Annotated in this window: 43 protein-coding genes; 13 read left to right on the top strand and 30 right to left on the bottom strand. The window is 63.1% G+C overall.

The genetic code is table 11. The features are described 5' to 3' along the window. Both HMPREF2822_RS00210 and HMPREF2822_RS00205 read left to right on the top strand, forming a co-directional pair. Window positions 1-623, top strand: a 623-nt coding sequence (locus tag HMPREF2822_RS00210; protein WP_198530940.1) for an HNH endonuclease signature motif containing protein, incomplete at its 5' end; no start/stop codon positions are given. A gap of 269 nt (window positions 624-892) precedes the next feature. After that, window positions 893-1,117: a hypothetical protein gene (locus HMPREF2822_RS00205; protein ID WP_154736830.1), complete on the top strand. Its 225-nt coding sequence runs from the start codon at window positions 893-895 to the stop codon at window positions 1,115-1,117. Window positions 1,118-1,242: 125 nt separating this feature from the next. On the opposite strand, the gene lepA is transcribed toward HMPREF2822_RS00205, so the two are convergent. After that, complete coding sequence (gene lepA, locus HMPREF2822_RS00200) at window positions 1,243-3,090, bottom strand: translation elongation factor 4 (RefSeq protein ID WP_070519533.1); 1,848 nt, start codon at window positions 3,088-3,090, stop codon at window positions 1,243-1,245. Between the two features lie 18 nt (window positions 3,091-3,108). Here lepA and HMPREF2822_RS00195 point away from each other — a divergent pair, with 18 nt between their 5' ends. The 4 genes from HMPREF2822_RS00195 to HMPREF2822_RS00180 all read left to right on the top strand — a co-directional run bounded on the left by HMPREF2822_RS00195 (window position 3,109) and on the right by HMPREF2822_RS00180 (window position 5,993). Further along, window positions 3,109-3,630 carry a type II toxin-antitoxin system PemK/MazF family toxin gene (locus tag HMPREF2822_RS00195; RefSeq protein ID WP_070519531.1) on the top strand — a complete coding sequence of 174 codons (522 nt, stop codon included), beginning with the start codon at window positions 3,109-3,111 and terminating at the stop codon, window positions 3,628-3,630. A gap of 118 nt (window positions 3,631-3,748) precedes the next feature. Continuing rightward, window positions 3,749-4,012 carry a 30S ribosomal protein S20 gene (gene rpsT / locus HMPREF2822_RS00190; protein WP_070519529.1) on the top strand — a complete coding sequence of 88 codons (264 nt, stop codon included), beginning with the start codon at window positions 3,749-3,751 and terminating at the stop codon, window positions 4,010-4,012. Then, window positions 4,013-4,822 (top strand): DNA adenine methylase, encoded by an 810-nt coding sequence (locus HMPREF2822_RS00185; protein WP_070519526.1) that lies wholly within the window; start codon window positions 4,013-4,015, stop codon window positions 4,820-4,822. Beyond that, on the top strand, window positions 4,815-5,993 hold the full coding sequence (locus HMPREF2822_RS00180) for a type II restriction enzyme (RefSeq protein ID WP_232755520.1): 1,179 nt from the start codon (window positions 4,815-4,817) through the stop codon (window positions 5,991-5,993). The genes HMPREF2822_RS00185 and HMPREF2822_RS00180 overlap by 8 nt, the downstream gene beginning before the upstream one ends. On the opposite strand, the gene HMPREF2822_RS00175 is transcribed toward HMPREF2822_RS00180, so the two are convergent. The 20 genes from HMPREF2822_RS00175 to HMPREF2822_RS00080 form a co-directional block, all read right to left on the bottom strand. Continuing rightward, entirely contained in the window at window positions 5,990-6,631 is a 642-nt protein-coding gene (locus HMPREF2822_RS00175) for a LysE family translocator (protein ID WP_070519522.1), read from the bottom strand. The genes HMPREF2822_RS00180 and HMPREF2822_RS00175 overlap by 4 nt on opposite strands. After that, the gene (locus tag HMPREF2822_RS00170) at window positions 6,628-6,996 is read right to left on the bottom strand and encodes an ankyrin repeat domain-containing protein (RefSeq protein ID WP_070519519.1); all 369 of its coding nucleotides are present in this window, start codon (window positions 6,994-6,996) and stop codon (window positions 6,628-6,630) included. The genes HMPREF2822_RS00175 and HMPREF2822_RS00170 overlap by 4 nt, the downstream gene beginning before the upstream one ends. An 11-nt stretch (window positions 6,997-7,007) precedes the next feature. Beyond that, window positions 7,008-7,955 (bottom strand): DNA polymerase III subunit delta, encoded by a 948-nt coding sequence (gene holA, locus HMPREF2822_RS00165; RefSeq protein WP_070519517.1) that lies wholly within the window; start codon window positions 7,953-7,955, stop codon window positions 7,008-7,010. Beyond that, window positions 7,952-9,202, bottom strand: a complete 1,251-nt coding sequence (locus HMPREF2822_RS00160; protein WP_070519515.1) for a ComEC/Rec2 family competence protein — start codon at window positions 9,200-9,202, stop codon at window positions 7,952-7,954. Before HMPREF2822_RS00160 ends, holA begins: the two co-directional genes overlap by 4 nt. After that, complete coding sequence (locus HMPREF2822_RS00155) at window positions 9,199-9,801, bottom strand: ComEA family DNA-binding protein (RefSeq protein WP_070519513.1); 603 nt, start codon at window positions 9,799-9,801, stop codon at window positions 9,199-9,201. Before HMPREF2822_RS00155 ends, HMPREF2822_RS00160 begins: the two co-directional genes overlap by 4 nt. 104 nt (window positions 9,802-9,905) lie before the next feature. Beyond that, on the bottom strand, window positions 9,906-10,694 hold the full coding sequence (locus HMPREF2822_RS00150) for a DegV family protein (protein ID WP_070519511.1): 789 nt from the start codon (window positions 10,692-10,694) through the stop codon (window positions 9,906-9,908). Beyond that, entirely contained in the window at window positions 10,694-11,392 is a 699-nt protein-coding gene (locus HMPREF2822_RS00145; protein ID WP_070519510.1) for a histidine phosphatase family protein, read from the bottom strand. Before HMPREF2822_RS00145 ends, HMPREF2822_RS00150 begins: the two co-directional genes overlap by 1 nt. Continuing rightward, window positions 11,389-11,856: a ribosome silencing factor gene (gene rsfS / locus HMPREF2822_RS00140; protein WP_070519508.1), complete on the bottom strand. Its 468-nt coding sequence runs from the start codon at window positions 11,854-11,856 to the stop codon at window positions 11,389-11,391. Before rsfS ends, HMPREF2822_RS00145 begins: the two co-directional genes overlap by 4 nt. A 107-nt stretch (window positions 11,857-11,963) precedes the next feature. Then, the gene (gene nadD / locus HMPREF2822_RS00135) at window positions 11,964-12,581 is read right to left on the bottom strand and encodes a nicotinate-nucleotide adenylyltransferase (protein WP_070519506.1); all 618 of its coding nucleotides are present in this window, start codon (window positions 12,579-12,581) and stop codon (window positions 11,964-11,966) included. Further along, window positions 12,574-13,431: a cutinase family protein gene (locus HMPREF2822_RS00130; RefSeq protein WP_070519504.1), complete on the bottom strand. Its 858-nt coding sequence runs from the start codon at window positions 13,429-13,431 to the stop codon at window positions 12,574-12,576. Before HMPREF2822_RS00130 ends, nadD begins: the two co-directional genes overlap by 8 nt. 10 nt (window positions 13,432-13,441) lie before the next feature. After that, on the bottom strand, window positions 13,442-14,347 hold the full coding sequence (locus HMPREF2822_RS00125) for a cutinase family protein (protein WP_232755518.1): 906 nt from the start codon (window positions 14,345-14,347) through the stop codon (window positions 13,442-13,444). A 199-nt stretch (window positions 14,348-14,546) separates the two neighbouring features. Further along, entirely contained in the window at window positions 14,547-15,815 is a 1,269-nt protein-coding gene (locus tag HMPREF2822_RS00120; RefSeq protein ID WP_070519500.1) for a glutamate-5-semialdehyde dehydrogenase, read from the bottom strand. Between the two features lie 74 nt (window positions 15,816-15,889). Next, window positions 15,890-16,396, bottom strand: a complete 507-nt coding sequence (locus HMPREF2822_RS00115) for a DUF1707 SHOCT-like domain-containing protein (RefSeq protein WP_070519498.1) — start codon at window positions 16,394-16,396, stop codon at window positions 15,890-15,892. Further along, the gene (locus HMPREF2822_RS00110; protein WP_070519496.1) at window positions 16,396-17,301 is read right to left on the bottom strand and encodes a D-isomer specific 2-hydroxyacid dehydrogenase family protein; all 906 of its coding nucleotides are present in this window, start codon (window positions 17,299-17,301) and stop codon (window positions 16,396-16,398) included. The genes HMPREF2822_RS00115 and HMPREF2822_RS00110 overlap by 1 nt, the downstream gene beginning before the upstream one ends. A 15-nt stretch (window positions 17,302-17,316) precedes the next feature. Next, a complete protein-coding gene (locus HMPREF2822_RS00105) occupies window positions 17,317-18,246 on the bottom strand; it encodes a D-isomer specific 2-hydroxyacid dehydrogenase family protein (RefSeq protein ID WP_070519494.1) in 930 nt (309 codons plus the stop codon). Beyond that, window positions 18,246-19,478: a glutamate 5-kinase gene (gene proB / locus HMPREF2822_RS00100; RefSeq protein WP_070519492.1), complete on the bottom strand. Its 1,233-nt coding sequence runs from the start codon at window positions 19,476-19,478 to the stop codon at window positions 18,246-18,248. The genes HMPREF2822_RS00105 and proB overlap by 1 nt, the downstream gene beginning before the upstream one ends. A 19-nt stretch (window positions 19,479-19,497) precedes the next feature. Further along, window positions 19,498-21,027, bottom strand: a complete 1,530-nt coding sequence (gene obgE / locus HMPREF2822_RS00095) for a GTPase ObgE (RefSeq protein WP_070519489.1) — start codon at window positions 21,025-21,027, stop codon at window positions 19,498-19,500. A 158-nt stretch (window positions 21,028-21,185) separates the two neighbouring features. Further along, entirely contained in the window at window positions 21,186-21,464 is a 279-nt protein-coding gene (gene rpmA / locus HMPREF2822_RS00090) for a 50S ribosomal protein L27 (protein WP_070519487.1), read from the bottom strand. Window positions 21,465-21,507: 43 nt separating this feature from the next. After that, on the bottom strand, window positions 21,508-21,813 hold the full coding sequence (gene rplU, locus HMPREF2822_RS00085) for a 50S ribosomal protein L21 (protein WP_010190885.1): 306 nt from the start codon (window positions 21,811-21,813) through the stop codon (window positions 21,508-21,510). Window positions 21,814-22,014: 201 nt separating this feature from the next. Continuing rightward, the gene (locus HMPREF2822_RS00080; protein ID WP_070519485.1) at window positions 22,015-25,170 is read right to left on the bottom strand and encodes a translation initiation factor IF-2 N-terminal domain-containing protein; all 3,156 of its coding nucleotides are present in this window, start codon (window positions 25,168-25,170) and stop codon (window positions 22,015-22,017) included. A gap of 156 nt (window positions 25,171-25,326) precedes the next feature. On the opposite strand from HMPREF2822_RS00080, the gene HMPREF2822_RS00075 reads away from it, so the two are divergent. Then, entirely contained in the window at window positions 25,327-26,130 is an 804-nt protein-coding gene (locus HMPREF2822_RS00075; RefSeq protein WP_209167744.1) for a hypothetical protein, read from the top strand. Here HMPREF2822_RS00075 and arsB read toward each other — a convergent pair. Continuing rightward, window positions 26,127-27,191, bottom strand: coding sequence for an ACR3 family arsenite efflux transporter (arsB, locus tag HMPREF2822_RS00070; protein ID WP_070520131.1), 1,065 nt, complete (start codon window positions 27,189-27,191; stop codon window positions 26,127-26,129). The genes HMPREF2822_RS00075 and arsB overlap by 4 nt on opposite strands. 114 nt (window positions 27,192-27,305) lie before the next feature. Here arsB and HMPREF2822_RS12830 point away from each other — a divergent pair, with 114 nt between their 5' ends. Continuing rightward, window positions 27,306-27,656 (top strand): ArsR/SmtB family transcription factor, encoded by a 351-nt coding sequence (locus tag HMPREF2822_RS12830; protein ID WP_083299213.1) that lies wholly within the window; start codon window positions 27,306-27,308, stop codon window positions 27,654-27,656. A gap of 110 nt (window positions 27,657-27,766) precedes the next feature. On the opposite strand, the gene ndk is transcribed toward HMPREF2822_RS12830, so the two are convergent. The 6 genes from ndk to HMPREF2822_RS00040 are packed head-to-tail and all read right to left on the bottom strand — an operon-like array spanning window position 27,767 to window position 34,158. Beyond that, the gene (gene ndk / locus HMPREF2822_RS00065; RefSeq protein ID WP_070519481.1) at window positions 27,767-28,177 is read right to left on the bottom strand and encodes a nucleoside-diphosphate kinase; all 411 of its coding nucleotides are present in this window, start codon (window positions 28,175-28,177) and stop codon (window positions 27,767-27,769) included. A 59-nt stretch (window positions 28,178-28,236) separates the two neighbouring features. Then, window positions 28,237-28,548 carry a hypothetical protein gene (locus HMPREF2822_RS00060; RefSeq protein ID WP_070519479.1) on the bottom strand — a complete coding sequence of 104 codons (312 nt, stop codon included), beginning with the start codon at window positions 28,546-28,548 and terminating at the stop codon, window positions 28,237-28,239. Window positions 28,549-28,553: 5 nt separating this feature from the next. Then, the gene (locus HMPREF2822_RS00055; RefSeq protein ID WP_070520129.1) at window positions 28,554-29,399 is read right to left on the bottom strand and encodes an alpha/beta hydrolase; all 846 of its coding nucleotides are present in this window, start codon (window positions 29,397-29,399) and stop codon (window positions 28,554-28,556) included. Window positions 29,400-29,447: 48 nt separating this feature from the next. Continuing rightward, the gene (locus HMPREF2822_RS00050) at window positions 29,448-29,894 is read right to left on the bottom strand and encodes a DUF4233 domain-containing protein (protein WP_070519477.1); all 447 of its coding nucleotides are present in this window, start codon (window positions 29,892-29,894) and stop codon (window positions 29,448-29,450) included. Beyond that, complete coding sequence (locus HMPREF2822_RS00045; protein ID WP_070519475.1) at window positions 29,891-31,420, bottom strand: bifunctional tetrahydrofolate synthase/dihydrofolate synthase; 1,530 nt, start codon at window positions 31,418-31,420, stop codon at window positions 29,891-29,893. The genes HMPREF2822_RS00050 and HMPREF2822_RS00045 overlap by 4 nt, the downstream gene beginning before the upstream one ends. Continuing rightward, window positions 31,420-34,158: a valine--tRNA ligase gene (locus HMPREF2822_RS00040; protein ID WP_070519473.1), complete on the bottom strand. Its 2,739-nt coding sequence runs from the start codon at window positions 34,156-34,158 to the stop codon at window positions 31,420-31,422. Before HMPREF2822_RS00040 ends, HMPREF2822_RS00045 begins: the two co-directional genes overlap by 1 nt. Before the next feature lie 57 nt (window positions 34,159-34,215). Here HMPREF2822_RS00040 and panB point away from each other — a divergent pair, with 57 nt between their 5' ends. Beyond that, on the top strand, window positions 34,216-35,037 hold the full coding sequence (gene panB / locus HMPREF2822_RS00035) for a 3-methyl-2-oxobutanoate hydroxymethyltransferase (protein ID WP_070519471.1): 822 nt from the start codon (window positions 34,216-34,218) through the stop codon (window positions 35,035-35,037). Between the two features lie 11 nt (window positions 35,038-35,048). Beyond that, complete coding sequence (gene panC / locus HMPREF2822_RS00030; protein WP_070519469.1) at window positions 35,049-35,870, top strand: pantoate--beta-alanine ligase; 822 nt, start codon at window positions 35,049-35,051, stop codon at window positions 35,868-35,870. On the opposite strand, the gene HMPREF2822_RS00025 is transcribed toward panC, so the two are convergent. Beyond that, complete coding sequence (locus HMPREF2822_RS00025; RefSeq protein WP_070519467.1) at window positions 35,867-36,829, bottom strand: malate dehydrogenase; 963 nt, start codon at window positions 36,827-36,829, stop codon at window positions 35,867-35,869. The two genes, panC and HMPREF2822_RS00025, sit on opposite strands and share 4 nt — an antisense overlap. Window positions 36,830-37,004: 175 nt before the next feature. Between HMPREF2822_RS00025 and HMPREF2822_RS00020 the strand changes: the two genes are divergently transcribed. After that, on the top strand, window positions 37,005-37,748 hold the full coding sequence (locus HMPREF2822_RS00020) for a TetR/AcrR family transcriptional regulator (protein WP_070519465.1): 744 nt from the start codon (window positions 37,005-37,007) through the stop codon (window positions 37,746-37,748). Window positions 37,749-37,989: 241 nt separating this feature from the next. On the opposite strand, the gene clpX is transcribed toward HMPREF2822_RS00020, so the two are convergent. Beyond that, window positions 37,990-39,285 (bottom strand): ATP-dependent Clp protease ATP-binding subunit ClpX, encoded by a 1,296-nt coding sequence (clpX, locus tag HMPREF2822_RS00015; protein WP_070519462.1) that lies wholly within the window; start codon window positions 39,283-39,285, stop codon window positions 37,990-37,992. Window positions 39,286-39,483: 198 nt separating this feature from the next. On the opposite strand from clpX, the gene HMPREF2822_RS00010 reads away from it, so the two are divergent. Both HMPREF2822_RS00010 and fabG read left to right on the top strand, forming a co-directional pair. Beyond that, entirely contained in the window at window positions 39,484-40,788 is a 1,305-nt protein-coding gene (locus HMPREF2822_RS00010; protein ID WP_070519460.1) for an MFS transporter, read from the top strand. 41 nt (window positions 40,789-40,829) lie between these two features. After that, window positions 40,830-41,600: a 3-oxoacyl-ACP reductase FabG gene (fabG, locus tag HMPREF2822_RS00005; protein ID WP_070519458.1), complete on the top strand. Its 771-nt coding sequence runs from the start codon at window positions 40,830-40,832 to the stop codon at window positions 41,598-41,600. Window positions 41,601-41,687: the final 87 nt, after the last annotated feature.

The following is a 41,687-nucleotide window of genomic DNA, read 5'->3' as shown; positions in this document are numbered from 1 at the left end:
ACACCACCGACCTGCTTCAAGCCGCCAACGACGTCTTCTTCAAAGAAAGCACCGGTTCCAAACCGGCAGTGCGCACCCAAGTCATCGTCACCCTCAACGAGCTAGACCAGATCATTAACGGCGAGGGCGATGAAATAGAGCTCAACCTCACCAACGGCGGGCGAATGACCGGGGCGGAATTCTTAACCCACAAGTTTGCTGAAATAGGGTATGCCACCATCGTGCACCCTATTGAAGGACCCATCGACACCTGGCGGCTAGAGCGTGGAGCAAACTTCAAACAACGCCTTACCCTGCATGCTGAATTCCACACCTGTTCAAGACCAGGCTGTAACAAGCCGGCTGATTACTGCCAAGTCCATCACCTCATCCCCTGGCAGGCAGGCGGCTACACCAACATCAAGAACCTGACCTTCCTGTGCGCCTACCACAACGGGATTAACGATGATGACCCACAAAGACCTACCGGGCGCGGCTACATGTACCGGCTCAACACCGGGGTGGCCTTCATCCCACCCTGGGGTACACCAATCACCGCAATGCCCGAATACCAAGAAGCAGTAGCCAGACTCAACGCCGAACAAGCAGGACAGCCACCAGACCCACCACCCGACAGCAGCTAACACCCACAGCCACCAAACACAGCAACGGCAGAAAGGAAACAGCTAACCACCAGTGACAACACTGCCACCCGCGGACCACATCAAGGCACGCGGGCATATCGGCGATCCTTAAGTCAGCGCACTCGTCAGCCTAGGACAGGTTGAGACGAAAACCGGTGATCCCTGCCTGAACTTCCCCGGAATAATGGGTGCACTGGTTCTAATTCAATACCGTGCACATAAAAGACTTGTTATCGTACTAGTAGCTACAGTGACCGAAGTTTTCACGCATGAAAGGACCACTCGTGACCAACCAAGTAAGCGTGTGGAAGATTGCCACTTCAATCGCAGTCGCGGGCAGCATCCTCCTGCTTATTCTTTACGTGGGCCTAAGCCGCTATTACAACTCACAAGAGCTCGCCATGCTTGTGGACGGCGCCACCGCCAACGGCCAAGACTACTCGGTGACAATCCACAATCAGCTCACCGGCAGCTACTCCTTTAACGCCCAGTAGGCAGGCTGAAGGCACCATATCAAACCGGGCGCTTTCAGCCTCCAACAGCGCAAGTTCGCCCTGATCAGCACCAATACCTCCAGACAGTGATGGTGGCCCGACCGGTACCGGAGGTGCTCGATGCGTTAGTCGGCGTCCGTGGACAGCGCCGCCACGAAGGCCTCCTGCGGCACGGAAACGGAACCGATGGACTTCATGCGCTTCTTACCGGCCTTCTGCTTCTCCAGCAGCTTGCGCTTACGGGAGATATCGCCGCCGTAGCACTTGGCCAGCACGTCCTTGCGCATCGCGCGAATGTTTTCACGCGCGATGATCTTTGAGCCGATGGCCGCCTGGACCGGCACCTCGAACTGCTGGCGCGGGATGATCTCCTTGAGCTTCTTCGTCATCTTGTTGCCGTACCACTGCGCGGAATCACGGTGCACGATGGCGGAGAAGGCATCCACCGGATCACCATTGAGCAGGATATCCACCTTCACCAGGTCCGCCAGCTGCTCGCCAGCCTCCTCGTAGTTGAGGGAAGCGTAGCCCTTGGTGCGGGACTTCAGCATGTCGAAGAAATCGAAGATGATTTCACCCAGCGGCATGGTGTAGCGCAGCTCCACGCGGTCCTCAGACAGGTAGTCCATGCCACCCATCTGGCCGCGCTTGGACTGGCACAGCTCCATCGTCGGGCCCACAAACTCCTCCGGCACGATGATGGTCATCTTCACAATCGGCTCGTGAACCTCACGCAGCTTGCCCGCCGGCCAGTCGGAGGGATTGTGCACATACGATTCCTCGCCGTCTTCTGCCACCACGCGGTAGGTCACCGACGGGGCGGTGGAAATCAGGTCCAATCCAAACTCGCGCTCCAAACGGTCACGCGTGATTTCCATGTGCAGCAGGCCCAAGAATCCACAGCGGAAGCCGAAGCCCAGGGCCACGGAGGTCTCGGGCTCGAAGGTGAGGGAGGCGTCGTTAAGCTGCAGCTTCTCCAGTGCATCGCGCAAGTCCGGGAAGTCTGCCTGGGAGATCGGGAACAAACCCGAGTACACCATGGGGTTCGGGTCGGCGTAGCCCTTGAGCGGCTCGCTCGCGCCATTCGACGCCCACGTAATCGTGTCACCCACCTTGGTCTCACGCACGTTCTTTACGCCGGTGATGAGGTAGCCTACCTCGCCCGGGCCTAGGCCCTCGCACTTCTGCATGGTCGGTGAAACAATGCCCACCTCCAGAAGCTCGTGGTTGGCACCCGTGGACATCATGGTGACCTTCTGGCGCGGGGTGAGCTTGCCGTCCATCATGCGGATATAGGTCACCACGCCGCGGTAGGTGTCATAAACCGAGTCAAAGACCATGGCACGGGCCGGGGCATCGGGCCCGAACTCGGAGGTGGGCGCCGGGACAAGCTCCGCAACCTTGTCCAGCAACTCCGCCACGCCCTCGCCGGTCTTGCCGGAGACGCGCAGCACCTCTTCCGGCTCGCAGCCAATGATGTGGGCGATCTCCAGGGAGTACTTCTCTGGGTCGGCCGCGGGCAGGTCAATCTTGTTAAGGACCGGGATGATCTCCAGGTCATTCTCCATGGCCAGGTAAAGGTTGGCCAGGGTTTGGGCCTCGATGCCTTGGGCGGCGTCGACAAGCAGGATGGCGCCCTCACACGCCTCCAGCGCGCGGGAGACCTCGTAAGTGAAGTCCACGTGGCCGGGAGTATCGATCATCTGCATGACGATCTCCTCCCCCTTCAGGGGACCGGACTGGGGAATCCAGGGCAGGCGCACGTTCTGGGCCTTAATGGTGATGCCGCGCTCGCGCTCGATATCCATGTTGTCGAGGTATTGGTCGCGCATGTCGCGCTCCTCCACCACCTGCGACAACTGCAGGATGCGATCAGCCAGCGTCGACTTGCCGTGGTCGATGTGGGCGATAATGCAAAAGTTTCGGATCTTGGACGGATCCGTAAACGTAGTAGCCGCGAAGTTTGTAGACATGCGTTTAGAATAGACGACATGTCTAGGTTGGCCCGCATTCTCGGCATCGGAGGCCCCGAGCCTGTCGACGCCGGCCTCGAGCGCATCACCGAACGCTTGGGGTTGAACCAAAACGATTCCGTGACGGAACCCCGCAAGGCCGCCGATATCCGCGTCGAGGCCGCCTCCGCCCACCCGCGCAGCGTCTTCTTCACCCCCGACATGGACGGGCAGGCTGACTCCGGGGAGGTCGTGTGGGTGTGGGCGCCCTCCGATGGCAAGCAATCCCCGCCGCGCGAGCGCGCAGTGCTGATTGTCTCCCGCACGCGCACCACGGTGCTCGGCCTTCTCATCTCCTCCAACCCGGGTCACGCGAACAAAGAAGAGTGGCTCGATATCGGCACCGGCGAGTGGGATGAAACCGGCCGGCAATGCTGGGTGCGGATGGATCGAGTGCTGGAGATTTCGGAGGAACAGTGCCGCCGGCAGGGAACGCTCTTTCCGGAACGCCGCTTCGAGCGCATTGCCAACCGCCTGCGCTCCCGCTATCACTGGGCGTGATTTGGGGATTTAGCCTGCGCCCTGATAAATTTCTTGGGATGCCGGGGCACGCTGGCGGTCAGGACCTTGGGTCCGCCTTCCTCGGTAAAGAATTCCTACGACTCTAAGAGGTATATCGATGGCAAACATCAAGTCCAAGCAGAAGCGCATCCTGACCAACGAGAAGTCTCGTCAGCGCAACAAGTCCGTACGCTCCGCCGTGCGTACCGAGATCCGCAAGTTCCGCGAGGCCGTCGCCGCTGGTGACAAGGCTGCAGCCGAGAAGCAGCTGCGCGTTGCTTCCCGCGCACTGGACAAGTCCGTGTCCAAGGGCGTCTTCCACCGCAACACCGCGGCTAACAAGAAGTCCGGTATGGCCAACGCCTTCAACAAGATGGCCTAAATGAAACCGCTCCTGAAGTGGGTGGGGGGAAAGCGCCAACTGCTACCCATTATCCACTCCATGCTGCCCGAGAGCTTCGACACTTATGTCGAGCCTTTCTTGGGCGGCGGGGCGGTTCTTTTTTCTTTGGCGCCCGAACGCGCCCGGGTCAATGACCTGAACACCGAGCTCATCACCGTCTACGAGGTGGTCCGCGATGACGTGGACGAGCTCATTGCCCTTTTAAAGGGCTATCCGAATGATTCGGATTTCTTCTACGAGATGCGCGCCCGCGACCGCGAGCCGGAGTTTGCGCACTTGAGTCCCGTGGAGCGGGCTGCACGCACGATTTATTTGAATAAGACCTGCTACAACGGTCTTTATCGGGTGAATAACTCGGGTCAGTTCAACGCCCCGTTTGGCCGCTATGCCAACCCGAAGATCTGTGATGAGCCGAATCTGCGCGCGGTTTCGGAGTACCTGTCCTCCCACGACGTGACGTTCTATAACGGCGATTATGCCGCGGTGGAGGCCAACGAGGGGGATTTTGTTTACTTCGATCCGCCATACGATCCGGTCAACCCCACGAGCAATTTCACCGGCTATCAGTCGGGGGGCTTCGGCCGCGAGGACCAGATTCGGCTGAAGGAAACCTGCGATGCCCTTACTGCGCGCGGGGTGAAGTTCCTGCTGTCGAATTCGGCGACGGACTTCATCAAGGAGCTGTACGCGGACTATCGCATCGAGATCGTGGGGGCTACGCGCGCGGTGAATTCCGTGGCGTCGAAGCGCGGCAAGGTCGATGAGGTGCTCGTGCGCAATTATGCTTAACGACGCCGCCTGGGACCGTGTCTATCCCCACCTCGCCGCCGACATCGCGGACCAGGGCTATGTGGTGTTGCCCGCCGCGAAGCTCAAGGAGCTTTCCGGGCGCGAGCCGCGGTTGATGGCCAAGCATGATTTTTCCGCCGCGCGCCCCGAGGTGTTTCGGCAGCACGGGTTGTCCATGCTGCCGATTCGCCGCGATGCCTACCTGATTGGCCGCTTTGACCTGTACCAGCCTTTCCCGGAGGAGGCCGGGCCGCTGAAGTCGATGCCGGTTCCGGGGCACATCCAGTCCATTGACTTCGAGAACCTGACCTCGGAGGCCGCAGCGTTGACCGCAGCACACTTAAGCGGCATGCTCGATGATTTCTTGGGCGGTGAGTTGGTACCGACCGTCAGCGGGCGCATGTCGACGCTCACGCTGCCCATGCGGGTCGGCGGACGCGATATCGAGGTGGACCGCGCCCAGATGGAGATCGACGCCGGCTTCGAATCCGCCGAGCACCTCGTGCTCGTGGAGGCGAAGAACCACGTCTCCCCCGACTTCAACATCCGCCAGCTCTACTTCCCTTTCCGCCGCTTCTCGCTGGCTCTAGATAAAGAAGTGGTGCCGGTGTACCTGGTCTATTCCAACGGCATATTTCACTTCTACCGCTACGCGTTTAGGCAGCCGGAGGACTTCCGCAGCATCGAGCTGGTGAGCGCGGCGCGCTACGTTTTGGGCGAGTCCGGTGTGACTGATGCGGCGGTGCGCGAGGTTCTGGAGCACACGCAGGTCCACGGCACACGCGTTCCCTTCCCCCAGGCGGATTCCTTTGCCCGCGTCATCAGCTTGCTGGAGAACCCCGTGCCGAAGGCGGAGATGCCCGAGGCCTTCGGCTTTACCCCGCGCCAGGCTGATTACTACACCAACGCCGCCCGCTACTTAGGTTTGACCAAGCTCAGCGGCACGCGCGACGAGCGCAACCTCGCCCTCGTTGAGGCGCTGGCCTCGCGGCCGGTGTTCCGGGAGATGGTGCGGTATGTCGTCGATAAGCACTGCGCGCTGAGCAAGAATGAGGCGGCCGGGTTCATGCGCGCGGCGAACCTGGGCCTGAGTGAGACGACTCTGCGCCGCCGCTCCGCCACGGTCGCGGCGTGGTCCCAGTGGCTCAAAGAGCTACTCGATCAGTCTTAGGCGGCCTGGATACCGGCCCACACCAACGCACAGCCGGCCACCACGAAGAAGGCCCCAGAACCGATGTCGATCCACGGGCCGGCGGCCAGCAGGCGGCGACGGATCGCGCGGGTCGAGATGACCGCCGAGAGGACAACGAAGAGCAGGTAGCTCGACAGCGACAAGCTCAACACCAACGCCACCGAAAGCCACACCGGCGGGTGCGGCGGCAGCAACGGGGCGATCATAGCGGCGAGGAAGAGCACGATCTTGGGGTTGGATAGGTTGGTGGCCAACCCCGTGCGGAAGACCTTGCCCACCGAGCCCAAGCGGGCGGCGGCCTCCTCCTCATCCACCGGCGGCTGCTTGCGCAGCTCTAGCCCGGAGCGAATGGACAGCACGCCCATGAAGACGAGGAAGCAACCGCCAATCACCTGAATCAGGGAGAGAACTCCCGGGAAGGCGGTCAGCAAAGCGGCCGCGCCAAACACAGTCAGCGTGCACCAGAACAGCACGCCGACCTGAATGCCCGTCGACGCCGCGATGGCGTGGCGGCGCGAGCGCGTGGCATAGCGTGTCACCAGCACAATGTCGGGGCCGGGTGCCGCCGCGCCGACGAGGTTCATGAGGAGGATGGCCGCAAACGCGGACCAGCTCATGACAGGCGCTCGAGAAGATCCTCACGGCCGAACATGCGAGCCGAGTCGAGGGCATTTGGCTGGCCGGCAGTGGGGTCGGCGCCGGCGGCGAGAAGGGCGTCGATCACCGCGTCTTCCTTCTTGAAAATAGCCCCGGCCAACGGCGACTGGCCGCGATCGTTGAGGAGGTTGACGTCGGCACCCGCCGCAGCGAGCTGGCGCACCAGCTCCGCATGGCCGTGGTAGGCGGCGAGCATGATGAAGGACTGCCCGTCCTGGTTCACCATGTCCACGTTGACGCCCTGCTTGATGTACTCGAGCAGCGTGGCATCGCCGTTGCGGGCAAAATCAAAAAGCTTGGTGGCAAAGTTCTGGATGTCATCCATGGAGGGTTAGTCTAGCGCGCCAGCTCCGCCACCCGCTTAACGGCCGCCTCGATGGCGAAGTCCTCGTCCCCGCCCTGACCCTTGACCGCGGCATCCAGCTCCGACATGAGGATCACGGCCTTGGTGATATTCTCTCCCGACCAGCGCCGCGCCACCGGCTGGGTGAGCTTGATGGCATAGGGCGCCATGCCGGTCTGGGAGGCCAGGGAATACTGATCCCCGCGCGCGGTGTAGAGGCGCGCGATGTTGCCCACCTTGTTCGCCAGGGCAGATGCAATGGCCACGGGGCTCGCCCCCAACTGCAGCGCGCGGCGGCACGTGGACACCGCCGCCTCCACGCGGCCTGCCACAGCGGCATCCGCGATATCCCAGTTAGCCACCTCGGCCACACCTACGTAGTACGCGTGCACCGCCTCGCGGGTCACCTTGCCGCCTGTGTCGAAGACGAGCTGCGAGATGGCGGAGGCGAGCTCGCGGAGGTCGGAGCCGACGCCGTCGAGAAGCGCCTGCACCACATCCGGTGTAGGCCGCACCCCGTGCGAGGCGAACTCACGCGTAGCCCACTGCGCGAGCTCATTCGGGTAGAGGGAAAAGACCTCGTGTACCTCGGCCGTCTTGCGCAGCGCCGCGATGAGCTCCGGCGGCTTCTTCTTTTTCTTCAGCGTCTTCGCCGTCACCGAGTACATCAGGATGAGCGTGATGCCGGGCATGGGGTTAGCGCAGGCGTCGAGGAGGATCTTCGTGACCTCCTTGCCGGCCCTCTCCACGTCGCTGATGACGATGACGCGGTCCTCCCCAAACAAGGAGGGGCTGGTGGCTTCCAGGATTTCGCCCTCGCTGACCTCGGAGGCCTTGAGCTTGGTTACCTCACCTTGTTGGATGGACAGGCGGGCGCGCTCGGCCAGGAATTCATCATCACCGAGGATGAGGTGCACGGGGGCAGAAGACATGCCTGTCATCTTAGCAACGCCGCAATGACCCACCCGCCAAGTAGGAGCATCGCGACGGGCCCCGCCGCCACGGTGGTCACCGGCATGGAGGAGGCGACGAAGTGGATCCAATCCGCCAGCGGCTCAATAAGGATCACCAGGGGCCTGCCCCACCCCACCTGCGCCAGGACGGCGGCGATGAGCCCCACGACGGTGATAATAGGCACGACCGGGGCCACCAGCACGTTGGCAATGACTGACACCACCGAGACCCGCCCGCTCATCAGCGCAATGAGCGGCATGGTCACGATGTCCGCGGCGATGGCGACCGCAAAGGCCCGGGCCACGATGCCCGTGCCCAGCACCCGCAATAGCAGCGGGCTGAGTACTACGATGCCGGCGGTGGCCGCGACGGAGAGCGCGAAGCCGAAGCTGACCGCTAGGTCGCTGTCCGCCGCGAGCAGAAAGAGCACGCCAAGAGCCAGGGCATGGAGCGGTTCCATCTTCGAGGAGCTGAGCACCGCCGCCAGTCCCGCCAGCCCGGCGACGGTGGCGCGCTGGACGGAGGGTTCCCACCCCACAAGTGCCACGAACAACGCCAACGCGCTTGCCGACGCCCCCACCCTCACCCTCTGCCCCGGCACCACCAACGCGGCCGCGGTGCACACGATGGCAACGTTGGAGCCGGACACAGCACTCAAATGCGATAGACCCGTGTCGATGTAGAGCTGCTTATCCTCGGGACTTTGCAGGCTGGTATCGCCCAAGACCATGCCGGGAATCAGACCGTTGTCACACACGGCGCGGAAGTTTTCTGCGACCGTCGCCGTCCAGCTATGGGCGTGCGCGGTGAGCTCGCCGCTGAAGACGGTTGTGCCCACCCCTACCTGATCCGAGGGGCCGGGGTGACCGTGCACCGTCACCAGCGAGCCACCGAAGGCCTCCGGTTCCTCCTTGAGGAAGACGGGCAGCTGCGCCGGGTAGCCCGGCACGCGCAGGCGCACCATCCACCCGGATGCCGTCTGAACCGGGTCGGCGGCGAGCTTTCCCGTCACCTCCGAGCCGAAGTGGAACGCCGCGGCGCGCACCGAGCGCACATAAGCCAGGGTGGCGAAGATGACCCCGCTCGCCGCGCACAAGATGCCCTGCCCGCGCCACTGACCACGCGCTAGCGCGAAACACACCAGCCCGCCCAACAACCACGGATGCCCGAAAAGCACGGCGAGCGTGGCCAGCCACGCCACCACCGCAGCGGGCACGAGCCGCAGCTCTCTCACGGCCGGACCTTGTCCTTCAGCTTGGCGAACTTCGCCGGCCCAATGCCGGAGACGTCCATGAGCTGCTCCACGGTGGTGAAGCTGCCGATCTCCTCGCGGTGCGCGATGATCGCCGCCGCCGTGGCCGGGCCAATACCCGGAAGCTCCGTCAGCTCCTCCTCGCTGGCGGAGTTGAGGGAGATAGTGTCTTCGGCCGCAGCGCCTGGGGCAGCGGGTGGAGCGCCGACGGTGATCTGCTCACCGTCGTTAAGCTTCTGCGCCAGGTTGAGGTTATCGGTGGGCACGCGCGGGCGCGCCACCTCGAGGGCGTCGTTAATGCGCGCACCAGGCGCCAAGGTCACCAACCCCGGCTGCTCTACCTCACCCACGACCGCAACCACGATATCCGCCGCCGCCTCGCTGCTCGGCGCAGCAACCTCATAGGGGTTCTCCGCACTGCGGCTCGCCCCCAGCCAGGCCAGAAGTGCAACGCCGGCCACGCCTACAACAGCCAGCGCCAACCAGGGCGGGACGCGCACGCGCGGAAAGTCGACGTTGAGCAGTTCTTCTTCCCCGGTCGGGCGGGTGAGGTCGCGGAGGCGATCAGCAATGGCGTTCATGCCCGCGACGCTACGCAGCGTCCACACCCCCGTCGAGGGCTTAAGCCGCAGCCTGTGGATAACTTGTTGAAGACGTCAACAACGTCTTTAGCTCGGCTCCGCCGTCAGCTAAAGACCGCGGAGACGCCGATGGCTCCGGGGCCGACGTGGACTGCGAGGACGTCGGTAAGCGGCACCAGCATGAAAGAGGAATCCGGCAGGGCCAAACGCAGCAAGTCCTCCAGCCGGCGGGCCGAGACCTTGTCCTCGTTGTACTGCACCGCGATGAAGGCCGGCTTGCCCTCGGCGCGGGAGGCCACCAGGTCCACGAGCTTGGTAAAGGCCTTGGTTTGGGTTCGAGTCTTGCCCACCATCTCCAGCTTGCCGCTCTGAATGGCCATGATCGGCTTGGTGGCCAGCAGCGCAGTGGACAGCATCGCCGTGGCCGCGGACATGCGCCCGGAGCGGCGAAGCTCCTCCGTCGAACTGAGGTAGACCAAGGTGTGCCCGCGCTCAAGGGTGTTGATGGCCGCGGCATAGCACTCGTCGAGGGAAGCGCCCTCCTGCGCAAGCCTGGCCGCCGCCATGGCAGCCGCGCCCATCGCCATCCCGGCGGTGCCGGAATCGATAACGCGCACGTTGTTCGGGAAAACTCCGGAGGCCGTCACCGCCGCCGACCACGTCGAGGACAGCTCCTTCGACAGATGAATGGCCAGCACACCATCATCACCGGAGCGCTCCATCTGCCGCCCGTATAAAGCAGCCAGCTCAAGGGCAGTCAGCCCGGACGTGGACAGCTCCGCGCCATCCTTGCCGTGGCTTTCCATGACGTGCAGGTCCACGACGCAGATGCCGAGCTCCTCGACGATATCCTCCGGCAAGCCCGCGGCGGAATCGGTAACAACGCGGATCACTAGACGTCCGCCCCCGCGCCCCCGATGACGGCGCCACCCATATTCCAGCCATCGAAGTACCACTGGGCGCGGCCGACGTTCTCCGGGGTGAATTCCAGCGGGGACAGCGGGCGTGCAGCATCAAATTCGGGCCGCGCGGTCAGCTGCGACCAGTGCGTATTCTTCAGCCCAGACAGGATCCCGTACTGGTGGTGCTCCAGGCCCAGAAGGTGGCAGGTCAGCGCGGAAATGGCACCGCCGTGCGCGACGACGAGGACCGCCCCCTCATCCCACTGCGGGTGATTCTGCATGAGCTCATCAATCACGGGGCGGGCACGGTTGGCCACATCGACGCGGCTTTCGCCCTGCGGCGGCGCCCAGGTGGGGTCGTGGCGCCACAGCGCACGCGCCCCAGGAAACTGCTCATCTACTTCAGCGGAGGTCATCCCCTGCCACTCACCGAGGTGGGTTTCGCGCAGGCGCTTATCGACGGACACCTCAAGCCCCAAGCGCCGAGCAATAATCTCGGCGGTATCGCGGGCACGGATGAGGTCCGAGGAGACAATCGCGGCAATCCCTTTGTCCTCGAGCAGATCCGCGGCGGCGCGAGCCTGGGAGTGGCCAGCTTCCGAAAGCTCGGTGTCCAAGTGCCCCTGCATCCGGCCGGTGGCGTTATAGGTGGTCTGGCCGTGGCGGATGAGGAGGAGGCGGCGGGTCATAATTCGTCGTCTTCCGGCTCTGGCTGAGCCAGGGGAAGCTCATCGAAGGAGTCGATGTCGCGCGGGTTGACGTCATTGGACCACTCGCCGGGGCGCTCCGGGGTGTCTACACCGGGGATGTCGAGAAGCGGGCAATCGTGGTAGAGGCGGTCCAAGCCGTAGAACTCGCGCTGATCGTTGCGCTGGACGTGGACCACGATGGGGCCATAATCGAGCAGAACCCACCGGTTCTCGCGATTGCCTTCGCGGCGCTTGGGCTCGAAGCCCTGCTTGGTCAGCTCGTCTTCGACTTCCTCCACGATGGACGCCACCTGGCGCTCGGTATCGGCGGAGGCCAAGACGAAGACCTCGGTAATCGCCAGCACGTCGGAAACATCAATAGCAGCGATGTTGGTGGCCAGCTTCTCATCCGCAGCCAGGGCGGCGGTCTCCGCCATGCGGCGTGCTTCATCAGTAATCGACATGACAATCCCTACACAAGTACTTTTCTGCTTAAGAACTCTAGTCTTACACGACAAGGCTCATTTTCCTAGTCGAATTCCCCCGCCCGACTACCGGAAAGGCACAGACGTTACAGGGGCTTTTCCGGGTGCGGACTATAGAGGTGATTCTTGGCGATGTATTGCACCACCCCATCCGGCACGAGGTACCACACCGGCTGGCCCTGCTGCGCACGGGCGCGGCAATCAGTAGAGGAAATGGCCATGGCGGGGATTTCAATCAGCTCGATGTCATCCTGGGAATCCTGCGGCAACATGTCCTTGCGCAGGTCATAGCCTGGACGGGTCACGCCGACGAAGTGAGCCATCTCCAGCATCTCCTCCCAGTTGCGCCAGCTCATGATGGAGGCCACCGAATCCGCGCCGGTGATGAAGTAGAGCTCGGCGTCCGGGAAGATTCCGCGCAGATCCCGCAGCGTATCGATGGTGTAGGTGGGCCCCTCACGGTCGATGTCCACGCGGGAAACGGTAAAGCGCGGGTTCGACGCCGTGGCCACCATGGTCATCAGGTAGCGGTGCTCGGCGGCGGTGACCTGCTTATCGGCTTTTTGCCAGGGCTGGCCGGTGGGGACGAAGACCACCGTGTCGAGGCGGAAACGGTGGGCTACCTCGCTGGCGGCGACGAGGTGACCGTTATGGATGGGGTCAAAGGTGCCGCCCATGATGCCGATGCGTTGCGGACTAGTCATGGCTGGTGAGTATACCGGCCACGGAGTCGATGACCTGCATGTCCTGCCCGGAAGGCTCCGCCAAGAAATAGGAGGCATGGCGCTCGGCCTTGGTGGCCAGGGCGCGGTTAGCGGCGTCGAGGGAGAAATCGCAGACGAAATCCCCTTCCAGGCAATAATCGACGTAGCGCTGCGCCGGCAGCCCGGTGCGGTTCTTAGCCCACGGCACTTGGTGCAAGGGGTTGCCAAAGGTGAGCACACCATGCAGGCGCCCGGATTCTGCGAGGTACTCCTCCGTGCTCGTCGCGACGAGCGCTCCTTGCGAATAGCCAGCGGCTACCCAACGCGGGTGGCAGCCGGTGGTGGCCTCATAGTTGTCCACCACCTTCGGCGCATTCCGGGCCCCGGTACGCAGGCTGTCGGCAGCTCCAAACGTCACCGAATACGCCATCTCCCCGAGGGAATGCTCCTGGAGAATCCCGAGCGCTCGCTGCACAAGCTGAAGCGGGCCCAGGTCTTCACCCTCCTGCGCCAAGGGCGGCAGGTTCATCGAGGCCGGGTACGCCTCCGGCCCCAAAGCCAGAACATAAACGCCATCCATTGTGCCGGGGTGGCGCTGCTCTACCTGACGGAACAGAGCGGCAAAGTTGCGTCCCTCAAAACCGGTGGATTCCGGCGCACGTTCGGAGTAACGCTGTGGGCCTACGTATTCGCCCTGCTCCTCGTTCTGGTCTGAACCGCGCGCGACAAGCACCACGGTGTCGGGGCACGTGCCGACCCCGCTCGCCGAGGCCACCGGCGCGCTGAGAAGGGACGCCGCCGTGCCAAGGGCGGCAGCTACACAGGAAACACGAAAAGAAAGAGACTTCATTCTTTCCTGTTTAGCGGAAACGGACGCCATCTACCATGCGGCCGATGGAATCGTAGACCTGGTTATCCCACTGGTGGTTGGTGAAGAAGTACTGGCCATGGGAGCCGCCGGTGGGCTTGGCGGCGTAGAGGGTCTGGGCGGAGAGGTCGCACACGGCGTCGAGCGGCAGGCAGTAGTCCACGCGGCTGACGTTGGCGCGCATCTGCGGGAAGTAGCCCATCGGGCCGCCCGCGCCCTGGGTTGCGCCGACGACGGCCGGGTCCCCTGCGCGGGTCAGCGGGTTACCAAAGGTCACGACGCCTGCGAGCTGACCGCGGTGGGCCAGTTCCACCTCGTGGTTGGCCAGGATCATGGCGCCCTGGGAGTAGCCGGACAGGATGTATTGCGGGTGGCAACCGGTGGCGGCTTCATAGCTGTTGATCGCGCTGGTCACTCCACGATTGCCGGTCTGCACGGAGTACATGAACTGGTTGATGGCGGAGACTGCGGTGTTGATGACCGGGTTGGCGTACTGCGTGGCCAGGCGCACGAGGTCAGCCGCGGTGTTCGGAACCGACTCGTTCGGAACAGAGTATTCCGGGTAGGTCGCCGGATAGTACTGCGGCTCCAGGCCCAGCACGTAGACGTCCTTCATCAGCGAATTTCCGCCGTGAGTGGCCTGGTAGCGTGCCTCGGCGCCCTGCAGCATGGCGCGGATGGATTCGCCCTCCCATCCATTGGATGCGCGGCCGCCCTGGTTCGAATACTGCGTGGGGTAGACCTGACCGTTTTGGCCAGAGCCGCGCGCGGCGACGACGACCACTGCGGGGCACTGTTCGTCAGCGTGCGCGGCGGGTGCAGAGATGGTTTGAGGGACAATGAAGGCGGACACGGCCATGACGGCGGCGGCCACGGAGGAAGCAATGCGGGACAGCATGGGAGAAGGCACCATTCAGTTCTTTGTTATTACCGCGCTTTAGAATACCCAGTGCTCCCCCGGCGCGCAGCACGAACCCCGCGCAAGGCAAACAATCTACTCGAAAAGTTTTCGAGTAGATTGTTTTGCGCAGGTCAGCCTCGAAAAATTCTTTTCGAGTAGCTTTCGAGTACCTTTCGAGTAGCTTTTCTAGCTGTCCCTAGGGGCGGGTCTGGCCGGTGCCCTGCAGCACCCATTTGGTGGATGTTAGCTCCGGCAGCGCCATCGGGCCGCGCGCATGCAGCTTCTGGGTGGAGATGCCGATTTCGGCGCCCATGCCGTATACCTCACCATCGGTAAACGCGGTGGAGGCGTTGAGCATGACCGCTGCGGCATCTACCTCGTTGGCGAAGGTCAGCAGCACGTCAGCATCCTGGGCCGCAATGGCCTCAGTGTGGCCGGTGGTGTACTCGGCAATGTGCGCGATGGCGCCGTTGACGCCGTCGACCACCTTGGCGCAGATATCCATGGAGAGGAATTCTTCGCACCACTCCTCGTCGGTTGCCTCCACGGCGTCCTTAACACCGAAGGCCTCAAGCTCCTTCACATCGCCGTGGATGGTAACCCCTGCCTCCTGAAGGGAGGTGATGATGCGAAGCTTCGAGGCGTCGTCAAGGGCAGCGTCGATCAGCACGCACTCCGTCGAGTTACACACAGAGGGACGGCGGGTCTTGCCGTTGATCACCATGTCGATGGCCTTGTCCAGGTCGGCGGAGGCATCGACGTAGAAGTGGCAATTGCCGGTACCGGTCTCGATGGCGGGGACGGTGGCGTTTTCCACCACAGCGTTGATGAGGCGCGCGCCGCCACGCGGGATGACCAGGTCCACCAGGCCACGGGCGGTGATGAGGTCCTGCACGGAATCGTGGGTCTCACAGGGCAGAAGCTGCACGCCTTCGCGCGGCAGATCAAACTCCACGAGGGTGTCCTGTAGGAGCTCAACGAGCTTGGCGTTGGAGTTCTTCGCGGACTTCGAGCCGCGCAGCAGCGGCACGTTGCCGGACTTCAGGGCCAAGCCGAAGGCATCGACGGTGACATTCGGGCGGGCCTCGTAGACCATGCCCATCACGCCGAGCGGCACGCGGACCTGCTTCATCTGGATGCCGTTATCCATGGTGCGCCCCTGCAGGATCTCCCCTACCGGGTCCTGGAGGGAGGCTACTTGGCGAAGCCCGTCGGCGATGCCCTCGATGCGGGCGACATCAAGCGACAAGCGGTCGATGAGGGATTCGGACATGCCGTTGGCGCGGCCGGCCTCGATATCGAGCTGGTTCGCCGCGAGGATGTCCTCGGTGTGCGCAATCAGATTCTCAGCGGCGCGGTTGAGGATTTCATTCTTGCGCGGGGTGGGCAGCTGCGCGAACTGTGGCGCCACCGCCTTGGCAGCGCGGGCTTTGGACAGAACTTCTTCACGTTCGGTGTTGCTCATGCCATACCAGCGTACGGAAGGTCTGCCCGCTTGTCAGGGTTTTGTGCAGCTATGGGGCGCTGATCGGTCTTTGGCTAAGCCCCGAGTTCGCGGCGGCGCTCGGCCGCGGCACGCAGGCGCTCGGCGCGCTTTTTCTCTTCCCCTTCGGAAAGCTCATCAAAAAGCTCTTCATCCGAATCGCTGAAGTTCAGTATCGCGCGCACCCCCACCGAAGCAATACCACCGGCGACGAAAGCCAGCCAGAAGTAACTCCAGTCGAAGACGAAAAGGCCCAAGAAGAACACGATGGTCGCCACCGACCAGATGACGGAATCCACTATCTGTACCTTGCGGCCGCGGGCGAGCATGTCCTCCAGCTCCGCCTCGTGGCGGCGTGCGGGTGTTGTGGCGCTGGGGGTGGAAAGCTCTGGCAGGTCCGCAAAGAGCTTTTCGACGTCTCCGCGCGTGCGCGCCGCGGCAGCCTCGCCGGTGCGCTGCTCAAATTCATCGGGGCCCAACGCGCCGTTGACGAAGTGCTGGCTCAACTGCTCCAGGGCCTCGGAACGCTCGGCATCACCAACGCGGATATCGGGGTTCTCCATTAATAACCTGCCTTCGGGTCAACCAGAGTAGGCAGCTTGTCCCCCGCCGCGAAAGCTTTGGCCACTTTGACGGTGTGCGCGCCAATCTTTTCTCGCACGGAGCGCTGCGTATTGGCAATGTGTGGGGTGATAACCACGCGCTTATCCTGCCACAGCGGGTGGTCCTCCGGCAGCGGTTCAGGGTCGGTGACGTCGAGTGCCGCACCCGCGATCTCCCCTGCCTCCAGTGCCGCGACGAGGTCCTCGGTGTTGATGAGCGGGCCGCGGCCCACGTTGACCACGACCGCGTGATCCGGCATCTTCTTAAAAGCCTTCGCGTCCACCATGTGGCGGGTCTCCGGGGTCAGCGGGGCGATGAGCACGAAGTAGTCTGCTTGCGGCCAGACCTTGTCCACTTCAGAAATCGGGTAGGTCTCCTCCGCGCCCTCGACCGGCTTGCCGGAGCGGTTCACCGCGATGATGCGCGGCCCAAAGCCGGAGAGCATGCTGATCAGACGCTTGCCAATGCCACCGGCACCAATAATGGCCACCGTCTTGTCGTCATAAAGATAGGAAGTGTGCGCCTCCATCTCTGCATAGGAATCAAACGTGCCGTTCACGCGGCGGTGCGCATGCAGCTGCGCCAAAAGCAGCGCGATGGTGGATTCCGCCACCGTGTTGTCATAGACACCGGCGGCGTTCGACCACGGCACGCTGCTCCCCTTCATCACTTCAAGCACGTGGTCCACGCCCGCCGAAGGAATCTGCACGAAGCCAATGTTCTCCGGCAGCGGCTCCGGGAAGTCGGTGCCATCGCCGGTGTAGATGAGGAAGGAGGCCTCATCTAGCGGGGCGCGCTCAAAGCCCGCGGCGTCGAGCACCTCGATGGTTTCCTCCCAGGGGTGTGGTTCGATGGCGTACTTCATGCACATCCTCCTTAGCTAGTAGCCGGCGTCCGGGTCGACGCGGGTGGGCATATCCTCGCCGCGCTCCCACGCGGCGGCGTTGGCATTGAAGATAGCACCCAGGTGGTACTGGGCCACGTGATCCGAGGCCGCCATGTGCGGCGTCAGCGTGGCGTTGGGTAGATCGTAGAGCGGGTGGCCATCCGGAAGCGGCTCCGGGTCCATGACCTCCAGGCCCGCGCCGGCAATCTCGCCCGTGCGCAGAGCCTCTACGAGATCGTCCGTGACCACGGTGCTGCCGCGGCCGACGTTGACGAACACCGCCGAAGGCTTCATGGCGCGGAACACCGCTGCGTCGAAAAAGGCTTCCGTGGCGGCCGTCGCCGGCAAAATGCTCACGACGAAATCCGCTTTATCCCAGGCCTCGTCGGCGCGCTCGATGGGCAACGTCACGTCCGCTCCCTCTACCGGGCGGCCCGAGCGGTTCACCGCGGTGATGTGCACGCCGAAGGGCGCGAGGTAGACCATGAGCTGCTTGCCGATGCCTCCCGCGCCCACGATGACCACACGCGTTGGCCCCTGCTGCTCATAGAGCCAGGCTTGGGATTCATCGAGCTCACGCGCCACCGACCAGGACTTCGCGAGGGCGAAAGCCTTGTGGTGGTGCGCCTGGGAGAGCATGAGTCCCAGTGCAGATTCCGCCACGGGCTTGGCAAAAGCACCCGCGGAGTTACACCACGGCAGGCCATCGCGCCGGATGAGCCCGGCATCGATGTGGCGGTTAACCCCAGTGAAGCAGTACTGCACCCACTTGATGTTCTCGGGAATCTCCGGGGTCTGCGCCGGGTCCGAGGCGGTATTCACAAAGACCTCGGCTTCCGCCAAACTTTCGACGCGCTCGTGTCCGGCTGCGTCGATATCTGCCACAGTTGCCGCCCACTCGTCGGGGCCCATGAAATAGCGCATTAAATACGGGAGGCGAAGTTGGACAGGTAGTCGGCATGGACAACCGGGCGGCGCATATCCTCCGGCAGCTCCTCGGTGTGCTTGCCCAGCAGGTTGTGCAGCGTGGTGGAGTCATAGCCCACCTCGCCGCGGCCGATGACCTGACCCTTGGGACCCATGATGTCCACGATCTCGCCGGCGTTGAACTCGCCCTTAATGTCGGTAATGCCCACGGCCAGCAGGGAGTTTCCGCCGCGGACCACGGCCTCCATGGCGCCCTCGTCCAAGCGCAGGGAACCGCCGGTATCCGCGCAGTAGAGAGCCCAGAACTTCCAGGCGGACAGGCGGCGTTCCTCACGGGTGTGGAAGACGGTGCCTACGGAGGCGTCGTCAAGCGCCTGCCCAATATTATCCGCCGAGGTCAACAGCACCGGGATGCCGCCGCGCGTGGCCAGGCGGGCAGCCGAGACCTTCGTGGCCATGCCGCCGGTGCCGACCTTGCCGCCATCGCCGGCCACGACCGCCTTGAGATCCTTGCCGGTGCGCACCTCCTCCACGAACTTGGCGTCCGGCTCGGCCGGGTTCTTGTCGTAGAGGCCGTCCACGTCGGAGAAGAGGAAGAGGGCATCCGCGCCGACCAGGTTGGCCACGAGCGCTGACAGGCGGTCGTTATCACCGAAGTGCATCTCGGAGGTGGCCACGGTGTCGTTCTCGTTGACGATGGGCACCGTGCGCATCTGGCGCAGGCGGTCAATGGTGCGCTGGGCGTTGCGGGCGCGATCGCGCTTGCCGACGTCCGACGCGGTCAGCAGCACCTGCCCAATGGTGCGGTTATAGCGGGCAAAGGACACGCCCCACTCGTAGGCGAGGTGAACCTGGCCCACCGCGGCGGCGGCCTGCTTGGTGGCCAGATCGGTAGGTCGCGTGGTCAGGCCCAGCGGGCCCATTCCGGCGGCCACGGCACCGGAGGAGACGATGATGATGTCGGAGACGTTCATGCGTGCGCAGACGGCGTCGACGATCTTGTCGATCTTCTCGGTGGAGGTCACGAAGTCATCGCGCGTTAGCGACGAGGATCCGATTTTGATGACGATGCGCTTGGCTTTGGAGATCTCCTCGCGCAGCGGCGAGGAGAAACCGCTGGATTTCTCCGATAGCGTGGTGGTCTCCGGGTAGTCCACGTCCGGGGTCGGCCCCTCGAAGGGTTCAAGGGGGAGAGGATAGTCGAGCTGGTTGTCGTGTTCGGATGACATACCGGCTCAGTATACCGGGCTAACCCTGCCAGCGATCGCGGTTCGCGGACTCGCGAGTGACTTCCCCGTCCGTGCCAAAGTCGAACTCGTCCACGAGGCCGCGGCGCGCCTGGGAGGCGCGCTTGCGCTCAGCGGCGGAGACGCGGTCGGTGCCCATGAGGCGGCCGTCCTGTCCGCGGCCCGCATCAGTTGCGCGGCCACCGGCCATCGGCTCGTACTCGAAGGTGATGTCCCCGATGGTGACCGGGCAGCCTTCCTCCGCGCCCTGGCGGTGCAGCTCTTCCTCGACACCGGCCTTGGCCAGGCGGTCTGCGAGGTAGCCCACGGCCTCGTCGTTTTCGAAGTCGGTCTGGCGAATCCAACGGTCGATCTTGTCGCCCTCGACGATGAATCCGCCCTCCACCTCGGGATCGGGGCGGACGGTGAAGTCCGCGAAGGAGCCCTTCTTTTTCTTGCCCACGGACTTGGGCTGAATGATGGTGTGGTTCTTGTCCACCGCCGCCTTGGGCTGTGACTTGCGGTGTTCTTTCACCATCTCCATCAGCTTGTACTTGAGGGGCTCTAGCCCCTTGCGCGCCACCGCGGAAATGATGAAGACCGGCCAGCCGTACTTCTCCTCGAGGTCACCCTTGACGAATTCCGCGAGCTCCTCTGCCTCGGGAACATCCGCCTTGTTAAGGATGATGACGCGCGGGCGCTCGCGCAGGTCACCGAGGCCGGTGTCCTGTTCCAGGAGCTCCTGGTACTTGGCCAGCTCGGTCTCGAGCGCCTCGATGTCGGAGAGCGGATCGCGGCCCGGCTCGATGGAAGCGGTATCCACCACGTGGGCGAGAACCGCTGTGCGCTCAATGTGGCGTAGGAAGTCGAGGCCTAGGCCCTTGCCCTCGGCGGCTCCCGGGATGAGCCCCGGGACATCCGCCATGGTGAAGGACTCGTAGCCCATGTCCACCACGCCCAGGTTGGGCTGGAGGGTGGTGAAGGGATAGTCACCGATCTTCGGCTTGGCTGCCGAAAGCACAGAAATGAGGGAGGACTTGCCCGCGGAGGGGAAACCGACGAGGCCGACGTCCGCCATGGACTTCAGCTCCAAGATTAGATCGCGCGCCTCGCCCGGCTCTCCCTGCAGCGCAAAGCCCGGGGCCTTGCGGGCGGCCGAGGCTAGCGCTGCGTTTCCAAGTCCACCGAAACCACCCTCCGCGGCCACGAAACGGGTTCCCGGGACCGTGAGATCCGCGAGCATCTCCCCGTCCTCGGTATAGACCACGGTGCCTTCAGGGACCTCGAGAATGAGGTCCTCGCCGCGCGCGCCGTTGCGCCAGTCACCGGCGCCGTTGCCGCCGCGGCCGGACTTCAGGTGCGGGCGGTAGTGGAAATCCATGAGGGTGTGGATCTGGGTTGAGACCTCCAGCAGGATGTCTCCGCCGTGGCCGCCGTTGCCGCCATCGGGCCCGCCGAGCGGCTTAAATTTTTCGCGGTGGACGGAGGCGCAGCCGTGTCCGCCGTCGCCTGCCTGCAAGTGCAAAACCACTCGGTCAATGAATCGTGCCATGCCCGCTAGTCTAACGGTTCCTGGCATACCGTCCTAGTTGAGCACTGCGGGGATCTGAAGCAACGCCCCTTTAGTTTTCTCCACGCTCCCCCGCCACGCCGGCCGCGTAAAAACGACAAAATCCCGAGCGAAAAGCTCGGGATTACGCCATGAAGCTCTTAGGCAGTTGCTTCTGCAACAACCTCTTCGGCCGGAACAATGTTGACCAGACGACGTCCACGCTTGACGCCGAACTCAACAGAGCCTGCCGCGAGAGCGAACAGGGTATCGTCGCCGCCGCGACCAACGTTCTCACCCGGGTGGAACTTGGTGCCGCGCTGACGCACGATGATCTCGCCGGCCTTAACCTGCTGACCACCGAAGCGCTTAACGCCGAGGCGCTTGGACTCGGAATCGCGACCGTTGCTGGAGCTGGAAGCACCCTTCTTGTGTGCCATGTGGTTTCCCCTCCTTCAGGGATGAATTAGAGCCGGTTAAGGCTTACTTGATACCGGTAATCTTCAGCGTGGTCACCGGCTGACGGTGACCAAGGCGACGCTTGTAACCAGTCTTGTTCTTGTACTTGAGGATGTCGATCTTCGGGCCCTTGCCCTGCTCGACAATTTCAGCGGAGACGGAGACCTTCTCCAGGTCTGCAGCCTTCGACTTGACGGTTGCGCCATCGACGAGCAGAACCGGGGTGAGAGCAACGGAGGAACCCGGCTCACCCTCGATCTTCTCGACCTTGACGAGGTCACCTTCAGCAACCTTGTACTGCTTTCCGCCGGTCTTGACGATCGCGTACATAGAGGGCTACCCCTTATCTAAACTCGGCTCGCTAGCAGCTGGGTGGTGCCGCTAACGAATGGACATTGGACATTGGCGTTTAGAACCACATCCGCGAGAGACGTGCGGGAACCGCAGCGCGTCCCATCGAGCGCATTCATGGTCTAAACAGCGACTGTCAAAGACTACCCCGTGAGGGGGCGAAAAGGCAAAACGCCTTTTCTAGCGCGACCTGCGCCGTGCTACTCGACGCCTCCCGCGCCCGCCCTTTCGTGCCTTCGACGCTGTGGTCTGTGCGGAAGACTCTCGCCGCTGCGCTTCGCTCCCCTGTCCGCGTTCATTCGACGCCGGGGTGGACTGGCTCTGTGCCATCTTGCGCACCACTCGGCGGCGGCCGCGGCTGCGGGTCGCGCGCACGCTCGCGTTCTCGCCCGGCTCCGCACCCTTGCGCTCAGCCTTGGCCTCCTTTTTAGAGGTGGCTAGTTGAGCGTCCTTTGCTGGGGTCTCGTCCTGCGCGAAGTCTTCACGCTTCGGGCGAATATCCGAGCGGGAATTTCCGCGCGTGCGGCGCTTGCGGCGCGGTGACTTCTCAAAGGCTTCAACAGCCTCGTCATAGGTCTGCTCCGAGCGCTGGTTGGATGCCTTTTCCGCACCGGCGTGCTCATCGCGCTTGCCGTGCTTCGCGCTCGAGCCCTCACTCGTCTCCTCGCGCTGTGGCTCCCGGAAGGTACGCGTTGCCCGGCGCGGCTTGCGCGAGCGCTTCGCCTTCGACTTCGGCTTCGAGCGCTTCGCGTCCAGGCTTTCCGCTACGGCATAGCCAATGGAAGCGCTATCCGGGGTATCCGGCTCGTCCTCGTCGACGACGACCACGTTGGCCACGAGCTCCTCCAAGGAGGACTCGTCATCGCGCGAAGCTTCCTTTTCTGTGGCAGTTTCGTGCTCGGCGGCTTCCTCGTCGTCGCGGTGCATGCGCACGGCAGCCGGGTGCTGCTTAGGATCGCGCTGCGGTGCGCGGCGCTCCTTGCGGCCTCGGCGCTGTGGCTTCGAGTTCTCCTCCTCGGCATCCTCATCAACCGGGTACTCGTGAATGATGATGCCCCGGCCATGGCAGGCCTCGCACTCGGTGGAGAAAGTCTCGATGAGGCCTGTGCCCACGCGCTTTCGCGTCATCTGCACCAAGCCCAGTGAGGTGACCTCAGAAACCTGGTGGCGCGTCCGGTCACGTCCCAGCGCCTCCTTGAGTCGGCGCAGCACAAGGTCCTGGTTTTCCGGCAGCACCATATCGATGAAGTCCACGACGATCATGCCGCCGATATCGCGCAGGCGCATTTGACGCACGATCTCCTCGGCCGCCTCGAGGTTATTGCGGGTCACCGTCTCCTCGAGGTTGCCGCCGGAACCGGTGAACTTGCCCGTGTTGACGTCAATGACCGTCATGGCCTCAGTGCGGTCGATGACGAGGGTGCCGCCAGACGGCAGCCACACCTTGCGGCCCAGGGCCTTCTGCAGCTGCTCATCGATGCGGTAGGCGCTGAAGGCATCCTCGCCATCGTGGTCGCGGGCGTCGTAGCGCACAACGCGGTCCGCCAAGTCGTGCGCCATGGAGTCCACGTAGGCGCTGACCGTGTTGTAGGAACGCTTGCCGTCCACAACCAAGGTGCTGAAGTCCTCGTTGAAAAGGTCGCGCACGACCTTGATGAGCAGGTCCGGCTCTTCGTACAGGGTGACCGGCTTGGCGCCCTTCGTTGCCTTCTCGTGCGCGGCGCGGGCGCTAATGTCCTCCCACAGGGAGTGCAGGCGGTTGACGTCGGACGCGATGTCCTCCTCCGACACGTTCTCCGCTGCGGTACGAATGATGGCGCCGCCATCCCCCGGGATGACGCGCTCCAGAATCCCCTTGAGGCGCTTGCGCTCCGGCACCGGCAGCTTGCGGGAGATTCCCGCGCTGCGCCCGCCGGGCACATACACCAGGAAGCGGCCGGCCAAAGAAATCTGAGTGGTCAAGCGCGCGCCCTTGTGGCCGATAGGATCCTTGGCCACCTGAACTAGGACCTGATCACCGGACTTCAAGGCATTTTCCACCTTGCGGCCGCGTCCGCCAATGCCCAATGCGCGCCAGTCGATGTCTCCCGCATACAGCACACCGTTTCGGCCCTGTCCAATATCGACGAAGGCTGCCTCCATCGAGGGCAGCACGTTTTGCACACGGCCCAAGTAGATATTGCCAATTTGGGAGGGGTGCGTCTCCGTCGTGACGAAGTGCTCGACCAGGAGATCATCCTCCAGCACACCGACCTGGGTGATGATGCCCGCGCCGTCGGTGCGCTGCTTATCGCGCACCACCATGGTGCGCTCTACAGATTCGCGACGCGCGAGAAACTCCGCTTGGGAGACGATGTGCTGGCGCTCGCGACCCTTCTCCCGCAGCTCCGCACGGCGGCGGCGCTGCGCCTCGATGCGGGTTGAGCCCTTGATGGCCTTCGGCTCTTCAATGTGCTCGACTTCCTCGCGGGCTGGCCCGCGGCTTTCCGCCCCGCGGCCACGGGAAGTTCCGCGGCTGCCGCGACGGCGACCACGCGGCTGGCTTACCGGCTCCGAATCTTCCTCGGTTTCTTCCTCGCGCTTTTCTGGCTTCTGGCACTTGGCCAGCGGAGTGATCTTCGGCGCCATGAAGACCGGCGCGAAGTCGTACACGTCCGGGTCTTCCTCAGCCATCGGGGTGATCAACGGGGTGAGGTCCTCGTCCTCGGCGCTATCACCGGCCTCGACGAGCGCCTCGTGCAGCATTTCGGCATCGACCTTGTCGACGATCTGCGAAATCTCGTTATCAACGTTCTTGCGCACGCGCTCACGCAGCTTTTCTTCTTCCTCGCTCAACTGCTCCGGCTGCTCCGGCTGCGCAGCAGGCTCTTCCGGTGTGGGTTCCCCTGCCTGCCCCTTCGGCTCAGCCTTCTTGCCTGCCTTGCTCACGCGCTTCGCCGCGCGCTTGGCGCGCTTCTTCTTCACGGTCTTCTCCGGCTTTTCCTCAGCCGGGGCTTCAGTAGTTTCTTCGACAGGTTCTTCGGGGGTCTGCGCAGCATCAGCCGTGGCTGCAGCCTGGTCGGTGCCCTCGGTGGCGGCCTGCTCGGGAGCTTCGGTGGCGGGCACGAGGACGTCGATAAGCTGGCCCACCTCTTCCGGCGTAAGTGTGGACTGTGCGGACTTCTTGATTCCCATCTCCGCGAACTGGGCCACCAATTCCTTGGAAGCCACGCCCACCTGCTTGGCCAAGGCATAAAGGCGAGTCTTGGGAGCGAGTGCCTCGCGGTCAATCCCCGCTACAGCCGCAGCCAACGTCGATTCAATACGTTCTTCTTTTGTTTTCTTCTTGGATGCCATCAGTGGCTTATCTCCTGACGTTGTGCTCACCCCGGGCGCAGGTTGCCGCCACACGGTAGTGAGTCTTTGAAAAATTCTCATCATCTTTATTAAGTTGTCAGCGCCTTCTATTCTGGCACAGAGCTCGATTAAGGCTCACATGTTAGTATCGCCGCTATGTCCAACGGCGCGCCCACAAACACACCTGCAGAGCGGAAAATACCTGTCCACGCGCCACGCACTGTGGCGCAGGCGCGCGCCCGCAACGAGATCGCGCTGCGGAATATCGTGACCGTAGCCGTACCCGCGGGCATCGCTTCAGGCCTTCGCGTCGTTGACTTCCCCTATCCCTACGCGGTCCCGGTCTACGCGGTGCTCATCATGGTGATGCTCTACGGAGCCTTCCGCATCATTCGCAGCAAACCAAAGTTTGTACAAGCCGCGCAGGAAGAGTTTCGGGCGGGCGACTACCCCACCCTTGCCTACTTGTTGCCGGTGCTCGCCATCTTTTCGCCGCTTATCACCGAAGGGATTAAGTCCACCGGGATTCTCGGCGATATATCGCTCAACCCCATCCTCGTCGCAGCGGGCCACACGGCCTTTGCTATACCGGCGTTCATCATCGGTGGCCGCGCCTTCGGCACCACCTCTTTCCGCGTGGGCAAGCGCCGCATCAAAGCCATCACAGAAAAGGACAGTTTGGATGGCGTCACAGAGAAAAGCATTGCCGCCGTTGAGGAACACCCAGAGGCCCTCAGCGGATTGGTGGCGGCGGGCGCCGTTACCGGTAACACGATTTCCATCCCAGCATTGAGCAAGCTACTCGGCTACGAGGAGGGGCTCGAGGAGGAAATGCGCGAGCTCGAGAAGGCAGGCGTGGTGAAGATGTCTGGCTTGATATACGGCAAAGGAAAACGCACCTACAACATCACGCTTACCGAGGCAGGTGTGCGCAGCATGGACGCCGCGCACACACGCTAGCGTGGAAGGGTGTCATCGCCCGGAAAGAGCTTCGGCCCGATCCACAGCATAAGGTAGACCAAGCTCACGAGAACGGGGATTTCAACGAGAGGACCAATCGTTCCGGCTAGGGCCTGGGCAGAAGTCGCGCCGAACGTTCCAATGGATACCGCGATCGCAAGCTCAAAATTGTTTCCTGCAGCAGTAAAAGCCACGCTGGCAGATTGCGCATAGTTCATCCCTACGGACTTAGCTACGCCCAATGACAACACAAACATGCCAACGAAATAGATAACTAATGGCACAGCAACGCGTGCTACCGCTGCTGGCTGCTCCACGATGTTTTCGCCTTGCAGAGAAAACAGCAGAACGATGGTGTAAAGCAATCCGATCAGAGCCAGAGGCGATACAGCAGGGAGGAAGCGGTCCTCAAACCACTCTCTTCCCTTCGCCTTTTCGCCCCAGAAGCGGGACAACGCACCCAAAAGGAACGGAATGCCCAGGAACACGAGAACAGCCTTGACGATGGCCCAAAAAGAGAACTCTGCACTCGTGGTATCAAGTCCCAACCAGCTTGGGAGGATGCGAAGGTAGAACCATCCCAACACGCCAAACATGGCCACTTGGAAAACAGAGTTAAGCGCGACAAGGATCGCCGTTGCCTCGCGGTCAGCACACGACAGATCCGACCACACGAGCACCATGGCGATACAGCGAGCAAGACCCACAATGATCACGCCGGTGCGAAGCTCCGGCTGGTCAGCCAAAAAGAGCCATGCCAGGGCAAACATGAGCGCAGGCCCCACCAGCCAATTGAGGACGAGCGACACCACCATAAGACGGCCATCAGTAGCAATTTCCCGGGTTTTCTCATAGCGGACCTTCGCCAAAGGCGGATACATCATGAGGAGGAGGCCAATTGCGATCGGAATGGAAATCCCACCAATTTTGACGGCCCCTAAGGCGTGACCAATTCCGGGGAGAAAGTGGCCGAAAAGCAGTCCAATGGCCATCGCCAAGATGATCCACACGGGTAGAAAGCGGTCAAGAAAAGACAACGTGGGACGCTGCGGCAGGGCCATGTCTTCCTCTTCCTTCATTGTTGAACAGAGCAGGATACGAAAGTGCAATATACAGCTCGTATTGATGCACGTCAATATGATTACGAAGGCAAGCATAGCCCATATACTGAACACATGGCTTCCTCCCCCGCTCCCAAGACCAGCGCTGACGCGGCTGAGTGTTGTTCCCTCAGCACGGGCCCTCTGAGCGCCGCCGAGGCGGCGCACTTTTCCCAGCAATTTAAAGTCCTGGCTGACCCAGCCCGCCTCCGGCTCCTGTCCATTCTGTGTGATGAAGGGTGCGGACCGATGAGCGTCACGAAACTCACAGAGCTCACCGCACTGAGCCAACCCACAGTCTCCCACCACTTGGCACGTCTGCGGGAAGCTGGCCTCCTCACCCGAGAGCAAAGAGGCCGTACCGTCACTCATCGCGTTGAAAAAGACGCTTTTACGGCGTTGCGCACACTTCTCTCTTTCGATTGACCCGCGAACCAGCGTGCACCCGTTAGCCAGCGTGCAATAGCGGGGCGGGAAATAGAAAAAGCCCGAGCATCTGCTCGGGCTTCGTTACGCGCTCAGCGCAGTAATCATAGTTAGAGGTTCGGGAACCAGATGGAGATCTCGCGCTCAGCGGACTCCGGGGAGTCGGAGCCGTGGACGACGTTCTCGCCAACGGTCAGAGCGAAGTCACCGCGGATGGTACCCGGGGTGGCCTTCTCCACCGGGTGGGTGCCACCGGCGAGCTGACGCCATGCGGCGATGGCGGATTCACCTTCGACAACGCCCGCAACCAGCGGTGCGGAGGTGATGAAGTCAACGAGATCGCCGAAGAAAGGCTTATCCTCGTGCTCTGCGTAGTGCTTCTTTGCGGTCTCCTCGTCGGCGACGCGCAGATCCATGGCGACGAGCTTCAGGCCCTTGCGCTCGATGCGGGAGATGATCTCGCCCACGTGGCCGTTCTTCACGCCGTCCGGCTTGATGAGAATGAGTGTACGTTCAGTCATAGGGCACATAGTACAGAACAGGTGCTCCCGCGTCCCGACAGTGGGCCAATTATTAAGCGCTACGTGAGGCGGCGCACGATTTCCTCCGCGCGCTCATGGCTCGTGCCACGAAACCACATCTGTACTTGACGCACGGCCGTGCCGTATTGGCCGCTCTCCAGCAGGCCTTTCAGCTCCTCGCGGTGCCATTCTTCCAAATCCGCAAACTCCACCGGGCGCTCGTCGCGCTGCTGTTTGAGCACGCCGACGACGAGGAAGACGAAGGCCGGAATCAACAGCGCCAGTGGCAGCGCAAAACCGCCAAAATACAGCTTGGCCACGAGAGCAGCGATGCACAGCAGGGCGGACAGGCCGTAGAGAAGAAAGAGCATGCCGGCTAGTCTAGCGCGTTCAGCATCGACTGCAGCCAGACGCGAGAGTTCATGAGCAGGCGCTTCGCCTCCGCGGTATGGGGAGCCCACAACTCGAAGGCGTGGACGCCGCCATCCACAACCTCGCACTGCGTGGGCACGCCTGCGGACTTCAGGCGCTCGGCGTAATCCACAATCTCGCCGTAGAAGAGCTCGCTGCTGCCCGCATACAGCCACGCCGGCGGTAGGCCAGACAGTTCCGCGCGGCGGCCGGGCACGGCATAGGGCGCGTCCGGCTTGCCGTTGGTGTAGTAGCGCCAGGCCTGCGCGTTGGAATCCGCATCCCAGATGGGGTTGCGGTCGGTGGACGCTGCGCGGTCATCCAGCATCGGACAAAATAGCCACTGCCCCGCCGGCTGGATTCCGCCTTCATCATAGAGGCGCTGGCACAAGGCGGCGGCGAGCCCTCCCCCGGCGCTTTGGCCGCCGATGACAATCCGATCCGGACTAATTCCCAGCTCCTCCGCGTGCGTGAGGAGCCAGTGGTGGGCCGAGTGGACGTCGTCAAGCGCGGCCGGATAGGGGTTTTCCGGGGCATAGCGATAGCGCGGCGCGATGACGGTGACGCCGACTTCCGCGGCGGTCTCTTTGAGGTGTTTGACGTCCTGGCGCGGATGGCCCATGAGCAGCCCTCCGCCGTGGATCCACAACACGGCGCCGCGTGGGTTCTCCGGGCTATAGATGGTCGCGCGGATTTCGGCGTTTCTCACCCGCCGCGTGCGCACGCCCTGGATATAGGGGGCGGGCCACAGCGCTGGAACTACACGCCCGGCGCGGCGGATCAGCGGGTTGGTCGGATCCCACAAAGACATGAATGCTGCGCCCGCGCGCAGCTCCGGCCGGATATACACCGCGGCGGTCTACTTCTCAGTCAGGTGCTGCGTAGTGAGGTAGCCGCGGTCCATGCGGGCAACGAGCACCGAGCGCATATACGCCGCCAGAGCCCAGAGAAGGGCGAAGATGATGAAGATCGTGGCCACGGACCAGTGGACCATGAAACCAAGAACAATGCCGATGACGTGGAACACGATCAATACCCCGACGACCCAGGACTTGTTCATGAACGGGAAGGACGCTAACAACAGCACCATAAATCCGATGACCACGCCATAGTTGAACGGGGTCCACAGGGTGCCGTCATACAGCTTGTACAGCATCGGCAGCGCCAAAACCAAGGTGATGAGTTCCAGCGTGAGGGAACTGGCCACCACCATGCCACCGAATTGCTTGAGGGGATCCTTGGCCGGCGCTTGGCCTAGTCCGAGCGGGCCGATCTCCTCCTCGGGGACGGGTTTGCGGGGGCTCATGCGGGCTCCTTTCCAAAGAGTGCGCGGGCGTCACCTGCCGTGACCACCGAGCCAGTAATCACGATGCCGGAACCGGACTGCACATCGGCCTCCTCCGCCAATTCCACGGCTTGGGTATAGGCGCTGGGCAGCTCGGGTTCGACATACACGCGCTCCTCACCGAAGATGTCGCGGGCGAGCTCCGCTAGCTCGTAGGCATCGCGGGCGCGCGGCGAGGTGTTCTGCGTGATGACGACTTCCGTGAGAACGGATTCCAGGGCCGTGAGGATGCCGGCGGCGTCCTTGTCGGCGAAGATGGACACCACGCCGATGAGGCGGGCGAAGTCGAAGTCGCGGTCGAGCGCTGCGGCTAGGGCCTTAGCGCCGTGCGGGTTGTGGCAGGCGTCCAAGAAGGTCGTGGGGCTGGTGCGCACGCGCTCCAAGCGTCCGGGGGAAACGGCCTTGGCAAAGCCGGTGCGCACGGAGGCGATATCGAGCTGATTGCCTGACGACGCCCCGAAGAAAGCCTCCACCGCCGCCAAGGCGACGGCCGCGTTCTTGGCTTGGTGCTCGCCGTGCAGCGGCAGGAAGATGTCCTCATAGAGGCCGCCGAGACCTTGGATGGTGAGCTGCTGGCCGCCGACGGCAATGCGGGATTCCAGCGCGGCGAACTCGGAGCCCGCGCGCGCTACGCCGGCGCCGACGTCGACGGTGCGCTGCAGCAGCACACGCATGGCCTCCGGCTCCTGCTCGGCGATGATAGCGATGTTCTCCCCCGGCGTGAGCACGTCGTCGGCATCGTGCTCGCGGGCTTTGATGATGCCGGCCTTTTCACCGGCAATCTCGGTGATGGTGTCACCGAGGTAATCCGTGTGGTCGAGACCCACCGGCATGACCACGGCTACCTCCGCGTTGACCACGTTCGTGGCATCCCACGTGCCGCCAAGGCCAACCTCGACCACGGCGACGTCGATGGGCGCATCGGCGAAGGCCGCGTAGGAAATACCCACGAGCACCTCGAAGGTGGACATGGGGATGTCGGAGCGGGAATCCACCATTTCCACATAGGGCTTGATTTCGCGCCAAATGCGCACGAAGTCGCGCGGGTGGATGGGGTGGCTGTCGATGCCGATGCGCTCGGTCACCAACTGCAGGTGCGGGCTGGTGACGAGGCCTACGCGGCGGTGGAAGGAGCGCAGCAGCGAATCGATCATGCGCGCGGTCGAGGACTTGCCGTTGGTGCCTGCAACCTGGATGACGTGGAAGGAACGCTCCGGGTTGCCCAAGAGATCCATGAGCATCTCGATGCGCTCGAGGCTGGGCTCAATGATAGTCTCCGGGGCACGCGCGTTGAGCTCCGCGGTCACCTGAGCCAGCTCCGCGAGCTCCTCCGGCGTGGCCTGCTCGGGCGCTGCCTCCTCGTAGTCATCCTCGCCGCCGAGGTTGAGCGTTAGGCCGGAGTCGGTGATTTCGACCGGCCCGCCATCGGTGCCCTCCGCGAGGGCATCGACGACCTCAAATTCCTCGCGGTCTTTCTCCCCCGCCACTACTTGAGCCCCTCCAGACGTGCGGTGATGCGCTCGACTTCTTCCTGAGCCACCTGCTGGCGCACGCGGATCTTCTCCACGACGGCCTCCGGCGCCTTGGACAGGAAGGCCTCGTTACCCAGCTTCTTGCCGGTCTGGTCCAGCTCCTTCTGGGCCTTGGCCAGATCCTTCTCCAGGCGCTTGCGCTCTGCGGCGACGTCGACGGCGCCGGAGGTGTCCAGGGTGACCTCGACGGTGGCCTGGGACAGGCGCACCTCGATGGAGGCGGACGCGGTGAAGTCCTCACCCGGCTCGGTGGTGTTGGCCAGGTTGCGGATGAGCCCTTCCTGCTCCTGCAGGTCGGCCGCGGCGAAGTCGAGGCGGCCCGGGACCTTCTGGGAAGGCTTGACACCCTGATCGGAACGGAAGCGGCGCAGCTCAGTGATGAGCTTGTCTGCGTCCTGAATGCGGCGGGCGGCTACCTCGTCCTTCTCGGCGCCGCCGTTGGTGTGCTCCTGGGTAGGCCACTGCGCGGTGACGATGGTCTCCCCACCGGTCAGGGCCTTCCACAGGACCTCGGTGACAAACGGCATCGTCGGGTGCAGCAAACGCAGAACCAGATCAAGAACGCGGCCCAGAACGATCTGGGTCGTACGTCCGGTAGCCTGCTCCTCGGCGCTCGCCCCATCGAAGTCACGCGGGATCTGGGTCTTGGCAATCTCCAGGTACCAGTCACACAGCTCATCCCACACGAAGTGGTAGAGCAGCTCGTTGGCCTTGGCAAACTGGTAATCATCCAGGTAGGAATCCACCTTGGCGCGGACCTCTTCGGAACGGTCGAGGATCCAGCGGTCGGCGTCGGTCAGCGCGTCGCGTGCCGGCAGCTCAGCCACGCCCGCGCCGTTCATGAGCGCGAACTTGGTGGCGTTGAAGAGCTTGGTGGCGAAGTTTCGGCCGGCAGCGGCGGCATCGACAGCCAGCGGCAGGTCCACGCCCGGGTTCGCGCCGCGGGCCAGGGTGAAGCGCAGTGCGTCCGCGCCATAGTCGCGCACCCAATCCATCGGGTCGATGCCGTTGCCCAAGGACTTCGACATCTTGCGGCCCTGCTCATCGCGCACCAGGCCGTGCAGGTAGATATCCGTGAACGGAACCTGCGGGCGGCCGTCCTTGCCCTCACCGAGCAGCTCCGGGGTGTGGGCGCCGGCGAAGGTGCCGAACATCATCATGCGGGCGACCCAGAAGAAGAGGATGTCATAGGCGGTGACCAACACGTTCGTGGGGAAGAACTTCTCCAGATCGGCGGTCTTTTCCGGCCAGCCCATCGTGGAGAAAGGCCACAGCGCAGAGGAGAACCAGGTATCCAGAACGTCCGGGTCCTGGACGTAGCCTTCTGGGGCTTCCTCGTCGGGGCCGACGCAGATAATGTCGCGCTGGCCGTCCTCGCCCTCCGGGCCGTACCAGATCGGGATGCGGTGGCCCCACCACAGCTGGCGGGAGATGCACCAATCGTGCATGTCATCGACCCACTCGAAGTAGCGCGGCTCCAGGGACTTCGGGTGGATGGTGGTATCGCCCTCGCGGACGGCATCACCGGACATCTTCGCCATCTTCTCCACGGCCACGAACCACTGCAGGCTCAGGCGCGGCTCGATGGGCTCGCCGGAGCGCTCCGAGTGGCCCACGGAGTGGACGTAGGGGCGGATTTCCTTGACAATGCGGCCCTGCTCGCGCAGCGCCTCACGGATCTCCACGCGAGCTTCCTCGCGGGTCAGGCCGTCGAACTTCGTTCCGGTGTTCGCGATGTGGCCGGTGGTGTCCATGATCGTGGGCATGTCCAGGTCGTGGCGCAGGCCCATGGCGTAGTCATTCGGATCGTGCGCCGGGGTGATCTTCACGGCACCGGTACCGAATTCCATGTCCACGTAATCATCGGCGATGATCTTCAGGCTCAAATCATCGCGGAAGGGGTGCGGCAACTCCTTACCCACCAAGTGGGCGTAGCGCTCGTCATCGGGGTGGACGGCGATGGCGACGTCACCCAGCATCGTCTCCACACGGGTGGTGGCAACGATGAGGTGCGGTTCGTCGTCGTTCAGCGAGCCGTAGCGAATGGACACGAGCTCGCCCTCGACGTCCTTGTAGACAACCTCGATATCGGAGACGGCGGTCTCCAGCACCGGGGACCAGTTAACCAGGCGGTTGGCCTGGTAGATCATGCCCTCGTCGTAGAGGGTCTTGAAGATGGTCTGCACGGCGCGGGAGAGGCCATCATCCAGGGTGAAGCGCTCGCGGGACCAGTCCACCGAGTCACCGATGGCGCGCATCTGGTTCTGGATGGTGCCGCCGAATTCTTCCTTCCACTCCCAGACCTTGTTGATGAATTCCTCGCGCTCATAGTCCCAGCGCTTCTTGCCTTCCTGCTCACGCAGGCGGGCCTCCACCTTGGTCTGGGTGGCAATACCTGCGTGGTCAGCGCCCGGCAGCCACAGGGTGGCATAACCCTGCATGCGCTTGCGGCGAATGATGGAGTCGATCAGAGTGTGGTCCAGGGCGTGGCCCATGTGCAGCTGGCCGGTGACGTTCGGCGGCGGCAGCACGATGGAATAAGGCTCCGCCTCCGAGGAAGCATCCGGGGTGAAGTAACCGGCGCTTACCCAGCCTTCGTAGAGGTCTTTCTCTACTGCCTGCGGCTCCCAGGACTTGGGAAGCTGGTCCGCGCGGTTGGTGCCAACGAGTTGCTCTTTATTCTGATCAGTCACCTGGCCAACTCTACCCTGTGCGTCAACTGGCACCACCGGCCTGTCTAGAGTAAGGGCATGTCTCACAACCCTGGCCACCGCGCCCGCCTCCGCACCCGCCATTTCGCCCGCTCTAAAGAAAACTCTCAGGCCTTCGCGTGCCTGACGAGCTATGACTGCATGACCGCCGAAATCTTCGATGAAGCCGGGGTAGATCTCCTGCTCGTCGGCGATTCCCTGGCCAATGTGGTCCTGGGCCGCGAAACCACGCTCTCGCTCACCTTGGATGAGATGATCCCCCTTGCCCGCGCGGTGGTTGCATCGACCTCCCGTGCCTTCGTGGTGGTGGACCTTCCCTTTGGCTCCTATGAGGACGGCCCCTCCCAGGCGCTCGAGACCGCGGTGCGCGTCATGAAGGAAACCGGCGCGCAGGCCGTGAAGCTGGAAGGTGGTGCGGAGCGCGCTCCCATTGTTGCCGCGCTTGTCGCCGCCGGCATCCCCGTCTGCGCCCACATTGGCTTTACACCCCAGCAGGTCCACGCCTTGGGCGGCTTCGTGGTCCAAGGCCGGGGTGCCGGTGCGGAGAAGCTTCACGACGACGCCCGCGCCCTCGCCGAGGCCGGCGCCTTCGCCGTGGTGCTGGAGATGGTCCCCGCAGCCCTTGCTGAGCAGGTGACCAAGGAGCTGCCCATCCCCACCATCGGCATCGGCGCTGGCACGCAGACCGACGGTCAGATTCTGGTGTGGACCGATGCCTTCGGCCTGGGCGGTCCCAAGGCGCCGCGTTTTGTGCGCCGCTACGCGAATCTGCGCGGCGCGCTGCTGGAAGGAGCGAAGGACTATGTCGCAGATGTGGGTGAACGTTCCTTCCCCAACGCCGAGGAGTCTTTCGAGGACTAAGGTCTTAAGCCATGCAGATCCTCACAACTAAATCCGAACTCCGTGCCTTCCGCGCGGCAACGTCCGGCTCCGTGGGCTTGGTGCCCACGATGGGCGCGCTTCACGACGGCCACGCTTCCCTCATTCGCCGCGCCCGCGAAGACAACGACACCGTGGTGTGCTCGGTCTTTGTCAACCCCCTCCAGTTCACGGACCTGGGCGATTGCGAAGACTACCGCGCCTACCCGCGCACCCTCGACGCGGATGCCGCGCTGCTGGACTCGTTGGGAGTCGATGCGGTCTTCGCCCCCAGCGTGGAGGAGATGTACCCGGGTGGTACCCCGCGGGTGTGGGTGCGCACGGGTGAGATGGGCTCGGTCTTGGAAGGTGCCTCGCGCCCCGGCCACTTCGACGGCGTAGCCACCGTGGTGAGCAAGCTGTTTCACCTTGTCGCACCGGACCGCGCTTATTTTGGGCAAAAGGATGCGCAGCAAGTAGCCATCATCCGTCGCCTGGTGGCGGACCTCGATGTGCCGCTGGACATCATCAGCGTGCCCATCGTGCGCGCAACGGACGGCGTGGCCGAGTCCAGCCGCAATGCACGCCTCAGTGCCGCCGAGCGTGAGCAGGCGGTCGCCCTATCCCAGGCGCTCTTCGCGCTGCAGGATGGCGCCTCGCTCAAAGAAGCCGAGGCCCAGCTCGCCACCTCCCCCGGCGTGACGGTGGATTACCTCACCGTGGTGGACCCAGCCACGCTCGAGCCCGTAGATACACAACACCGGCCCGCCTTGGCGCTGGTTGCAGCGCAGGTGGGGCCGGTGCGACTCATCGATAACTTGGTGCTGGAGGCTTAGCCCTTCAGCAGGTGGGCTACGGCCTCGCGCTCCTCACGCAGCTCCTGCACGGAGGCCTCGATGCGCTCCTTCTGGAAGTCACTAAGCTCCAGGCCTTGGACGATTTCCCACTTTCCGTCGCGGGAGACGGTGGGGAAACCTGCGACGAGCCCCTCGTCCACGCCATAGGAACCATCCGAAACGATGGCGGCGGTGCGCCAATCCTCGGTGCCATGGATCCAATCGTGCATGTGATCCACCGCGGCGGATGCTGCGGAGGCTGCCGAGGAGCGGCCACGCACGGCGATGATCTCGGCGCCGCGCTTGGCCACCTTCGGAATCATCTCCTCCTTGTACCAGGTCTCATCTACCTCGGCGTTGGAGTAGGTCAGGTCCGGGAACTGGGAGGCGGAGTGGTTGCCCCAAACGGCAACCTTGGTCAGCTCCGCGGTGGGCACGCCCGTCTTGAGGGACACCTGGCTCAGCGTGCGGTTGTGGTCCAGACGCATGAGCGCGCTGAACTGGCTCGGGTCCAGGTCCGGAGCGCTGTTCGCGGCGATATAGGCGTTGGTGTTGGCCGGGTTGCCCACGACGAGGACGCGAACGTCGCGCGCAGCGACGTCATTCAGCGCCTTGCCCTGCACGGTGAAGATGGCGCCGTTGGCCTCCAGCAGGTCAGCGCGCTCCATACCCTTGGTGCGCGGACGGGAGCCCACGAGGAAAGCGGCCTTGGTGTCCTTGAAGGCCACCTCCGGATCATCGGTGACGGTAATGCCGCGAAGGAGCGGGAAGGCGGAGTCATTAAGTTCCATGGCCACGCCCTCAGCGGCACCAACGGCGTCCGGGATTTCCAGCAATGCGAGTTCAACTGGAGTGTCCTTGCCATAGACATCGCCGGCAGCGATGCGCCACAGCAGGGAGTACGCGATGTTGCCGGCTGCGCCGGTCACGGTGATCTTGACGGGTTGAGAAGCAGTCATGTGTGAATCCTTTCGGCTGGGTACTCACTTCCCCACCCTAGTCCCGTTTTTCGCCCCCATGGGGTGTGATTTTACCCCCGAAAGATGCGAGTTCTTTGCACTTGAACTCCATGGCCGTCTTTTTTCGGCATAGTGGACAACTGTACGCATATTCATCGACTAGACGGGACTTTCCATGAGCACTGAGACTGCAACGGTCGACTCCGGCTCTGTTGAGCACGTGATCGATGTTGCGATAGCGCAGTTTTCTGAGCACGGTTATGCCGATACCAAGCTCGAAACCGTGTCGAAGCTGTCTGGAATGTCCAAGCGCATGATCCATTACTACTTCGGGGATAAAAAGGGCCTCTACCAGCAGGCATTGGCTGCAGCTGCCCAGCGGCTCAACCCTCCGGAGGGCAGCTTGGAAATCAATTCCGCGGTCCCGGTAGAGGGCGTGCGCACTTTGGTGGACTGGATGTTCCGCCAGCACGTGGACAACCCGGAGGCCATCCGGATGCTGACGATGGAGTCCTCTCACAGTGTGCTGGAGTCCTCGCACGCGCTTGTCGACGTTTCAGCGATCTCCCTCCACCTCGACAGGCTGCTTATGCTGGGCCAAGATTCCGGCGCCTTCCGCCCGGGCATTTCTGCGAACGATATCTTCACTCTGATTTCGGCGCTGACGATGTACCGGGTGACAAATCACGCGATGATGAGCAATCTGCTCGACATCGATATGCACACCCACAACAACACCGAGGGTCTGCACCGCATGGCCGTCGATGCCGTGCTGGCCTTCCTCACGGCGAACATCCCCGACATTGGCTTTGAGTCCTACCTCAAGCAGAACGAGACCGAGCTGGAAGCCGAATCCGCGCCCTTGGACGTCTACTCCACCGAGGACGAAGGCGACGTGTCCCGGGACCTCTACGAGTAGAACCCTCTTCCCAGCACCAGGCGGGCAATGAAACCACAGTAAAGGAACCATTTACCCGCCGGCCCGTGCATAATCCCAGGTCACGATCTCGCGCCATAGCTAAATGGTCCCACTCATCTGGTTCCTTTGCCCCCCAGCACGAAGATGGCATCTGACAGACGGCGTTTTTAGGCCTGAAAACGCCTTTTAGACAGCGCAAGAGGCATCTTCAGCCGTGAAGATGCCTCTTATAAGATGCCGTTTAGGCGGATTCCTTCGCCTCATCCGAGTACACGAACTCCGGCTCGCCGCCGTCAGTCACGCAGTCCTGCGTGATGTGGACGCTGGCAATGTCCTCGCGGTCCGGGAGGTCATACATGATGGGAACGAGCAGCTCCTCCATGATGGCGCGCAGGCCACGGGCACCGGTCTTGCGCTCGAGTGCTAGCTCGGCGATTGCCTCCAGCGCCGCATCCTCAAAGTGCAGCTCCGCACCATCCATGCTGAACAGGCGCTGGTACTGCTTGACCAGGGAGTTCTTCGGTTCCACCAGTACCTTAACCAGCGATTCGCGGTCCAGGTTATCCACCGTGGCCACAACTGGCAGGCGGCCGATGAATTCCGGGATGAGGCCGAACTTCACCAAGTCCTCTGGGCGCACCTGGGAGAAGAAGTCGACGGATTCCTTCTCATCCTTGGTCTCCAGCTTGGCGCCGAAGCCCACGCCCTTCTTGCCCACGCGCTCCGAAATCACCTTGTCCAAGCCCGCGAAAGCACCGGCCACGATGAAGAGGATGTTCGTCGTGTCCAGCTGGATGAACTCCTGATTCGGGTGCTTGCGCCCGCCCTGCGGCGGAATGGCCGCCACGGTTCCCTCGAGGATCTTCAGCAGCGCCTGCTGCACGCCCTCACCGGACACATCGCGGGTAATCGAGGGGTTCTCCGACTTGCGGGAGATCTTGTCCACCTCATCGACGTAAATGATGCCGTGCTGCGCGCGCTCCACATCAAAGTCCGCAGCCTGCAGCAGCTTGAGCAGGATGTTCTCAACATCCTCGCCCACGTAACCGGCCTCGGTCAGGCTCGTGGCATCCGCGATGGCAAAGGGGACGTCGAGCAAACGCGCCAGGGTCTGCGCCAGGTAGGTCTTGCCGGAGCCCGTCGGGCCCAGCATCAGGATGTTGGATTTGGCAATCTCCACTTCTTCATCCTGCGTCTTCTTCCGACGACCTTCCAAGCCCGCGGCTTCCTCAGCCTTAATGCGCTTGTAGTGGTTGTACACAGCCACCGACAACACGCGCTTGGCCTGGTCTTGGCCGATGACATACTTATCCAGAAAAGCCGAAATCTCCGAAGGACGCGGAAGGCGCATTTCCTTCTCTTCGTTCGCCTCAGCCTGAGCCGCGCCGAGCTCCTCCTCGATGATTTCGTTGCAGAGCTCGATGCACTCGTCACAGATGTAGACGCCGCCGCCGGCGATAAGCTTCTTCACCTGCTTCTGGCTCTTTCCACAGAAGGAACACTTGAGCAGGTCAGCGCTTTCTTGCATACGTGCCATGAAGGCCTTTCAACTCTTTTCTCTGGGGTTGGGTGGAGCGATTTTACCGCAGTCTATTCCACTCTAGTAAACCGCCCAGACCCGAGCGCTATTCCTCGCGCGGCGGCGCGCCACTGAATTTAAAACGGCAGTTAATGGACATAGACAGAGCGGTTCACTAACTTACATCGAAACCTCTCCATCAGCAGAAAGACTTTCATGGATATCCGCGAACTCATCGACCGCTCCCCCATGGGCGCGCGCCAGTGGCTCATCATCGCCATCGCCCTCTTCCTCAACGCTCTCGACGGCTACGACATGGTGGCCATGGCCTTCGGCGCCGGACCTGTCAGCGAAGAGTTCGCCTTGTCCGATTCCTCCCTAGGCTGGCTCCTCTCCGCCGCGCTCATCGGTATCGGCCTCGGCTCTTTCTTTCTCGCGCCGCTAGCTGACCGCCTCGGGCGCACCACGCTGATTACCGTCTCACTCATCATCGACCTCGTCGGCCTCATTCTCACCACCCTCGCGCCAACGTTCAGCCTTCTCCTCATCTTCCGCCTCATCACCGGCATTGGCGTCGGCGGCGTCCTCGTCTGCGTCACCGTCCTCGTCAGCGAGTATTCCAACCTGCGCTTCCGCGGACTGGCCGTCGCCATCTACGCCTCCGGCTACGGCCTTGGCGCCTCCTTCTGCGGTGTTATCGCATCAACCTTCGATAGCTGGCAGCCCATCTTCTGGGTCGGCGCAGCACTCACCGTCGTGGCCCTTCTCCTCACGGTTGCTGTCGTCCCCGAGTCCGCCGACTTCCTCGCCGCCCGCGGCCGCATGGACGCCGTGCGCACCATCACCGCCAAACTCGGCCTCAAGGGCGAGGTCAGCGTCCGTCCCCGCACCAGCCACAAGGCGTCCTACACGGACCTCATCTCCCCACAGTTCCTGCGCACCTCCATCAAGCTCTGGCTGGCGTTCAGCTTCATCATGTTTGCTTACAACTTCACCTCACAGTGGACCCCGAAGCTGCTTACCGCCGAGGGCCTGACCGCCCAGCAAGGCATCATCGGCGGCATCATGCTCTCCTTCGGCGGGGCTATCGGCGCCATCCTCTTCGGCCTATTTACCACGCGCATCGACGCCCGCCCGCTGCTCATCGCCTTCTGTCTTGTCTCCTCTGTCGTCCTCGTCGGCTTCATCAACTCCACCGCCGTGCCCACCCTCATGTTTGCCCTCGGTGTCGGCGTAGGCCTTAGCCTCAACGCCTGCATCTCCGGCCTCTATACCGTCACCCCAGAGGCCTACCCTTCCGCACTGCGCACCACGGGAACGGGCGCCGCCATCGGCATCGCCCGCGTCGGCGCCACCCTCGCGCCTATCCTGGCCGGCTACCTCCTCGAAACAGGCTGGACCCCGACGGGCCTCTACACCCTCGCTGGTGTTACCGCGGTGCTGGCCGCGCTCTCCCTCATCGGCGTGCGTGCCTACACGGCGACCACAAAGCACAGCACGCCACAACCGGTAGCGGCCTAGGCTGGGACTCAGAGCCACCCTCAACCGCTAAGGAGCTTCACATGTTCGATCTTCAGGACCAGGTTGCCATCGTCACCGGCGGTGCCGCCGGCATCGGCCGCGGTATCGTCAGCGCCCTGCGCGAGGCCGGCGCGACCGTCATCATCGCTGACCTCAACGAAGAAGCCGCACACAAAACCGCCGAAGAACTCGGCGCGGACGCCCTGCTTGTCGACGTCACCTCGCGCGACTCCGTCCGCACCCTTTATAGGGACGTCGTCAAGCGCTATGGCCGCATCGACATTGTCTGTTCCAACGCCGGTGTCTTTCCCAACTGCCCGCTCGAGGACATGAGCGACGAGCAGTGGGACACCATGTTCGCCATCAACACGCACGGTACCTTCACCGTGGTGCAGGAAGCGCTGCCTTACATGAAGAAGGCGGGCTACGGGCGCATCGTCATCACGACGTCTATCACCGGCTCGCACACCGGCTACCCGGGCTGGGCGCACTACGGCGCGTCGAAGGCCGCACAACAGGGCTTCATGCGCTCTGCGGCACTGGAGGTGGCGCGCGATGGCATCACCATCAATGGAGTGCTGCCAGGCAATATCCTCACCGAAGGCCTTGAAGGCCAGGGCCAGGAGTACCTCGACCAGATGGCGCGCTCCGTCCCCATGCACCGCTTAGGTTCCCCGCGCGATATCGGCAACGCGGCGGCCTTCCTCGCTTCCCGCGAGGCAGGCTACATCACCGGCCAGACCCTCATTATCGACGGCGGCCAGATCCTTCCCGAGTCCCCCGAAGCCATCCTGCCGCCCTACGAGGCCTAAGCGCGACTAAAGCCCCGCTTCCTTTCGGATAGCGGGGCTTTAATTCTGCTCAGTTAAGCGGCTCTTCCGGTTTCGGGGTGCGTAGCG

The sequence above is a fragment of the Corynebacterium sp. HMSC062E11 genome (genome assembly GCF_001811845.1).
In the GTDB taxonomy this organism is placed as follows: domain Bacteria; phylum Actinomycetota; class Actinomycetes; order Mycobacteriales; family Mycobacteriaceae; genus Corynebacterium; species Corynebacterium hesseae.
Note: the sequence above shows the minus strand (reverse complement) of the source record. Positions and strands in the feature narration are given on the sequence as shown.

Excerpts from the sequence above, each read along its gene's own strand:
- rpmA (WP_070519487.1), bottom strand. The coding sequence starts at position 21,464 with ATGGCACACAAGAAGGGTGCTTCCAGCTCCAGCAACGGTCGCGATTCC.
- HMPREF2822_RS00110 (WP_070519496.1), bottom strand. The coding sequence starts at position 17,301 with ATGAAGTACGCCATCGAACCACACCCCTGGGAGGAAACCATCGAGGTG.
- HMPREF2822_RS00050 (WP_070519477.1), bottom strand. The coding sequence starts at position 29,894 with ATGAGCCCCCGCAAACCCGTCCCCGAGGAGGAGATCGGCCCGCTCGGA.
- fabG (WP_070519458.1), top strand. The coding sequence starts at position 40,830 with ATGTTCGATCTTCAGGACCAGGTTGCCATCGTCACCGGCGGTGCCGCC.
- HMPREF2822_RS12830 (WP_083299213.1), top strand. The coding sequence starts at position 27,306 with ATGGCTTCCTCCCCCGCTCCCAAGACCAGCGCTGACGCGGCTGAGTGT.
- HMPREF2822_RS00145 (WP_070519510.1), bottom strand. The coding sequence starts at position 11,392 with ATGACCCGCCGCCTCCTCCTCATCCGCCACGGCCAGACCACCTATAAC.
- HMPREF2822_RS00205 (WP_154736830.1), top strand. The coding sequence starts at position 893 with ATGAAAGGACCACTCGTGACCAACCAAGTAAGCGTGTGGAAGATTGCC.
- nadD (WP_070519506.1), bottom strand. The coding sequence starts at position 12,581 with ATGACTAGTCCGCAACGCATCGGCATCATGGGCGGCACCTTTGACCCC.
- arsB (WP_070520131.1), bottom strand. The coding sequence starts at position 27,191 with ATGGCCCTGCCGCAGCGTCCCACGTTGTCTTTTCTTGACCGCTTTCTA.
- HMPREF2822_RS00130 (WP_070519504.1), bottom strand. The coding sequence starts at position 13,431 with ATGAAGTCTCTTTCTTTTCGTGTTTCCTGTGTAGCTGCCGCCCTTGGC.
- clpX (WP_070519462.1), bottom strand. The coding sequence starts at position 39,285 with ATGGCACGTATGCAAGAAAGCGCTGACCTGCTCAAGTGTTCCTTCTGT.
- HMPREF2822_RS00080 (WP_070519485.1), bottom strand. The coding sequence starts at position 25,170 with ATGGCATCCAAGAAGAAAACAAAAGAAGAACGTATTGAATCGACGTTG.
- rsfS (WP_070519508.1), bottom strand. The coding sequence starts at position 11,856 with ATGTCGATTACTGATGAAGCACGCCGCATGGCGGAGACCGCCGCCCTG.
- HMPREF2822_RS00195 (WP_070519531.1), top strand. The coding sequence starts at position 3,109 with ATGTCTAGGTTGGCCCGCATTCTCGGCATCGGAGGCCCCGAGCCTGTC.
- rpsT (WP_070519529.1), top strand. The coding sequence starts at position 3,749 with ATGGCAAACATCAAGTCCAAGCAGAAGCGCATCCTGACCAACGAGAAG.
- proB (WP_070519492.1), bottom strand. The coding sequence starts at position 19,478 with ATGTCATCCGAACACGACAACCAGCTCGACTATCCTCTCCCCCTTGAA.
- HMPREF2822_RS00075 (WP_209167744.1), top strand. The coding sequence starts at position 25,327 with ATGTCCAACGGCGCGCCCACAAACACACCTGCAGAGCGGAAAATACCT.
- rplU (WP_010190885.1), bottom strand. The coding sequence starts at position 21,813 with ATGTACGCGATCGTCAAGACCGGCGGAAAGCAGTACAAGGTTGCTGAA.
- HMPREF2822_RS00105 (WP_070519494.1), bottom strand. The coding sequence starts at position 18,246 with ATGCGCTATTTCATGGGCCCCGACGAGTGGGCGGCAACTGTGGCAGAT.
- HMPREF2822_RS00185 (WP_070519526.1), top strand. The coding sequence starts at position 4,013 with ATGAAACCGCTCCTGAAGTGGGTGGGGGGAAAGCGCCAACTGCTACCC.
- panB (WP_070519471.1), top strand. The coding sequence starts at position 34,216 with ATGTCTCACAACCCTGGCCACCGCGCCCGCCTCCGCACCCGCCATTTC.
- HMPREF2822_RS00020 (WP_070519465.1), top strand. The coding sequence starts at position 37,005 with ATGAGCACTGAGACTGCAACGGTCGACTCCGGCTCTGTTGAGCACGTG.
- HMPREF2822_RS00010 (WP_070519460.1), top strand. The coding sequence starts at position 39,484 with ATGGATATCCGCGAACTCATCGACCGCTCCCCCATGGGCGCGCGCCAG.
- obgE (WP_070519489.1), bottom strand. The coding sequence starts at position 21,027 with ATGGCACGATTCATTGACCGAGTGGTTTTGCACTTGCAGGCAGGCGAC.
- ndk (WP_070519481.1), bottom strand. The coding sequence starts at position 28,177 with ATGACTGAACGTACACTCATTCTCATCAAGCCGGACGGCGTGAAGAAC.
- panC (WP_070519469.1), top strand. The coding sequence starts at position 35,049 with ATGCAGATCCTCACAACTAAATCCGAACTCCGTGCCTTCCGCGCGGCA.
- HMPREF2822_RS00115 (WP_070519498.1), bottom strand. The coding sequence starts at position 16,396 with ATGGAGAACCCCGATATCCGCGTTGGTGATGCCGAGCGTTCCGAGGCC.
- holA (WP_070519517.1), bottom strand. The coding sequence starts at position 7,955 with ATGACAGGCATGTCTTCTGCCCCCGTGCACCTCATCCTCGGTGATGAT.
- lepA (WP_070519533.1), bottom strand. The coding sequence starts at position 3,090 with ATGTCTACAAACTTCGCGGCTACTACGTTTACGGATCCGTCCAAGATC.
- HMPREF2822_RS00170 (WP_070519519.1), bottom strand. The coding sequence starts at position 6,996 with ATGGATGACATCCAGAACTTTGCCACCAAGCTTTTTGATTTTGCCCGC.
- HMPREF2822_RS00120 (WP_070519500.1), bottom strand. The coding sequence starts at position 15,815 with ATGAGCAACACCGAACGTGAAGAAGTTCTGTCCAAAGCCCGCGCTGCC.
- HMPREF2822_RS00060 (WP_070519479.1), bottom strand. The coding sequence starts at position 28,548 with ATGCTCTTTCTTCTCTACGGCCTGTCCGCCCTGCTGTGCATCGCTGCT.
- HMPREF2822_RS00055 (WP_070520129.1), bottom strand. The coding sequence starts at position 29,399 with ATGTCTTTGTGGGATCCGACCAACCCGCTGATCCGCCGCGCCGGGCGT.
- HMPREF2822_RS00025 (WP_070519467.1), bottom strand. The coding sequence starts at position 36,829 with ATGACTGCTTCTCAACCCGTCAAGATCACCGTGACCGGCGCAGCCGGC.
- HMPREF2822_RS00155 (WP_070519513.1), bottom strand. The coding sequence starts at position 9,801 with ATGAACGCCATTGCTGATCGCCTCCGCGACCTCACCCGCCCGACCGGG.
- HMPREF2822_RS00175 (WP_070519522.1), bottom strand. The coding sequence starts at position 6,631 with ATGAGCTGGTCCGCGTTTGCGGCCATCCTCCTCATGAACCTCGTCGGC.
- HMPREF2822_RS00180 (WP_232755520.1), top strand. The coding sequence starts at position 4,815 with ATGCTTAACGACGCCGCCTGGGACCGTGTCTATCCCCACCTCGCCGCC.
- HMPREF2822_RS00125 (WP_232755518.1), bottom strand. The coding sequence starts at position 14,347 with ATGCTGTCCCGCATTGCTTCCTCCGTGGCCGCCGCCGTCATGGCCGTG.